The organism is Klebsiella sp. GW_Kp181 (genome assembly GCF_040062315.1).
Taxonomy (GTDB): domain Bacteria; phylum Pseudomonadota; class Gammaproteobacteria; order Enterobacterales; family Enterobacteriaceae; genus Klebsiella; species Klebsiella oxytoca.
The window spans coordinates 57672-114344 of sequence record NZ_JBEAFR010000087.1 but is presented as its reverse complement, the minus strand read 5'-3'; the positions used below and the strand labels follow the sequence as shown (position 1 = coordinate 114344).

The following is a 56673-nucleotide window of genomic DNA, read 5'->3' as shown; positions in this document are numbered from 1 at the left end:
GGTAAGGTGACCAGCCAGAAGATACGCCCCTGATGCCAGCCGAGGGTTCGGGCAACCAGCTCCGCGCGCGGATCGGCCGCGCGACGTGCGGGATGCAGAATAAACAGCATCCATGGTACCACCCATAGCAGATGGCCCCATAAAACGGTAAGCCACTCGCCGTCCTGCCACGTATATAGCGCCAGCTGATATTGCCCGTCCACCAGCGGCAGCGCCGGTAAAATTAGCGGCAGCCAGATCCAGCCGCCGAAGCGGGAAGGGCCAAGCTCCAGCCACAGCAGGCAAACGACCGCGCCGATAAGCGCAGAGCAGAGACCGAGCCACAGACTGTTGCCGATGCTATCGCCGAGCGGAGCACGACTCTGCGCCGTCGCCGCCAGCAGCAGCGCGCAGAGCGCGCCACACAGCGGCAGGAGAATCGCGAAGCTTTTCCCGACGAGCGCCCGCGGCTGCGGGCGGCGGATCCCCTGAACCGGTGGGATCCGCCGCCAGACGCGCCAGGCTCCCCATGCCAGCAGCGCCATCATGACGAGCGTCAGCAGTAATACCAGGCTGGCAAGGGCCCCTTTGGCCTGCTGTTGTTCATCGCCCTGGCTCAACCATTGCCAGGCCAGCACCGCCAGCGTCGGTGGGTTGCCCGGCCCAATTACCAGCGTGACATCAACCGCCGACAGGCTCCAGGCGGCGGTCGCCAGCAGCGCGATCGCCAGCGCTGGCAGCAGGGCGGGTAGCACAAGCCACTTCAGGCACTGCCAGCGGCCGTAGCCGAGGCTTTTTAATACCGTTGCCTGTCCCGCCAGCCGTTTCTCACCTAACAGGCCGTAAACCACCCACAACAGAAATGCGCTCTCTTTGACCGCCATCGTCAGACCCAGGCCAATGCCGTAGCGGTCAACTGGCGGAATGAAAAAGGGCAGCAGGCGAGAGAGCCAGCCGCCTTCAGCAAATAGCAGCAGGGCGGCGGTAGCGAAGGCGACATGGGGTACCGCCAGCAGCAGCGGCAGCCTGGCTGCCAGCCGGCGCCAACCGCTTGATGGCCAGAGTGCGGCAACAACCGAGAGCGTGATGATCAGCGCGCCGCCAACCGAGAGCAGGGTTGAGACGAGAGTCGCCGCCAGCGCCTGCCAGAACTGCGGATCGGCAACCAGCGACTGCCAAAGCGTCAGGCGCAGCGCCGGAAGCGTCATCATAGAAACGGCCGGCAGCAGCGGGAGATAGATCAGCGCGACGGCGGCCCAGGCCAGCAGCCTTAGTGCGTGCCGTAGCGGCGCAGCCATTCCTGCTCCAGCGCTTCTACCCAGGCCGAGTGCGGTTCTCCCAGCATTGGCGGCAAATCCTGCGGCACAACGGCGTTGAAGGACTGGCGCTCATCTGCCGTTAACTTCGCCGGATCCAGCACGCTGGGGTCGCCCCACACCGCCGGGTCGGCCTTGCGCAGCTGCGCCTGCGGTGAGAGCAGGAAATTGGCGACAACTTTCGCCCCTGCCGTCGCGCGGGCGTTAACCGGGATCGCCACAAAGTGGACGTTGCCGAGCATCCCCTGGCTAAAACCGAAGCCGTAGCTGTCTTTCGGCAGCTCGCCGCTGGCCGCTTTTTGCTGCGCGTGCAGCGGGTTGAAGGTGATTGACAGCCTGAGGACACCGTTCGTCAGCATGGTATCCATACGGGCGGGCGAAGCCGGGAAGTCGCGGCCCTCGCGCCATAGCAGAGGGTGAAGCTGGTCAAGGTATTGCCACAGCGGCGCGGTCGCGGCGGCGAAGTTGGCCTCTTGCGGCGGCTGACGCAGGGCGTCAGGATTTGGGGTCAGCGTCAGCAGCAGCTGTTCGAGAAAGGCGGTACCGGTAAAATCCGGCGGCCGCGGATAGGTAACGCTACCGGGGTGCGCGGCGGCGAAAGCCAGCAGCGCCTGCGGATCGTTGGGCGCGTCGGGCGTTTGCGAACGGCGGGCGATAAAAGTGAGCTGCGCGCCGCCCCACGGCGACTCCGCCCCGTCGGTAGGAATGGAGAAATCTTCGCGCACCGGCTTTTGCGTATCGACAAAGCGCCAGTTGGGCAGGGTTTCCGCCCACTGGGTTTGCAGCAGATTTGCGCTTTTCAGGGTGCGGAAATTCTCGCCGTTAACCCACAGCAGGTCGATAGAACCGCCAGAACTGCGTCCGGCGCGGGCTTCGCTTTGAATGCGCTTTACCGCGTCGGCGGCATCGGCGATATGCACGATGCGCAGATCGATGGCATAGTCGCGCTTCACCTCTTCGCTGACCCAGTCGAGATAGCGGTTAACCGCCGGATCGCCGCCCCAGGCGTTAAACCACACCGTCTGGCCGCGAGCCTCTTGTTGCGTGGATTGCCAGTTGGCGCTGGCGGACAGCGGAGAAAGCAACAGCAAAGCGAAGACCAACAAACTACGCATAACCACTCCTTATGGTTTCGAATCGGTGGGAAGCGGGCATAACCCCTGGGCGGGGATCGCCATCGCCGAATTAAAGCGCGCTGACAGGTTTTGTAACCCGATCAGCGCCGTGAGTTCGGTCAGCGCTTGAGCATCAAACTGTCCCGCCAGCTTATCGCGCAGCGCGTCGTCGACGGCCGGAGGCGTCATGCTGGCCGCTTCGGCATACTCCAGCGCCAGCCGCTCGCGTTCGCTGAATAGCGCGCTATCTCGCCATCCGGCTACAGCCAGGAGTTTATCGCTGCCGCCGCTGCGCTCCGCCAGCTTCATGCTGGTGATATCAATACAAAACTCGCACAAACACAGCTGCGCGATGCGGGCGCTGACCAGCGAACGCAGCACCGGCTCGAGGGGCGAGCGTTTGCGTTCCAGATAACCGACGAACATCGACACCAGATAAAAGACCAGCGGAATGCGACCCCACCAGCGAATAGGGCTCAGCACCTCGCCGTAGTGGCGGCGATGCAGCCAGGCCTGCGGGCGCAGAATCAGGGGAATTGACTTCAGGGGGGGTAAGCTCATCGTGAACGCCTCTTTTGTTGTTCAAGATAGAGTGCTTTCGCGACGACCACCAGGATCGCCAGCGCAAACAGGATCGATAAACCGGTTACCAGCCAGAATGTACCGCCCGTCAGCAGGCTGCCGGTCCATGAGTAGACTATCGTGGCGGGCAACTGGCCCAGACCGGTAGCCAGCATAAAATGGCGAAAGCGTATTGAGGTCAGTCCGGCTGCGTAACTTACCGGATCAAAAGGTACAAAGGGCAGCAGGCGGCAAACCAGGATGGTGTGTTTACCGTAGCGGGTAAAAAAGCCATCCATACTCTGCAATACGCTTTTGCCGGTCAGCTTTTCCACCGCTTCGCGGCCAAATACTCTGGCGATGAAAAAACACAGCGCCGCCCCGGCCATGGCGCTCACCCACGATAGCGCGCCGCCCCAGAAGGCGCCGAACAGGGAAGCGTTAGCGAAGGTGATGAGAAAAGCGGGAAGCGGGGCGATAATCGCCTGCAGAATCATCAGCGCAAAGGAGACCAGGGCCGCCTGCGGCCCCCAGGAGTCGATAAACTGCTCAATAGCCAGCTGATCGAGCGTGGCAAAGGCGGCGAGGCTGCGCTGCATAAACCCATTGACGCCGGGGATCAGCCACCACGCCAGCAGCCCCGCCAGCAGCGTAGCGCCAATGATTATCCGGTAGATCGCTTGGCTATTTTTCATCGTTGATTCGCCACCGTTGCGTGTCGATCCGCCGATAGCGGGCATATCTTTTGGCTGCCTGAATCAGGACAAATAACACCAGCCCGGCAAGCGTTAGCTTTAGCACAAAAAGGGAGGTGATACCGTCGCGGATAAGTTCGCTGGCCATCAGCGTATAAATAAATATGCCGGGCAAGGTGGTTATGGCGGAAATAAAGGTAAACGACCAGAATGAAATAGCCGTGAGGCCATAGGCGTAATTCTGAATATTATAGGGAAACAGCGGGACTAACCGGGTCAGAATTAAAAAATCGCAGCCGCTACGCTCAATGCCTCTTTCAATTGCCTGGAATATCGCCGTCTCTCCGAAGTATTTAAGCAGCAGCTCGCGGCCCAGCCAACGGGCGAGCAGGAACGACAGGGAGGAGGCGACCGTCGCCGCCAGCAGCGATAGCAAGGTTCCCGTCAGCGGGCCAAAAAGTACACCGCCGGCAATGACCAGCGCACTGCCCGGAATCAAAAACAGGGTAGCGATAATAAACAGCAAGATATAGAGCGCATACCCGAAGCCACCGCTTTGGCGGATCATTTCGCGCAGATGGTGGAAATGAGTGACCAGCTCGGCAAAACCCGACTGCTGGATAATACAGGCGAAAATGCTCAGGATGACCACAACAGAAAGCAGCTTATACTCTGCTTTATGACGGCTTCTTTTGCATTGGGTTCTCCTGTCTTATGCGGGCGGTCAAAAGTGCGCGCGACAGTATAATAGTTTGCCGACGTTCACAATCTATTACGGCGGCTTTTTTGATATGGCTCAGGCTCTCCGGGCGGGAGAGCCTGACAGAGGGCATCATCAGACTTTAAAGGTGGCCCATACCGGGGCATGATCGGAGGGTTTTTCCATGCCGCGAATTTCATAGTCGATGCCGGTCTCGATACAGCGCTGCGCCAGCGGGTGGCTGGCCAGCAGCAGGTCGATACGCAGCCCGCGGTTATCGTCAAAGCCCTTAGAGCGATAGTCGAACCATGAGAAATGTTCGTTGTCCTGCGGGTTCGCATGGCGGTACGTATCCACCAGGCCCCAGCCCAGCAGGCGCTCCATCCATTCGCGCTCTTCCGGCAGGAATGAACATTTGCCGGTACGCAGCCAGCGCTTGCGATTCTCTTCGCCGATGCCGATATCAAGATCGGTAGGGCTGATGTTCATATCGCCCATAATCAGCACCGGATTCTCTTTATTCAGTTCGGTATCAAGGTAGTTCTGCAGATTCTGATAAAAGGCCGCTTTCGCCGGGAATTTGGTTTCATGATCCCGGCTTTCGCCCTGCGGGAAATAGCCGTTGATTACCGTCACGTTACCAAACGGAGACGGGATTTCCGCCATGATAATGCGGCGCTGGGCCTCTTCACCATCGTTGGGGAAGCCGCGGCGCACCGAGATCGGCGTCTCTTTGGTCAGCAGCGCGACGCCGTAATGGCCTTTCTGCCCGTGATAAAAGACGTTATAGCCCAGCTTTGCCACCTCTTCGAGAGGAAACATATCGTCGTGAACTTTGGTTTCCTGGAGGCCGATGACGTCGGGCTGGTGTTTGTCGATGATGGCGGCCAGCTGATGCGGGCGGGCACGCAGGCCGTTGATATTAAAAGAGACAAATTTCATAGTCGCTGCCACTGTGCAAGGTGAATAGTGCAGGGATGGTAGCAGAAATTCGCCGGGCTGGCTGCGCAAAGGCGCTTTATTCTGCCGATTGCAGCGGTTGGTAGCCTGTTTGCACAAAGTGTGCACCATTCTGGAACGCGCTGCGCCAAAAAAGGGCGATTATTGCCGATAAATTTCGTCAAGGATCACAATTACAGAATTATATCTTACCCCTGCATAATCTTTCTTTTTATTCCACTGCTAAAGCCTCTTTTAGTATTTTTATTCACTTTTTATGCATTTTATGTGAATAGCGGTCTTTCGTAACTTATTGATATTTCGTTGACGACCTCGATTTATGCATTTTTACCTCTGGCTGGCACGAACCGTGCAATCTACATTTACAGCGTAATAACCATATTCATTAACATTATTTAAACTTTTTGTTTACCGGAAGAGGTCGATATGTCTCAGTCAATTACGCGTAGCAACTTTGATGAATGGATGATGCCTGTATACGCGCCAGCGGCTTTTATTCCGGTACGCGGCGAAGGGTCACGCCTGTGGGATCAGCAGGGGAAGGAGTATATCGATTTTGCCGGCGGCATTGCGGTTAATGCCCTAGGCCATGCGCACCCGCAGCTGGTTAAGGCGCTGACCGAACAGGCGGAGAAATTCTGGCATACCGGCAACGGCTATACCAATGAGCCGGTACTACGTCTGGCTAAGCAGCTCATTGACGCCACTTTTGCCGACCGGGTCTTTTTCTGTAACTCGGGGGCTGAAGCCAACGAAGCGGCGCTAAAACTGGCGCGCAAATATGCCCACGATCGTTTCGGCAGTGAGAAAAGCGGCATCGTGGCATTCAAGAATGCCTTCCATGGCCGCACGCTGTTTACCGTTTCTGCGGGCGGTCAGCCGGCCTATTCACAGGATTTTGCGCCGCTGCCGCCGCAGATTCAGCACGCTATCTTTAACGACCTCGACTCGGCAAAGGCGCTGATCGACGACAATACCTGCGCAGTGATCGTTGAACCGATGCAGGGGGAAGGCGGCGTCGTACCAGCGGATGTGGAATTCCTGCGCGGCCTGCGTGAGCTGTGCGATGCGCACAATGCGCTGCTGATTTTCGATGAAGTCCAGACCGGCGTCGGCCGTACCGGGGAGCTGTACGCCTATATGCACTATGGCGTGACGCCGGACGTGCTTTCCACCGCGAAAGCGCTGGGCGGCGGTTTCCCGATCGGCGCGCTGCTGGCAACGGAACGCTGCGCCAGCGTAATGACCGTGGGTACTCATGGCACCACCTACGGCGGCAACCCGCTGGCCTGCGCGGTGGCGGGGGAAGTCTTTGCCATCGTCAACACGCGTGAGGTTCTCAACGGCGTTAAGCAGCGCCATCAGTGGTTTAGCGAACGGCTCAACGCCATCAACGCCCGGTACGGCCTGTTTAAAGAGGTTCGCGGTCTGGGGCTGCTTATTGGCTGCGTGCTGAAAGATGAATATGCCGGCAAGGCGAAAAACATCAGCAACCTGGCGGCGGAGGAAGGGCTAATGATGCTGATTGCCGGCGCCAATGTGTTGCGCTTCGCACCGGCACTGATTATCAGCGAAGACGAAGTCAATAGCGGCCTGGATCGCTTCGAGCTGGCCTGCAAACGCTTTCTCTCGGGGGTCTCATCATGATGGTGATCCGTCCAGTCGAAAAAGGTGACCTGCCGGGGTTAATGACGCTGGCAGGCGAAACCGGCGGCGGCCTGACATCGCTGCCGGCCGATGAGGCCACGCTGGCCGCGCGCATTGAACGTTCACAGATGACCTGGCGCGGCGAGCTGCCGAAAAGCGAACAGGGGTATGTGTTCGTTCTGGAGGATTGCACCAGCGGCGCGGTGGCGGGAATTTGCGCCATTGAGGTGGCCGTAGGGCTTAACGACCCCTGGTACAACTATCGCGTCGGTACGCAGGTCCACGCATCGAAAGAGCTAAACGTCTATAACGCCCTGCCGACGCTGTTTCTCAGTAACGACCATACCGGCAGCAGCGAACTGTGTACCCTGTTCCTTGATCCAAAATGGCGAAAAGAGGGCAACGGCTATCTGCTGTCGAAATCGCGTTTTCTGTTTATGGCCGCCTTTCGTGAACGCTTCAACGATAAGGTCGTGGCGGAAATGCGCGGCGTAATTGATGAGCACGGCTACTCGCCGTTCTGGGAGAGTCTCGGGAAACGCTTCTTCGCGATGGAGTTTTCCCGCGCCGACTATCTGTGCGGCACCGGGCAAAAAGCGTTTATCGCCGCGCTGATGCCGAAGCACCCGCTGTATATCGACTTCTTAAGCGATGAAGCGCGGGCGGTTATCGGCGAGGTTCATCCGCAAACCGCCCCGGCCCGCGCGGTGCTGGAAAAAGAGGGATTCCGCTATCTCAACTACGTCGATATTTTCGACGGCGGTCCGACGCTGGAATGCGAAATTGACCGGGTGCGGGCCATCCGCAAAAGTCGGCTGGTTACCGTCGTTGAAGGCGAACCCGAGGCGGGAGAGTGGCCGCCATGCCTGATCGCCAATGAACAGTACCAGCACTTTCGCGCCATGCTCGTTCACGCGGACCCGGATAGCGACCGCCTGGTGCTAAGCGCGCGTGAGTTAGATGCCCTGAAATGCCATTCCGGTGAACAAATTCGCCTGGTTCGCCTGTGCCCTGAGGAGAAAAAATCATGAGTTTATGGATCAATGGCGACTGGCAAAGCGGTCGCGGCCCGGCCCGACAAAAACATAACCCGGTAAGCCAGGCGCTACTGTGGCAGGGACGGGATGCCGATGCTGAGCAGGTTGCGCTGGCGGTCAGCGCGGCGCGGCGGGCATTCCCCGCGTGGGCGCGCCAGCCGTTTGCCGCCCGCAAAGCGATAGCAGAAAAGTTTGCTGCTTTACTTGACGTGAACAAAGCTGAATTAACCGCCATTATTGCTCAGGAGACCGGCAAACCGCGCTGGGAAGCGGCGACGGAAATCACCGCGATGATCAACAAAATCGCGATTTCAGTAAACGCTTACCATAGTCGTACGGGGGAAGCGCAAACCGCACTGGCCGACGGCGCAGCCACTCTGCGTCACCGGCCGCACGGCGTACTGGCGGTGTTTGGTCCCTACAATTTTCCCGGACATTTACCAAACGGACATATTGTTCCGGCGCTGCTGGCGGGCAATACCGTGGTGTTCAAACCCAGCGAGCTGACCCCACAGAGCGGCGAAGCGGTGGTAAGGCTTTGGGCAGAAGCCGGCCTGCCGCCCGGAGTGCTTAACCTGCTTCAGGGCGGTCGGGAGACCGGCGAAGCGCTGAGCGGTCAGTCAGATATCGACGGTCTGCTGTTTACCGGCAGTTCTGCCACCGGCTTTCAGCTCCATCGCCAGCTTGCCGGCCAGCCGGAAAAAATACTCGCTCTTGAGATGGGCGGCAACAATCCGCTGATCGTCGATGAGCCGGAGGATATCGATGCCGCCGTTCATCTCACCATTCAGTCGGCATTTATTACTGCAGGCCAGCGCTGTACCTGCGCGCGTCGGCTGTTGGTGAAGCGTGGTGAGGCTGGCGATGCGTTTCTTCGCCGTCTTGTGACAGTGTCACAAAAACTTATTCCTGACGCCTGGGATGCAGAGCCGCAGCCTTTCCTCGGGGGACTGATTTCAGCGCAGGCGGCGCAGAAAGTGCATCAGGCCTGGCTGACACACGTCTCCAACGGCGGCCAAACGCTGCTGGAGCCGCGTCTGCTACAGGCCGAAACGTCGCTGCTGACGCCGGGTATTATCGACATGAGCGAGGTCGCGCAGGTGGCCGATGAAGAGGTTTTTGGCCCACTGCTCTGCGTCTGGCGTTACGACCATTTCGATGAGGCGATTGCGCTTGCTAACGCGACCCGCTTCGGGCTTTCCTGCGGGCTGATCTCCGCCGAACGCGAGAAGTTCGACCAGCTGCTGCTGGAGGCGCGCGCCGGTATCGTGAACTGGAATAAACCGCTCACCGGCGCCGCCAGCACCGCGCCGTTTGGCGGGACCGGTGCTTCCGGTAACCATCGGCCGGGGGCCTGGTACGCCGCGGATTATTGCGCCTGGCCGATGGCCAGCCTGGAATCGCCGGAGCTGTCGCTCCCGGTCGCGCTCAGCCCGGGTCTGGATTTGGGCCAGGAGAGCTCACAATGAACGCCTGGGAAGTGAACTTTGACGGGCTGCCGGGCCTGACCCATCACTATGCGGGATTATCTTTCGGCAACGAGGCTTCGACCAAACACCGCTATCGGGTGTCAAATCCGCAGCTGGCGGCAAAGCAGGGGCTGAAAAAAATGAAAGCCCTGGCGGATGCGGGCTATCCGCAGGGGATCATCCCGCCGCAGGAGCGGCCAAACATCCCCCTGTTGCGCCAGATTGGCTTTAGCGGTAGCGATGAGCAGGTGCTGGAAAAAGCGTCGCGTCAGGCGCCGGAGCTCCTCTCGGCGGCCAGTTCAGCCTCATCAATGTGGGTGGCCAACGCCGCTACGGTCTCGCCATCGGCGGATTCGCTGGACGGCCGGGTGCATCTGACCGTCGCCAACCTCAATGATAAATTCCACCGCGCCAGCGAAGCGCCTACCACCGAGGCTTTGCTGAAGGCGATTTTCCCTGATGAGCAGCGGTTTGCCGTACACGGCGCGCTACCCCAGGCCTCGCTGTTCGGTGATGAAGGGGCGGCAAACCATAACCGTCTCGGCGGCGACTACGGCGCCCCTGGCGTGCAGCTGTTTATTTACGGTCGTCAGCAGGGTGGGGAAGAGAGCCCGCAGCGCTACCCGGCGCGGCAGACGCTGGAGGCCAGCCAGGCCGTTGCCCACCTCAACCAGGTCAACCCACGGCAAGTGATTTTCGCCCGTCAAAACCCGGCGGTGATTGATAAGGGCGTATTTCATAACGATGTGATTGCGGTAAGCAATCAGCAGGTGCTGTTTTGCCACGAGCAGGCGTTTGTCGATCAGCCGCAGCTCCTGCAGCAGCTGACGGAGCGGGTTGCTGGTTTTACGCCGCTTGTGGTGCCGACGGGTCAGGTATCAGTAGAAGAGGCGGTGGCGACCTATCTGTTCAACAGCCAGCTGCTGAGCAAACGCGAGGGCGGAATGCGGCTGATTCTGCCGCTGGAAGCGCAGGAGCATCCGGGCGTCTGGCGTTATCTGAACCGGCTGGTGGAGGGCGATAACCCGATTGATGAGCTTCAGGTTTACGACCTGCGCGAGAGCATGGCCAACGGCGGCGGCCCGGCCTGCCTGCGTCTTCGGGTGGTGCTGACTGAGAACGAGCGACGAGCGGTGAATCCGGCGGTCATGATCGACGACGCGCTGTTCGCCACTTTGAATGATTGGGTAGACCGCTACTATCGCGATCGCCTGACCCAGGCCGACCTTGCGGATCCGCAGCTGCTGCGCGAAGGTCGCGAAGCGCTCGACCGCCTGACGCAAATCCTGCGCCTCGGCTCCGTATATCCGTTTCAGCAATAAGGAGATGTCGTGGACGACTTTCTGGCATTAACGCTGGCTGGGCGTTTGCCCCACCATTTTCATGGCCAAACGGCGCACTTCCGCTGGCACTGGATTGACTGCGGTATACTGCAGCTCATTCCCCATGAGCCCTGCGAGCGCTCGTTGGTATTGTCCGCCGGGATCCATGGTAACGAAACCGCGCCGGTCGAAATCACGGATTTACTGCTGCGTCAGTTGTTCAGCGGGGAGTTGCCGTTACGCTGGCGGTTGCTGGTGGTCTTCGGCAATCCTTCGGCGCTGAGGGCCAATAAACGCTATCTGCACAGCGATATTAATCGGATGTTTGGTGAGCGCTGGCGGGCTTTCAGCGTCAGCGATGAAACCGCTCGCGCCCGGCAACTGGAGCATGCGCTGGCGCGCTTTTATGCGCCGGGTAGCGGTGAGCGCTGGCACCTGGATTTACATACCGCTATTCGCGGATCGCTGCATACGCGCTTTGGCGTCCTGCCAGCGCGCGATAAACCGTGGGATGAAGCATTCCTGGGCTGGTTGGGGGCGGCTGGCCTGGAAGCGCTGGTCTTTCATCAGCAGCCGGGCGGCACCTTTACCCATTTCAGTAGCGAACGTTTCGGCGCGCTCTCCTGCACGCTGGAACTGGGAAAAGCGCTTCCTTTTGGCGACAACGATCTCAGCCAGTTTGCCGCGACGCAGCGCGCGCTGGCGCGTCTGCTGGCCGGCGAGAGGGCGTTGGCTGCAGGTGATTCGCCGCTGCGCTACAGAGTGGTGCAGCAAATTACCCGCAGCAGCGACAAATTTCAGCTGCATATGTCGGCGCAGACGCTAAACTTCACCCCCTTTTCTGCCGGGACGCTGCTGGCTGAAGATGGTGAAACCCGCTATGTCGCGGCTAAGGAGTCAGAATATGTGCTGTTTCCCAACCCCGGCGTAGCTTTTGGCCAGCGAGCCGGGCTGATGCTCGAACGCTTCTGAATATGCTGTCGCCCTGGTGGGCGATGGCATTTATTTTGCTGGCTGTTTTTTTCTTTAGATCTTAATTTTTTGTGCGCTATCGGCTGATTGCGGATTATTCCTGGATAAATGCTTTGTTTTTAATCTGCGCTGGTTTATAGTCTTCATAATTTCTCGATAAAACAGCCTGTTAATTATTTTTTCTTGCAATTATCTCCCCATAATCCTTATTTTCTCCATAATTGCTCAGAAACTGTTTTTTATACTTTCAATGTTTTACGCTTGCTCTGACTAATTGACGATAAACGTCGTAAAGTTAATCTCGTCAACACGGCAACGCGCCGTAAGAATAACGCAAAGTAAGGATTGAACGATGAAAAAGATTACAGCTCTGTTTGTTGCCTCTACTCTGGCTCTTGGCGCGGCTAACCTGGCTCACGCGGCTGATACTACGGCAACCTCAGGCGAGACCGCGCCGATGATGCATCATAAGCGCGGCCCGGCGGGCCCACATGAAATGATGTTTAAAGGTCTGAACCTGACCGACGCGCAGAAAACGCAAATTCGCGACATCATGAAGAGCCAGCGCGACAATATGAAGCGTCCGTCCCTGGATGAGCGCCGCGCGATGCATGAACTGGTTGCCAGCGATACCTTCGATAAGGCAAAAGCGGAAGCGCAGATTGATAAAATGGAAGCCCAGCATAAAGAAATGGCGCTGGCTCGACTGGAAACTCAGAACAAGATTTACAACATTCTGACCCCGGAACAGAAAAAACAGTTCAATGCTAATTTTGAGAAGCATCTGACAGATCGTAAAGCGCCGGAAGGTAAAATGCCTGCACCAGCTGAATAATTCAGCGCGCTGACTTAAGACCGCCGGTCTTGCCCAATAATGCCAACAGGCTTTGGGCAGGGCCGGCGGTTTTTTTATCTGCGGCGGGGCAACGGCAAAACGCCGGTGAAACCTGATTTACCCGACAGGGGCGAATATGCGAGGATGAGGCCTCAACCGTTATCATGGGCGCAATCACCCTGACTCTGCTGCCCGCTATCGCTTCGGATTTTGCATATGGAAATGTATATCGGCCTCGCCGTCCTTGTTGTCGTCCTCGTCTGGGTTATCATGACCTATAACCGCTTTATCTCCCTGCGTCGTTTCAAAGACGAGGCCTGGAGCGGCGTCGCTGTACAGCTTAAGCGCCGCCACGATCTGGCGCCCAATCTACTGAGTCTGGTGAAACGCTATGCACAGCACGAAAAGGAATTGCTGGAAGAGCTGGGCCGCCAGCGTAGCGTACTGGTCGGCAGCACCCGACAGATAGCCGACAGCGAACGCCACTATTCCGCTACGCTGGGACGTATTTTCGCGCTCGGCGAAGCCTGGCCGGAACTCAAAGCCAGCGACAACTTCCTCTCATTACAGCAATCGCTTAATGAAATAGAAGAGCAGCTGCAGATGGCTCGCCGCTACTTCAACGGTACGGTGCGCGATTTGAATATTCTGGTCGAGTCTTTCCCCAGCCTGCTGCTGGCGCGACTATTTAAATTTAAAGCAGAAGCTTTCTTTGAACTGGACTCACCGGAAGAAGCTCAATCTCCACGGATGGAGTGATTAAATGCTCTGTATAACTCTGCGGGTAGTACGCGCGTTCGTATTGTTGCTGCTGCCTGCCAGCGCAGCATTCTCCGCAAACAACCCGATTATTATTAAAGATGCTTCTCAACTCCCCGCTGGCGCTATCCCGGCGTATGAACATATCCTCTCTTTTGATTCCCGGGCGCGCTTTAGCCCGAACGGCAGCATGGCGATTGAGGAGAATATTAAGGTACTTGCCCTGGGGAAGGAGATTCGGCGAGGGATTTTGCGCACGCTTCCCCTCACGTGGAACCGCCAGGATGGCAAAATCTTCCGTGTTGACTATACGATCGAATCGGTGTCGCGCGATGGCATCTCTGAGCCATTTAGCCTTGATGAGACAGCAAAAAGCCTGACGGTACGTATCGGCGGCGGCGAAAAGATATTAAAACCAGGGATCTATCACTATCGGATTCGCTATCAAATCAGCAACCATTTCAGCCGATTTCCCCAGTGGGATGAACTGTACTGGAACGTGACGGGCAATGGCTGGGCCTGGCCAATTAGCAAGGCCAGCTTTAGCCTGACGCTACCGGATAGCGCCGCAAATCTCAACGCTGACGCCAAAGATGCCAGGCTGCGCTCAATTGATGTTTATACAGGGATCGCAGGCGCGAAAGAGCACAACGCAACGATTCTGCCCGACGGTAGCGTGCGCACTCTGCGTCCGCTGGCAAAGGGGGAGGGGCTGACGGTTGTTTATACCTGGCCGCGGGAGATACTTGCCCGCGCTCCGGCGCCGGAGGCCGCTTCGCCGCTGGTGCATTTACTTTTCCCCAACCTGAAAACCTGGGTGATATGGCTGCCGCTGCTGTTCATGCTCGTTTATTATCTGCTCTGGTGGCGGAAAAACGTCACCCAGGCCGGGTTGAGAATGCCGCCTGTTGTGCCGCTCTTTTCGCTGCCTGCCTCCATGTCGCCAGGCCACCTGCGTTTTATTACCCGGCGTAAATATGACGATGTGGCTTTTAGCAGCGATTTATTAGCGCTGGTCGCGAAACGCGGGATGACGCTGACGAGCGACAAAAATCCATCCCGCAGCCCGTGGCGATTAAATTCCGGCATCAAACAACGGCTGACCCGCCTCCCCGTTGAGGGAAACAGACGGTTAAACAGAGACGATCTCCAGCTATTAAGCACCCTATTTAAAGGCAAACAGAAAAATATCGATCTTAGTAAGGCCCATCAGCGGTCAGTGCAGAGTGCGCGTAAACGTCAGGAGACGCGTTGTGAAGAACAGCGGGCTAAACTCTTTCGTAAATGGGGGCAACCGCTGCGGCGCTGCATCTACATTGCGCTGCTTGTTCCGGTAGCGTGCGGTCTTTGGGTTAATGCGGAGGCCGCGCTGCTGACGATACCGGCCGCGGTTTTTATGCTGATCGGCGGTTCGCTGCTGGCTTTTTTCTTGCGGTTTCTTTGTCATCCTCGGGAGATGTGGCGCGACTGGGGCCCCGCCCCGGTACTGTTTTGTGCCTCTTTTGGTATTTTAGCGATGCTCGGCGGAAGCAATTTTCTGTTGGGAATGTTGCCCATAACCCAACTTCCCGCCGGATATATTGGCGCGCTGCTGATGGCGTTCGCCCTGTGCGTTTTTGTTGGCTGGAAAACGCCTCGTTATACGCAGCGCGGGTTGGATGAGCTGGCCGTCGCCAAAGGACTGAAGCTGTATCTTGGCACCGCTGAAAAGAACCGCTATCAGATTATTTACCCGCCTGCGCAGATGATCTCCCATTTTGAAGAACTACTGCCCGTAGCGTTGGCGCTTGGCGTGGGGAAAACCTGGGCGAACACCTTTGCCCACTATCTGAGTAGTACTGGCGCTCTGTCGGAAGCGTTTGCCGGAGCTGGCTGGGAAAGCGTGCATCATTTCAGCGAGTCATGTCGAATCTCCTCTATATCCTCGCCGACCAGCGGTTCAGGGGGCGGTTCATCATCGGGTTCAGGCTATAGCGGTTCCGGCTCTTCCGGTGGCGGTTCATCCGGCGGCGGCTCAGGCGGAGGCGGTGGAGGAGGCTGGTAATTAAGGGAGACGCCCCGATAACCTACTGGGGATCTTATGCCGGTATCGTGCGTTTCCCGGCAGGTCTTACCGGACTGACGGGAAACGCGTATGGCAGCAGTTTTTAAACCGGGCAAGGCCATATCACCAGGGAATGCGATATGATCTGTTCGTCAGGACAGAGGTGGCCCACGGTCAGTTTTACAGCGGATGCAGCTTATAGCGGCCGCTAAGCAGCGGTTTACACAGTATTTTATAACCATCATGGTCAAATTTTGCCGCCAGGCGCGTGAGCGATGAGGCCTGCGACAGGGATTCTACGGCGCCCAGCCATAGCCAGTTTTGAATAATATGGTACTGCGTCATATCCTCGCTGCGCTCTTCCAGCGCGATCGCCCCGGCCCATGGCCAGCATACCAGCTGCATTTTTTGCATATTTTCCACCAAACGCTGCTGGTGCGCTTCAACGCTCTCCTTCCCGCAGCAGGCTCCTGCGCAGCGGCCCAGCGCCGAGCGAAAGCAGGCGCGCCCGCGGTTGAGCGGCTCGAGTCCCATTAATCCATAACAAAGGCGATGCTCGTCGGCAATTTTTTGCAGCGCCTGCAGCGCGGCGCGGCGATTGGCAAAAAGGCCATAGAGATCGCTTTGTCGCGAGAAATCCAGCTCGCTGGCGTAAACCACCTGCGGTCGGGCGTCAGCCAGGCGCAATGAGCACAGCTGCCGGTTTTGCCGCAGACGTTTATTAAACAGAGGCTGCTGTTCCTTAATGAGCTGCGCTTCTAACAGGAGTGCGCCGAGCTCGCCCGCCGTCCGTTGCCAGGTGATGCGTCGTGACTGGCGCAGCATAGCCGCTTCGTCGGGGGTGCGCAGATGCGACAACACCCGGCTGCGGATATTAACGCTTTTGCCGATATAGAGCGGAAGGGTATCGCTTTCGCCGTGAAACAGATATACCCCCGGCTGCCTGGGCAGAGCCTCAAGCCACGGACGCAGATGTTCGGGATACTCATAGATTGCCGCCGCTTCAAATTCGAGACGCGGGGCGGATTGCCTTCTTGCCACTATTGCTCCTGGTGCTGTTTATTTATCCAGTATAGCAGGGGAAGGGCGGAGCGAAAAGGACAATAAATCACCCCAACCTGAGTCGGGGCGAGGGAGGGATGGGTTATTTTTTCCAGAAGTCGTCGAAGACGGTGATTGGCGGGCGGCGTTTGTGCTCGGTTTTCAGATACCAGCCTTCGATCGTTTTCGCGACTTTCTCGTCCAGCGTCTTACCTTCCAGATAGTCGTCGATGTTCTCGTAGGTCACGCCCAGCGCCACTTCGTCCGGCAGGGAGGGGCGGTCGTCCTCAAGATCGGCGGTCGGCAGTTTTTTATACAGGTGCTCCGGACACCCCAGATGGGCCAAAAGCTGTTTGCCCTGACGTTTGTTGAGGCGGAAAAGAGGGTTGATGTCCGTGCCGCCGTCGCCGTATTTAGTGAAAAAACCAGTAATAGCCTCCGCAGCATGATCGGTACCTACCACCACGCCGTGGGTCATCCCGGCGATGCTGTACTGCGCTTTCATGCGTTCGCGGGCTTTTTCGTTGCCGCGAACAAAGTCGCTAAGCTCAATGCCGGCTTCGCGCAGCGCCTGTTCACTGGCCAGCACGGCGCCCTTAATATTGACCGTTAATACACGGTCCGGCTGAATAAAAGCGATGGCGTCCTGACAGTCCTGCTCGTCCGCCTGCACGCCGTACGGCAAGCGAACGGCGATAAACTGCAGGCTGTCGTCACCGGTTTCGGCGCGTAGCTCATTGATTGCCTGCTGGCAGAGCTTACCGGCAAGCGTGGAGTCCTGGCCGCCGCTGATGCCGAGGACCAGTGATTTAATAAAAGGGTATTTCTGCAGATAGGACTTCAAAAAGTCTACGCTGCGGCGTATTTCGGCTTCGACATCGATCTGGGGTTTAGCGCCCAGCGCCTGAATAATCTCTTGTTGTAGCGTCATCGCGCCCTCCGGAAAGTGAATCTGTATGGCAATCAGCAGAGGTTTAACCTACCTCTTTGACGGTAAAACGACAAGGATCACAATTTTGAGTGTAGCAAAAGCAGGCAACCTCAACGGAACGGGCTTTATTATTGGAAAGATCTTAATTTCGCTTCATTTCCACCTTCGGCTTGAAAAATAACGATATTTATTCCAGGCTTATTTACACGCCAAAAAAAAGAGGATGGAATATGAACAAGCATTTTGCAGGATTTCTGGGCGCAGCAGCTGTATTAACCATGCTGGCAGGGTGTACGGCCTATGACCGTACTAAAGATCAGTTCACCCAGCCGGTGGTTAAAGACGTTAAAAAAGGCATGACCCGCGCGCAGGTTGCGCAAATTGCTGGTAAACCTTCATCAGAAGTGACGATGATCCACGCACGCGGTACCTGTCAGACATACATCCTGGGTCAACGCGATGGTAAAATTGAAACCTACTTCGTCGCGCTGGATGAAACCGGCCGTGTGATGAATTCTGGTTATCAGACCTGCGCTGAATACGATACCGACCCGCGCAACAGTAAGTAACATCCCGCCATAGTGCTGATTCCTACGAAAGCCCGACCATTGGTCGGGCTTTTTTATGAGCGCTGATGCTTATTTAATTGCGCGAATTATTTGAGGGAAATGTGAGGGCAGTCAAAACGCGAGGTCAATGAGAGACAATTCTGTTCAAGGAGGAATTATCCTGCCGATGAACGATGCCGTATACTCAATGCATAAACAATACTAATTCAAAGAAACATCTCTTACCGCCTCTCCGGCATCAACGATGCGCTCAGGAGACCCGGTCACACAAATTGAGGAAGCGTTCATGGAAAAGAAACATATCTACCTGTTCTGTTCTGCTGGGATGTCTACATCACTGCTGGTCTCGAAAATGCGTGCTCAGGCCGAGAAGTATGAAGTGCCGGTTATTATTGAAGCATTTCCCGAGACTCTGGCCGGTGAAAAAGGGCCTGATGCTGATGTCGTATTATTAGGCCCACAGATTTCCTATATGCTGCCGGACATTCAACGTTTACTACCAAATAAACCCGTAGAAGTTATTGATTCCGTGCTGTACGGTAAGATCGATGGTTTAGGTGTTCTGAAAGCGGCCGTTGCGGCCATTAAGAAAGCTGCTGCGCAATAATTTATATTTTAAAACTCGACATATTTCGGATGGCAATGGTTAAAATTTCGTGAGGGTGTGTTTTAACTATTTGCTGTCCGAAATACCCCGAGTTTATTTTCCCGTCAAAGAGTAATTTCATCTATCATTGCCGCAATAATTACATTGCGGCCTTAAAGGGTATTTATTATGAGTAAAGTGATTGATTCGCTTGAAAAGGTACTCCTTCCGTTTGCGGTCAGAATAGGAAGGCAACCTCACGTCAATGCAATTAAAAACGGCTTTATTAAGTTAATGCCATTGACGTTAGCCGGGGCCATGTTTGTTTTAATTAATAACGTATTTTTGAGCTTTGGCGACGGTTCATTCTTTTATTCAATGGGCATCCGTCTGGATGCCTCGACAATCGAAACACTGAACGGTTTTAAAGCTATCGGCGGCAACGTTTATAACGGTACGCTAGGTATTATGTCGCTGATGGCGCCTTTCTTTATTGGTTCGGCTTTAGCTGAAGAGCGTAAAGTTGACCCAATGGCGGCCGGGTTGCTGGCGGTTGCGGCATTTATGACCGTTACGCCTTATAGCGTCGGGGAAGCCTACGCCGTTGGCGCGAATTGGTTAGGCGGTGCCAACATTATTTCTGGTATCGTAATCGGTCTGGTCGTTGCCGAGATGTTCACCTTTATCGTTCATCGCAACTGGGTGATTACGCTGCCGTCCAGCGTGCCGGCTTCGGTCTCCCGTTCATTCTCAGCGGTTATCCCGGCCTTTATTATCCTGTCTATTATGGGGATTATCTCCTGGGCGCTGACCCACTGGGGAACGAACTTCCACCAGATCATCATGGACACGATCTCCACGCCGCTGGCCTCAATGGGTGCCGTGGTAGGCTGGGCATACGTTATTTTCACCTCGCTGCTGTGGTTCTTCGGCGTACACGGGTCGCTGGCGCTGTCGGCGCTCGATAGCGGCATTATGACGCCATGGGCGCTGGAAAACATCGCAACCTATCAGCAGTACGGCTCCGTTGAAGCCGCGCTGGCGGCGGGTAAGAGCTTCCATATGTGGGCCAAGCCGATGCTTGATTCCTACATTTTCCTCGGCGGTACCGGCGCGACGCTGGGCTTGATCATCGCCATCTTTATCGCTTCCCGCCGCGAGGATCATCGTCAGGTGGCGAAACTGGCGCTGCCGTCCGGCATCTTCCAGATTAACGAGCCTATCCTTTTCGGTCTGCCGATTATCATGAACCCGGTGATGTTTATTCCGTTCATTCTGATTCAGCCTCTGCTGGCGGCCATCACCATGACGGCGTATACCCTGGGCATCATCCCGCCGATTACCAACATCGCGCCGTGGACTATGCCGACCGGTTTAGGCGCCTTCTTTAACACTAACGGTAGCGTCGCAGCTCTGCTGCTGGCCCTGTTCAACCTTGCTGTATCGACCCTGGTCTACCTGCCGTTTGTGGTTATTTCCAACAAAGCGCAGGGCGTGATTGAGCAGGAAGAGAGCGAAGAAGATATCGCTAACGCACTGAAATTCTAATATCGAGCGGTACGGGAAGTTTCCCGTACCGTCTGGCAAATTAAGGGAGTCATTATGTTTGATCTGGATAACATCGCAGCAGAAGAGACCGCGGTAAACGACCTCGAAGAGGTGGTGATGGGGCTGATTATCAACTCCGGACAAGCGCGTAGTCTGGCTTATGCCGCGCTGAAGCAGGCAAAACAGGGAGATTTTGCGGCGGCTAAAACCATGATGGAACAGTCGCGCATGGCGCTGAGCGAAGCGCATCTGGTGCAGACCCAGCTGATTGAGAGCGATGAGGGGGAAGGCAAAATGAAGGTGAACCTGGTGCTGGTGCATGCGCAGGATCATCTGATGACCTCAATGCTGGCACGTGAGCTGGTTGCCGAATTGATTGAGCTGCACGAGAAGGTACAATAGGTCATCGACACGATGAGGCAACCAAAGATGATGACCACTGAAATCAGTACCGCCCGGGAGCAACAACTCTTTAACGGCAAAAACTTTCATGTGGTCATCTATAACAAAACGGAAAGCGTAAGCGGGCTTCACCAGCATGATTATTACGAGTACACCATCGTTTTAACCGGGCGCTATTATCAGGTTATTAATGGCAAGCGGGTGCTGCTGGAGCGCGGGGATTTCGTTTTTATCCCAATGGGGTCGCACCACCAAAGCTTTTATGAATTTGGCGCGACGCGCATTCTGAACGTCGGTATCAGCAAAAGTTTCTTTGAGAAACACTATCTGCCGCTGCTGCCGTTTGGTCTGGTTGCTTCTCAGGTCTATGCCGTTAAAAGTACTTTTCTCAGTTATATTGAGTCGGTTATTGCATCACTGAATTTTCGCGAAACTGAATTTGACGAATTTATCGAGCTGGTCTCCTTTTATACTCTGAATCGGCTCCGACATTATCGTGAAGAGCCTGCGGAAGACGTCATTCCGCAATGGCTGAAAAATACCGTGGAGGGGATGCACGATAAGCTTAAGTTTGGCGAGGGGGCGCTGGAGAATATGGTTGAACTTTCCGGGAAAACCCAGGAGTACTTAACTCGGGCAACCCAGCGTTATTACGCCAAAACGCCGATGCAGATGATTAACGATATTCGCATCAACTTCGCAAAAAAACAGTTAGAGATAACCAACTACTCGGTGACCGATATTGCCTATGAGTCGGGGTACAGTAGCCCAAGTTTGTTTATTAAAACATTCAAGAAGCTGACTTCTTTTACCCCCAGCAGCTATCGGAAACACCTCACCAGTATTAATTAACCGGGCGCGGAATAGTCCGCGCGGTCTAAATATTCAAATTAACTGTCCGTATTTACACGGAGAGCGGGTGTCGCATACGCGTTATCCGCAAGGGAGAAAAAGATGAGCCAGAAATTGAAGGTAGTGACTATCGGCGGCGGCAGCAGCTATACCCCGGAATTACTGGAAGGGTTCCTGAAGCGTTATCATGAACTGCCGATTAGCGAACTGTGGCTGGTGGACGTCGCGGAAGGGCAGGAAAAGCTCGATATTATCCATGCGCTGTGCCAGCGCATGGTGGAAAAAGCCGGCGTGCCGATGAAAGTCTACAAGACCCTCGATCGCCGCGCGGCGCTGGAAGGCGCAGATTTCGTAACGACCCAGCTGCGCGTTGGTCAGCTCAAGGCCCGCGAGAAGGACGAGCGTATCCCGCTGAGCCACGGCTATTTAGGCCAGGAAACCAATGGCGCGGGCGGGCTGTTTAAAGGTTTGCGCACTATTCCGGTCATTTTTGACATTGTGAAAGATGTGCAGGAAGTCTGTCCGAATGCCTGGGTCATTAACTTTACCAATCCGGCGGGGATGGTCACCGAAGCGGTTTATCGTCATACCGGCTTCAAGCGTTTTATCGGCGTGTGCAATATTCCGATTGGCATGAAGATGTTTATCACCGACGTTCTGCAGCTGAGCCCGAGCGATGAGCTCAATATCGATCTGTTTGGCCTGAACCATCTGGTATTTGTGCGCGATGTAGTGGTTAACGGCGTTTCACGCTTTGACGAGCTGCTGGACGGCGTGGCATCGGGTCGATTGAGCGCTAACTCGGTGAAAAATATTTTTGATTTACCCTTTAGCGAAGGACTGCTTCGTTCGCTGCGCCTGATCCCTTGTTCCTATCTGCTCTACTACTTTAAGCCAAAAGAGATGCTGGCGATTGAAATGGGCGAATACTACAAAGGCGGCGCGCGCGCGCAGGTGGTGCAGAAGGTTGAGAAACAGCTATTTGAGCTGTACAAAGATCCGGATCTGAACGTTAAGCCGAAAGAACTGGAACAGCGCGGTGGGGCGTATTATTCCGACGCGGCCTGTGAAGTGATTAACGCCATTTATAATGACAAGCAGGCCGAGCATTACGTGAACGTGCCGCATCATGGTCACGTTGATAACATCCCGGCAGACTGGGCGGTCGAGATGACCTGTACGCTGGGCCGCGACGGCGCGAAACCAACGCCGCGCATCACGCATTTCGATGAGAAAGTGTTGGGGCTGATTTACACCATTAAAGGTTTTGAAGTTGCGGCCAGCGAAGCGGCTATCAGCGGTAAACTGGACGATGTGCTGCTGGCGCTTAATCTGAGCCCGCTGATCCACTCCGATCGCGATGCTGAAAAGCTGGCGCGGGAGATGATCCTCGCGCACGAGCAGTGGCTGCCAAACTTTGCGGCGACTATCGAAAAACTGAAACAGTAACGGGAGCGGCTAATGGAACGCGTGTTAATCGTCAATGCCGATGATTTTGGCCTCAGCAGGGGGCAAAACTACGGCATTATCGAAGCTTGCAAGAACGGTGTGGTCACCTCCACGACGGCGCTGGTCAACGGCGCGGCGATTAGCCACGCTGCCCAGCTTAGCCGCTGCGTCCCAGAGCTGGCGGTTGGGATGCACTTTGTCCTGACGCTGGGCGAGCCGCTGGCGGCGATGCCGGGGCTAACCCGCGAAGGGCGCTTTGGAAAGTGGATTTGGCAGATGGCGGAAGAGGGCAGCCTGCCGCTGGACGAAATCGCCCACGAACTGGAGCGTCAGTATCAGCGTTTTGTCGAGCTGTTTGGCCATGAACCGACGCATATCGACAGCCATCATCATGTCCATATGATCGCGCAGATCTACCCCATCGTCGCGGCGTTTGCCCGCGAGAAGGGCGTGGCGCTGCGGATCGACCGCCAGCTAGCGACGCTGTCAGGCCTGGCGCAGGATGCCGCGCGCAGTAGTGATGGATTTGCCAGCGAGTTCTACGGGGAAGGGGTTTCGGAAGCGCTGTTTCTGCAAACCCTGGATGCCTCTGTCCAGCGTGAGGAAAAATCGCTGGAGGTGATGTGTCACCCGGCGTTCGTGGATAACACGATAATGGGCAGCGCCTACTGCTATCCGCGACTGACCGAACTGGATGTGCTGACCGCCGGGTCGCTGAAGTATGCGATTGCCGAGCGCGGCTACCGGCTTGGAACCTACCGCGATGTATAAAGGGAAGTGAGAAGCCCGGCATCTCTGCCGGGCTTTTTTTACGCCGGGATCGCGGCGATTTTGGCGCTTCTCGACCACACCCGATGCGCTGCCATCAGGGTGATCAGTTCATCCATTGATTGGCTATCAATGGCATCGGTCTCAACAATGCCTTCTTCGCCCTGAGCGGCAACCTGCAGCGGCGCTTTGCACTGCCGTGCATCGCCTGCCAGCAGAATCGGCTTCAGGTGTTTGTATGCTTCCAGCAGGTAATAGTTGAAATCACCGTTGCTGCTCAGACTTTGCAGATCGCCGCCGGGAACGATGACTGCATCCACGGTCAGCGATGGCGACCCGGCAAAGGTTCCGGCTACCGGCAGCTCGGTGCCATCATCGGCCTGCACTTTCCCCATTCGTGAATAGAGTAATTTGGCATGTACCCCGTGCGCTTTCAGCGACTTGAGCAAAGTCAGCAGCTCTTTGGCAACCGGACGATCGTTAAGCAGTACCGCCACCACCCGGCCTTTCACGTCGCCGCTGGGAATGGCGTACAAGCTTAGCGTCGGATCCTTTTTCAGGCCGTTGACATCCGGCGGCGGCGTAATGCTGCGCTGTTCGTCCGTGAGCTCAATACCGAGGTTTTTACCTACGGCCTGAGCCAGCTGCAGGTCGATATGCGCCAGCTGATCGACCACCCGCTCGCGGATCCACTCTCTGACAACCTTGCTCAGCTCGAAGCTGAATCCGTCGATAATATGCTGCTGCTCAATTGGCGTCTGGCTACGCCAGAATAGCAGGGGTTGAGAGTAATACTCGCCAAAGGAAGGGCTACGCTGGCGAATTTTTTCTCCGTCAATCCGCTCGGCATAAGATTCGAAGCCACCGCGTTTAGCGGCCGGCGGCGTCTCCCGCGGCCAGTTGTTATTGATGGAGTTAGGTTCATAGTTTGCCGGGTTGGTATCAATATCCATCCGGTGCATGCCGTCGCGCTGGAAATTATGATACGGGCAGGTGGGTTTATTAATCGGAATTTCATGGAAATTCGGCCCGCCGAGGCGGCTAATCTGCGTATCGGTATAGGAGAAGAGTCGGCCCTGCAGCAGCGGGTCGTTGCTGAAGTCTATTCCTGGAACGATATGCCCGGGATGGAAGGCCGCCTGTTCGTTTTCGGCAAAGAAGTTATCCGGGTTGCGATTAAGGACCATCTTACCGACGCGCTGCACCGGAACCAACGCTTCCGGGATGAGCTTGGTGGGATCCAGCAGATCGAAATCAAAAGCAAATTCATCCTCTTCCGGGATCAGCTGTAATCCCAGCTCGTACTCAGGATAATCTCCGGCTTCAATCGATTCCCATAAGTCACGACGATGGAAATCGGGGTCGCGGCCGGTCAGCTTTTGCGACTCATCCCACACCAGAGAGGCCTTACCCGCGACCGGCTTCCAGTGGAAGCGTACGAAGGTCGCTTTACCTTCCGCGTTAATCAGGCGGAAGGTGTGGATGCCAAACCCTTCCATGGTACGGTAGCTGCGGGGTAGCCCGCGGTCCGACATCGCCCACATGACGTTATGCAGCGTTTCAGGCTGCAGCGAGACGTAATCCCAGAAGGTATCGTGCGCGCTTTGCCCCTGCGGGACGGCCCAGTGCGGTTCCGGTTTCACCGCATGGACAAAATCGGGAAACTTGATCGCATCCTGGATAAAAAAGATCGGCGTGTTGTTGCCGACCAGGTCAAAGATGCCCTCGTCGGTATAAAACTTGGTGGCAAAACCGCGGATGTCGCGCACCGTATCGGCGGAGCCAGCGCCGCCCTGAACGGTGGAAAAACGGACGAATACCGGCGTTTTTTTCTGCGGGTCGCAGAGGAAAGCCGCTTTGGTGATGTCGCTTAAATCGCTGTACGCCTGGAAATAGCCGTGCGCAGCGGAGCCGCGGGCATGAACGATGCGCTCGGGAATACGTTCATGGTCAAAATGGGTTATTTTTTCACGCAGGATAAAATCTTCCAGCAGCGTGGGGCCGCGTTGACCCGCGCGCAGCGAGTTCTGGTCGTCAGCGATGCGTAGACCCTGATTGGTCGTAAGCGCAGCATTCTCACCACCTTTACGCTGTTTCTCGAGGGCATCGAGCTTTTCGCTGGTCGTATCCGGGGCCTTCATGCTACCCGGCGCCGTCGGCTCTTCGCCCGGCGCGGTCGGGTGCGGCGTGGGCTGCCAATCCTGATCTTCTGGCGCTAATGCGCCCAGGCCAGGTTTTGCCGCCCGGTCATCATGCACCGGTGATTGATGGGATTTCGGGTTATGGGGTTTATCAGACATTGCACGCTCCTGCTTTCATTACTGAAAATGGTCTTTGCTAAACCAAAACCCTTCTAATTGTAGAACATCATTTCAAGAATATATTTTTATAAGAGTTTTGCTACTAAAGGACCGCAAGCAGGGGGCGACGAAAGCGGGCGTTTTCGGCTATGATAGGGGTTTCTGTTTACCGCCGTATTTAGTGAATTTATTTGTCATGAAACCACTTCGCCAACAAAATCGTCAGGTCATTAGCTACGTGCCTCGAGTGGAGCCTGCGCCGCCGGAACACGCCGTCAAAATGGATGGTTTTCGCGACGTTTGGGTTCTGCGGGGTAAATACGTCGCCTTTGTGCTGATCGACGAACGTTTCCGTCGCTCCCCGCCGTTTAACGTGCCGGAAGCGGCGCAGCGCTGGGCGACGCAAATGAGGCAGGAAGGTGAAATCGACGCCTGAATGAGCCGGAACAATAAAAAACCGCTGAAAATTCAGCGGTTATTAGTTTCTGACTACGCGAAGGGCGTATCGACTTAGCGGTGCGCCAGCTCCGCATCGTTATCGCTATCGAGAATAGCTTTATCGGTTTGGCGCAGCCACTGGCTGGTCAGGGTACCGGCGGTCATTGAGCCGCTAACGTTCAGCGCCGTACGGCCCATATCAATCAGCGGTTCAACCGAGATTAACAGCGCCACCAGCGTGACCGGCAGCCCCATCGCCGGTAAGACGATCAGCGCGGCAAACGTCGCGCCTCCGCCCACGCCTGCGACGCCGGCGGAACTGACGGTGACGATGCCAACCAGGGTAGCAATCCACAGCGGATCGAGCGGGTTAATACCGACCGTCGGTGCGACCATCACCGCCAGCATCGCCGGATAGAGTCCCGCACAGCCGTTCTGTCCGATGGTAGCGCCGAACGATGCTGAGAAGCTGGCAATGGATTCCGGCACGCCCAGACGACGGGTTTGCGCTTCCACGTTCAGCGGAATAGACGCCGCGCTGGAGCGGCTGGTGAAGGCGAAGGTCAGAACCGGCCAGACTTTGCGGAAGTATTTCAGCGGGCTCACGCCGTTGACCGCCAGCAGCAGGCCGTGCACCACGAACATGATGCCCAGACCAATATAGGAGGCGATAACGAAGCTGCCGAGCTTGATAATGTCCTGCAGGTTAGAACCCGCAACTACTTTGGTCATCAGCGCCAGTACGCCGTACGGCGTTAACTGCATGACCAGACGCACCAGCTTCATCACCCAGCTCTGCAGCGTATCGATAGCGGTCAGCACGCGCTGGCCTTTGGCGACATCGTCTTTCAGCAGCTTCAGCGCCGCGACGCCGAGGAATGCAGCGAAGATTACCACGCTGATAATCGACGTTGGGTTCGCGCCGGTCAGATCGGCGAACGGATTTTTCGGCACAAAGGAGAGGATCAGCTGCGGGACGCTCAGGTCGGCGACTTTACCGGCATAATTACTCTGAATGGCGTTGAGGCGTGCGGTTTCCGCGCTGCCCTGGACCAGGCCTTCGGCTGTCAGGCCAAACATGTTAGTCACCAGCACCCCGACCAGCGCCGCAATCAGCGTAGTAAACAGCAGGGTACCGATACTGAGGAAGCTGATTTTACCCAGCTGCGAAGCGTTATGCAGGCGGGCCACCGCGCTCAGAATCGAGGCGAAAACCAGCGGCATGACGATCATTTGCAGCAGTTGAACGTAGCCGTTACCGACGATATTAAACCACTGGATAGAGTCCTTCAGCACCGGGCTGTCGGAGCCATAGACTAGCTGTAGTGCCAGGCCAAAAATAACGCCGATAACCAGACCGACCAGCACTTTTTTAGCGAGGCTCCACTGTTTATGGCGGGTTTGGGCCAGCGCCAACAGTAAAACCGCGAACACAACTACGTTCGCTATTAATGGAAAGTTCATCCCCGTTCTCCTGATATCTTTTATCACCAGGTTGGTCAATAACCAACTCTTATGACGGCAAGGGTAGCAGAAGGCGTAATCCGTTCCTTATATTCAAATGGAATTGATTATAACTATTTGAATAATTCGCTGCTTTATCGTCCAGTCTGGTGACTAATAAAGCGATGAAAGGTAGTTTGCAGTGAATTTATCATCTCAGATGACCAGCGAACGGCGCTGTTTTCGGCAACGTTTTGCGGCATCCACACGGCGTAGATGAACAGCGCCATGCACAGCGCGCGCTCCAGTTGATTACCTTTGCGCGGCGCAAGAATAGGGAAGCGAAAGCGCCAGCGGCAGGGCCAGAGCAGCGGAACCCCGGCAGGGGTAAGCATGTCGGCAAGAATATGGCTGAGGTAGCCCAGCACCAGGCCCTGAACCGCATCCGCCGGGACGATCCAGCTATCCGGAACCTTCAACGAGAAAATCGCCACCGCGCCAAAGACCACCAGCAGGCTATGGGTGAAGCCGCGATGGCCGAAGGCGCGGGCAATCGGTTTTGATATCCAGCTTAATCGTTGCCCGAGAAACGACTTGGGGTGATCGATATCCGGCAGCAGACAGGTCAGGATGGCGGACGGAACGATATGCCACCAGTCACCCTGGGCCAGCACGGGGGTTAATTCCGCATTTTTCGCAAATACCGCACAGGCAATAGAAAAGAGGAGGTGGCCTTCCGCCGTCATGATAAACACCCTAAACTGTCAATTCATACAGTATAGGGTTTTTATACAGTGTGCGGAAGAGGTGACGGTGTAACTCTTTGTCACAAGACCATCAGCGTGCCAGCCAGCCGCCGTCCACCGCCAGGGTATAGCCGTTAATGTAATCCGCCGCCTGGGAAGCAAGAAAGACTACCGGCCCCTGCAGGTCTTCCGGAACACCCCAGCGTGCGGCCGGGATACGGTCGAGGATCTCTTTGCTGCGTTCGGCATCGTCGCGCAACTGCTGGGTATTATTGGTAGCCATATAGCCCGGCGCGATGGCGTTAACGTTAATACGATGTTCCGCCCATTCGTTGGCCATCAGGCGGGTAATGCCCAGCACGCCGCTTTTGGAGGCGGTGTATGACGGGACCCGAATACCGCCCTGAAATGAGAGCATTGAGGCGATATTAATAATTTTTCCGCCGTCGCCCTGCGCGATGAACTGTCTGGCGACCGCCTGAGACAGAAAGAAAACGGATTTCAGATTCAGGTTAAGCACGTCGTCCCAGTCCTTTTCGCTAAAGGTTAGCGCATCGGCGCGGCGGATGGTTCCGGCATTATTCACCAGAATGTCAACCCGGCCCATGGCGGCCACGGCCTGAGTAACAATGGCTGCGATCTGATCCTGACGGCTCAGATCGGCCTGAATAGCGGTAAAGCGTCGGCCCAGCGCCTGAACCTTCTCTGCGGTTTCGTGGGGGATCCGGCGATTCACGCCGACGATATCGCACCCGGCCTGGGCAAGGCCGAGCGTCATTCCCTGGCCCAGTCCGGTATCACAACCCGTCACGATAGCGACCTTGCCCGTAAGGTCAAAGGCGTTCAGTACCATATGCACCTCTGTATGCTGATTTTATGCGTCAAATAACGCCGTTGGGACAAGCATAGAGGGCGGGAGAAGAAAAGACAAATAAAAATGAAACAGTGTTTTAATTTTGTGATAATGGGGCGATACCGCAACCCCATCATCAGCGATGCCTTTAGCCGAGCAGGTCGCTCAGGGTCAAAGCTTCAAGGGTGGCAAGCTTGACGTCGGCCAGCACGAAGCGCGGGTCATGGCTATTTTCCGCTTCCGGTACGACGACAGAGCGCATCCGCGCCGCTTTGCTGGCAATCATCCCGTTGACCGAGTCTTCCAGCGCCACGCAGTTCATCGGGCTGACGCCGAGACTGGCGGCGCAGTTCAGATAGACCTGCGGGTGCGGTTTGCTGTAGGGCAGCATTTCGGCGGAAGCGAGGGCGTCAAACTGGTCGCGTAGTTCAAACATGGCGAGGACTTTTTCCAGCATTCGCAGCGGCGATGCCGACGCCAGGCCAATTTTCAGTCCCTGTGCTTTACACATCGCCACCGCTTCCCGCGCCCCCGGCAGCAGCGGACGCGCCTCTTCCACCAGTTGGATAGCGCGATTGATGATCCGCGTGGTGACCTCCGCGCGGTCCGGGCCCTGCCACGGCTGTTGGGCAAACCACAGGTCGACGACTAAATCGATGCGCAGCCCGAGAATATCCGGCATTTCATTGCGGCGACGAATATCCACCCCAAGGCTGGCCATTACCTCCAGCTCTGCTTTGTCCCATAGCGGCTCGGAGTCAATCAGTAATCCATCCATATCAAAAATCGCGGCGTGAATCTGGCGCCTGGCTGACATAAGTCCCTCTCCTGTAGCGTAAGTAGATAACGAATCGGCACTCATGGTATATCATACCGCGCATTATTGGGCGAAATTCGCCGACGAAGGTAGACTAAGAGTGGATAGGCGTCTTAACAAGGGGAATCCATGACGTATCAACAAGCTGGACGCATTGCAGTACTTAAACGAATTCTGGGATGGGTGGTATTTATCCCGGCGGTTATCTCGACGCTGATCTCCGTGCTGAAGTTTATGTACGAGCACAGCGAGAAAAAACCGGGCATCGACGCGGTGATGATGGACTTTGCTCATGTGATGATCGAGATGATGCGCTTTAACACGCCGTTCCTCAATTTCTTCTGGTACAACTCGCCGCTGCCGGATTTTAAGCACGGCATGAATATAGGTTTCTGGATCATCTATATTCTGGTGTTTGTCGGCATGGCGCTACAGGCTTCCGGGGCGCGGATGGGGCGCCAGGCGAAGTTTCTGCGCGAAGGCGTTGAGGATCAGCTGATTCTGGAACAGGCTAAAGGAACGGAAGGGCTGACGCGCGAACAAATTTCCGCACGGGTTGTGGTGCCGCGCCACACCATCCTGGTGCAGTATTTTCCGCTGTACGTCCTGCCGGTAATTATTATTGTGCTGGGCTACTTCTTCTTTTCTTTACTCGGTTTTCTGTAAACAATCGGCCCGGATGCCCCGGGCCGGCTGAATCACAGAGTCGGCAGTGCGCGCGGTTTTCCCTGATTATCCACCGCGACGTAGATAAACAGCGCTTCGGTGGCTTTGTAGCGCTGGCCGATGGGCTCAGACGACACTTTCTTGACCCACACTTCCATATTGATAGTTATCGACGTATTGCCGCGCTTCACGCAGTTGGCGTAGCAGCACACGACGTCGCCGACCGCCACCGGGCGCAAAAAGGTCATGCCGTCGACGCGCACGGTCACGACGCGACCGTGGGCAATTTCTTTGGCCATAATGGCCCCGCCAATATCCATTTGCGACATCAGCCAGCCGCCGAAAATATCGCCGTTTGCGTTGGTGTCCGCCGGCATCGCCAGGGTGCGTAAAACCAATTCGCCCTTCGGCGCAAGATCTGTTGTTGTCATTCTCTACTCTGTACTGGTCAAAGACGATCAGGCGGATGCTACTATGAAAATGAGGTTGAGAGAATAGGGGAATACGCCCGCTATAGCGGGCGCGAAGGGGTTAGAAAGAGAGCGTGACGCCAGCGTAATAGGCGCGACCCGGTTCGTTATAGGTCGAAGCGCCTTCGTTTTCCCGATAAATTTGCTTATCGAAGAGGTTACTAATCCCGGCATTCAGCCGCAGATCTTTGGTTAGCTGATAGTTGCCGCCGACGCCGACGACAGAATACGCGCCGACTTCGTTGGTGGCCAGCACCCCGTTTTCGTTACGAATTTCCGCGTATTCGCGCGGTTTCTGTCGACCGTACAGGGTCCAGTTGACGTTAGCCGAGAACTTGCTGGTCACCTGCCAGTCGAGCAGGGTATTGATGGTGTATTTCGGAATAACGGACAGCGGGTTGCCGGTATCTTTGTTTTCCGATTTGATCATATAAGTGGCGTTGGTGCGCCAGCTGAGCGTATCGGCAATGAGCGGAACCAGCAGCGTGCCTTCAAGTCCTTCGACGACCGCTTTCCCGCCGTTCTCCCACTGCAGGATATTCGCTCCGCTGGCGGTATTACCCAGCACCTCGGTGCCGGAGACGATCTTGTTTTTGTAGTCGTTGCGGAACCAGGTGATGCCGGCGTTATAACCGTTGAGGTTAAACTCAAGGCCGAGCTCTTTGTTAATGCTGATTTCCGGGTCGAGATCCGGGTTACCTAAAAGATAGCAATTGCCTTCCGCAATACTTATCGGGCAGCCGTTTCCGCGCGTAGAGAGCAGGTAGCCTTCGCTTGACTGATACAGGTTCGGCGCCTTGAATACGCGGGCAATGCCCGCCTTAACCTTAAACATATCGCCCAGATCCTGTGACAGATTCAGGCTCGGGCTCCAGTTGCTGCCGAAGTCGTTATGATAGTCGAAACGCAGGCCGGGGATAATATTGGTTCCCGGCATCGCTTCGATATTGTCTTCCAGATAAATACCGGTCAGCGTGGCGCTGTTTTTAGGGCTGCGTTGCGAAGGATCGCCGGACATCCCCGGCAGCGTTTCCGTCGTCGTAGTGGCCTGCATCGAAGCCGGATCGTTCAGTTCATCGCGGTTCCACTCCATCCCCACAGTCAGGGTCTGTTCTGCGAGCCAGTTAAAGGGAAGATTCACTTCAGCGGTTGAGCGCCAAGACTCCAGGCGGCTGGTGTCGTAGACATCGCTATTGATCATCCCTTCTACGCGACCGGTGGTGCCCTCCTGCAGACGGGTATTGTTGGTTTTTTCGTAGTAGACGCCCGCTTTCGACTGGCCCCAGTCCCAGATCCCGTTGTAGGTCAGGCCCCAGGTCTGCCGGTACAGCCGGTTGGTTTCCTGACCGTACAGCGTATCCACCAGGCCATTTGGGCTCATATTGCTGTTGCTGTATTGCGTATCGCCGGCATAGATATTGCCCTGACGGCTGTAGGCGTAGCTGAAGTCGAGGATCTGCTGCGGGGTGACTTTCCACGACAGCAGGGCGTTAATATCTTTGTTGCGCACGCCTTCGCGGCCCGCCGCATAAGAGCCATTTTGCGCGCGGTTAATATCCCAGGCATCGGGTTCCGTTTTGTTAATGTTGCCATACAAACGCATGGTCAGGGCATCCCCGGCCAGCGGTCCGTTGAGGCTGAAGTTAGCCCGGTTAGTGGCGCCTTCTTTGTTATTTTCCGGCTGATTGGTATAGAGCGAGAGCGATCCGTGCCAGTCGTTGGTGGGGCGTTTGGTGATAATATTGACGACCCCACCCGCAGCGCCAGAGCCGTAGCGCGCAGCGGCGGGTCCGCGCAGAACTTCAATGCGTTCCACCATTTCCGGCGGTACCCAATTGCTGTCGCCTCGGGTATCACGCTCGCCGCGCCAGCTATAGCGTACGGAGTTGCGGGAAGTGACGGGCACGCCGTCAATAAGAATCAACGTGTTTTCCGGCCCCATCCCGCGAATGTCGATCTGCCGGTTGTTGCCGCGGCTGCCGCTGGCGCTGTTGCCGGTCAGGTTTACGCCGGGCATTTTACGGATGATTTCTGACAGATCGTTAACCGGAGGGTCCTTAGCAATATCTTCAGCGGTAATGATCGAGACGCCCGGCTGCTGCTTCAGCGCCTCTTCGGCGGTTCCGTGAACCACCATGGTCTCCGTATCCTGTTCCACCTCTTCGGCGAAGACCCCTGGGCTGAGTAAGCCTGCAATGGCCAGGGCCAGGGGCGTTGCTATGTGATTTTTCTGCGTTCTCATTATAAATATCCATATCAAATCATGAAAAATTGAGATCGAGAATATCAATGATAATTATTATCATTTCAATAAAGTGAAGATAATCTCCATCAAATCCTCACAATTGCCGCAACTTTCCGGTATGTGACAGACATCATGGAGAAACCGGCGGGGCTTACCCTCACCGGCTTCCAGGTGCGATTGTCAGGAGGCGGGCGTCTCTTTGTCGGCCTTTTGTCGGCTTTTTTGTGACTGGTACCACTCCGGGAATTCTGACAGCCTGATGCCAGTCGGCACATCGCTCTGTTTTCGGCAGGCTATACGCTGCGAACGATAAATACCGCTATAGCCTGAGACCAGCCAGGCCACCACGCAGGCCAGCGCGGCGTAAATACCGATTTCAGAACCAAACAGCTCAATCGCCATCAGCGTTGAGGCAACAGGCGTATTCGCCGCCCCGGCAAAGACGGCGACAAAACCTATTCCGGCCAGAAAGCCGAGCGGCATATGCAGCAGCGGCGCCAGCGCATTGCCCAGCGTCGCACCGACATAAAACAGCGGAGTGACTTCACCACCTTTAAATCCGCTACCTAAAGAGACGGCGGTGAAGAGCAGTTTGCCTAAGCTATCCCACGGTGCCAGCGGTTGCTGGAAAGCGTCCACTATCACCGATATGCCCAGGCCAATATAGCGCTCTCCGTGCAGCAGCCAGACCGCGCAGGCAATCGCCAGTCCGCCAATAAACGGCCGCAGCGGCGCGTAGTGAATCCGTTTTTTCATCAACGCGCCGATTGCCTGCGTGCTGTCGGCAAAAATGCGCGCCGCGAGGCCAAAGCAGCAGCCGGCGATAATGATTGCCAGCAGCGTCCAGAGCGTTAGCGTGGGAAAGCTGGCAATAAAGTAGTGCGTATGCTGCACGCCCCACATGATGCCGACTCGATCGGCAATAATTGCGGCAAACAGGCAAGGAAGAATGGCGTTGTAGTTTATCCGTCCGATAGCCAGAACTTCGAGCCCGAAGAGCGCTCCGGCGAGCGGGGTACCGAAAACCGAAGAGAAACCGGCGCTGATCCCGGCCATCAGCACCATTGACCGTGCATCGTGGTTAAGACGGAAAATGGCCGTGAAGCGATCGGCGATCGAGGCCCCCATCTGTACCGCCGTGCCTTCACGCCCGACGGAGGCGCCAAACAGATGAGAAACAACGGTGCCGAAAAATACCAGCGGCGCCATCCGTAGGGGAATGATGCATTTAGGGTCATGGATCTCTTCCAGAATCAGGTTGTTGCCGGCCTCCACGCAGGTACCGTAGCGCAGATAGATCCAGCCGACGGCAAATCCGGCAAACGGCAGGAGCCAGATAAGCCAGCGGTGAGCTTCCCGCGTTGCCGTAGCCCACTCCAGTGAGAAAAGAAAAAATGCCGAGGCCGTGCCCGCCAGCACCGCAATGATAAAAGCGAGGAGCAGCCATTTCCCGAGGAATAAAAGCAAAGAGAGTGATGAAAAGCGGTATGCGCGCATCGTCGGATCCTTAGAAGATGAATCTTCCCGGACGCGGTGCCAGCCATTCAGATAGGCCTGCCCATTCCCGGTCCGGGAATAAAAAGCAGGCATCATTAGCCACATGGCGGTTCAAGGAGGAATGCCATCTCCTGTGAGAAATATCTTACATTACGAATCGATTCAGTTGAAGTGGTTTATACAAGGGGGAAACGAATAACACGGCACGCCGGGCGGCGCGCCGTGGGGGAAAGGTTAGTGGTTGTCGTCCTGCGGCATATGGCGATAAATATACACGCCGCTCAGCAGGGTGAATACCAGCGTCAGAGCGCTCAGGCCGAAGACCTTGAAGTTGACCCAGATATTCTGCGGCAGCCAGAAAGCGATGTAGATATTCGCCAGCCCGCAAAGGATGAAAAACACCGCCCAGGCCAGATTGAGACGTGACCACACCTGCTGCGGCAGCGTCAGCTCTTTACCCAGCATACGCTGGATCAATGGCTTCTTCATCACCCACTGGCTGAACAGCAGGGCGCTGGCGAACAGGACGTAGATAACCGTCACTTTCCACTTAATAAATTCGTCGTTGTGGAAAAAGATGGTTAAGCCGCCGAATACGGCGACCAGCACGAAGGTAATTAACGCCATTTTTTCGACTTTGCGATAGCGTACCCAGCTGTAAATCAGCACGATAGCGGTGGCGATAATCAGCGCGGTCGTCGCGGCGTAGATATCATAAAGCTTGTAGAATGCGAAGAAGACTACCAGCGGTAAAAAATCCAGAAACTGCTTCATACATCGATTCCGTCGTTCAGGTAGGGGCAGGTCGCGCCGCCCCGGGTTAAGTTAGTTACGAATGAGCATATACAAGCGGAATAAATAGATCAGCAACAATGCGGAGATCAGATTGCTGAGGGTATTTATTACCACCGCGCCAACGTTTGGCGTCAGGACCGCGAAGCTGGATGCAAACAGCAGAAGCAGCGTTTTCGCCAGCAGCCAGCCGATAATTGCCGGCGCCACCAGGCGTACGTTGGCCCAGGCCAGGCGCATACTGCTACGCATGGCGCTGAAAATACCAACTTTATCCTGTACCAGCATGATCGGCGCGAAAGAGAGCACAATGGCGAGCAGGACGCCCGGCACCACCACCAGCATCATCCCCATCTGCACAACAAACGTCGTCAGCAGGATCAGCAGCAGCAGCTTTGGCAGCACCGGCGCGGAAGCGCCGATCGCACGCAGGGCGCTGACTCTCTGGCCGGCGGAGACCATCTGGATCATCAGCAGAACGCCGCCGGCAAGAATGGCGTTGCCAACCAGCCCGGAGAAGGTCGAGGCTGCGGACGCGCGCAGCAGAATTTGCTGCTGCTCCGGCGTCATGCTCTGAACCAGTTCGAACAGCCCGCCGCTGCCCGCCAGGCTATCGCCCTGACTCAGAATCGACAGCTGCTCTTCACTGGGTGAAAAGGCATGGCCAAGTACTACCGTAATGAACGCGCATAACAGCGCAATCAGCAGGATAGTAACGAACTGATTGCGGAAAAAGTTCCCGGTGTCACGGTAGACGGACTTCGCCGTGATAGACATGCATTCTCCTTGAGTATTGCAGGTATTAACTAGCCGGCGATTGTACCGCAAATCGCGGCTGGGTAGCAGTCTCTGCTCCTGCGCGCTAAGTATATCTTTGTAAATAGGAGGGGAAATCGGCGATGACCTCTGTTGAGAAGCGACAAGGGAGAACTTGATACATCTCGTTTATCACTGATTGCATTGAGAAAGTGAAAATTAATCTGGATCAATAAATGTTAAATTTGCCCACTTAATGTGATCTATGTTGGATCAAACATAATTCATTATGGGTATATTCTTGCGCTGAATAACCATAATGAGGAAGTGGGTATGAAAAAGTTAGCAGCGGCGGTTGTTATTCTGGGCACGCTTTCCACCGGTAGCGTCTGGGCGCATGAAGCTGGGGAATTCTTTATTCGTGCGGGTTCGGCTACGGTCAGACCATCAGAAGGCGCGGGCGGAACGTTAGGCAGTCTGGGGGGCTTTAACGTTAGCAATAATACTCAACTGGGCCTGACGTTCACCTATATGGCGACGGACAACATCGGCGTAGAGCTGCTGGCCGCCACGCCTTTCCGCCACAAAGTCGGAACGGCGGCAACCGGCAATATTGCGACCGTTCATCATTTACCACCGACGCTAATGGCACAGTGGTACTTTGGCGACGCCAGCAGCAAGCTGCGTCCGTATATTGGCGCAGGTATCAACTACACGACTTTCTTTGACGAAAGCGTGAACGATACGGGTAAAAAGACGGGCATTTCTGACCTGAGCCTGAAAGACTCCTGGGGAGCCGCGGGGCAGGTGGGGATGGACTATCTGATTAACCGCGACTGGCTGATTAACATGTCGGTGTGGTACATGGATATCGACACCACCGCCAACTATAAGCTGGCGGGCGCGCAGCAGCACGACAGTATCCGTCTGGATCCGTGGGTGTTTATGTTCTCTGCGGGTTATCGGTTCTAAATTCTTGCTCAAAGCTGGTCGTCATGACCAGCTTTATTGCACGTCCCGACGCGAAGTCCGCTGCCGCGATTGCCGATGCGTCATTTGCCGCAATCAATCCGCGGAACGTCCGCGTCAACCGCTACTCATTACCCCATTTATTCAGGAATATCGCTATATCATCGATCCGCTGTTCATCAATCCCCGCCTGTATGGCCATCTCTCCCTGCGCCTCCTCGCTGATTTCCTCGTTATTCATCAGCCGCGTAATCAGCAGTTGAAAATAGCGCGCCAGGGGCTCACGTTCTGACTCGCTGACGGGCTCGGCGGACTCCTTCGAATACTCATCCGCAATGTCGTAATATTTCAGTGGTACTTCTTCGTGCATAAATCGCTCCCGGGATAGAGGTTGTGCCTGCGTTTACTGCACTGAATACTATCATTCCTGTAGGGCTTTATCTCGGGAGCGCGCTGAAAAAAGACGGTATGGTCGGCACCGGGCCTGGCCGGCCTGTGACGGCAGGCGTAGCGGTATTGACGATCTCTTGTTAGTGGCTACAGGTTTTGCAAAGATCCCTCAGATGAGTGGATAGCTAAGAAATAAATTGTTTTCTTTTATTCAATACATGCATGAATTTATTAAGATCCTGAGTGCCTTTTATTTTAAAATCATGCATAACGTTTTTTTTATGCGAGTACACGGTTTTATAGTTGACTTTTAACTCACGGGCTATTTGCATTTGGTTCAATCCAAGACTGAGAGCATGTATTACTTTTGACTGCGCATGGGTTATTGATTTACATGGGCAGTTGATACAAAGATTTACCTTTGGTGCAATATCTTCATATCCTCTTAATAAAAATAAATTTATATGAATGTATATTTTCCCCGTAATCACAGGAATTGAATCGGATTTGTATAAAAATAAACAATCTTTTGTGCAGTTAGGGATTTCACTTTTGGAAGATACGCTTTTTTTCTCTTGAAGAATAAATAGCAAGCTTTTTTCTTTTTTATATTTCAACTCATCATGGCACAAAAAGATCTCTCCAGGTTCCATTTCGGTGAATATGATATGTGCTTGTGCAATGTTGCTTTGAGTGTACTTATCTTCAAAGATAACGTTTTCGTCTGTGGTGATGGATTCCATAACCATTTGTTTTATAGCGTGTTTTGAGTAGACGTTTTTGGTATTGATCAAAATATTAAGCATACATAGATTCACATAGTTATTAATATATGCACTCTGATTTAAAAGAATGCCGGTAAAAATATAGCTGTTAAAAAAGTGAGCTTAATAGTCGCGATCTGCTTTTAAAGTTTAAAATAAGATATTGTAGGTCTGCAAAAAAAGCAACATTTGTCTGCAAAATGAGATTTGAGATATTTTTTCTAAGAAAAATCTTATTTTTCATATGGCTGGGGTTTACAGGCTCCATTTTTGTGAATGCGCTCCGCGATAAATTTTTATTATGCACAAAAAGCTTAGTGTCAATACTTAATTACTGGTAAAATACCAGCGGGCTAAAATTTGATATGGATGTCATTTACCGCAATGAAAGAAAATGTTTTTAATGAAATAGTTGAATGGATTGAGTCTCGCCTGACAATAAATCCATCGGTCGAAGATATCGCCCGTGGCGTGGGATATTCGCGGCGTTCAGTTTATAATATATTCCATGAATATGCCGGACTGCCTGTCGGCAAGTATATCAGAATGCGCCGCATGACGCTTGCTGCCGGTAAACTCAGGCTGACTCACCAACCTATTTCATCTATTGCCTGCTCACTGCATTTTGACTCTCATCAAACCTTTTCCCGCGAGTTTAAAAAAGCCTTTGGTCGCTGCCCCAGCCAGTATCGACATTCAGCATACTGGGATATGTCGGCGCTCTATCAGAAGGTGGGGCCGCAGGGCGACAGACTGCCTGTACCCTGGCTTTGTTTTCTCGAAGAGCAAACCTTTTCTGGATACGGCTTCACCTATACGCTCTCCCTGGCCGAGGGTATCTGCGCCAGGAAAAATGTCACCAGGCGGAAAATCGCGGTGGAAATGTCGGGCGGCGAGCGAGACATCTATATCCTCTCTGAATTCTCACCTGCCGCCAATAATCTCTATAAAGTGACCATCGGCAGTTTTATTGGTGCACCAGTGAGCTCACGGGAACGCCCTTTCCGCGAGATAAGGGTCGCTAAGCGGGGTTTATACCTGGGCATGGAATTTAGCGGTAGCTGGGAGGATTATGTTTTACTGTCAAATAATGTTTATATGAAACATCTTCCTGAGCTCGGGCTGTATCGCCGCGAGGGCTACGATATCGAACGTTTTGTTCAGCCGCAAAACGTGACGTCAGGTAACGATCGGCCTTATTACACCATCCAGTATTTTGTCCCGGTGGCCTATCTTTAGCGATTGGCTCACGCTTTCTGCCGCCATTAGTGGTGCCCGCAAGGTATGACGCCAGTCAGGCCCTGCATTAACACGAGAGACCGCAGCTATCCACATTCGTACAGAGTTGGAGGGTTGGCAGACAGCTTTCCTGGTAATAGGTGTTTCGGATCGCGGCTGGAGGCCGCGTCCGGCGCGCTATCGGGAGGGACATACTGGATGTCGGCCGAAAAAAAGCCCGCACAAGTGCGGGCAAAAATACTGGAAGCAATGTGAGCAATGTCGTACCGAATACCTGAGTTGTTTACTCAACTATTCGGTAATGAGAAAGATAATATTTCTCATTTAAGATATCAACCCCAATTTTTGTGCGGCAGCGATCTTTTTACATTGAGGTGTTCATCGGGCATTTACAGGCTGCTATCCCCCTTGAAGCCGTCCCGTTCATAAAAGGATGTCTCTCGGGCGCAAAAACGGCCGATAGCTATGATGTTGGCCGGATGGCCGCAAGAAGAGGTGATGGCGCGGTTTCGTCTGACGCGTAAATACGCCGACAGCTTACCGCTGAAATAACCGCCCGGCCCAGGGCCGGACGGAAAGCATCATCAGGCGGCTTTAGTGGCGGCTTTCAGACTGCGGGCGAAGGTCTTTAATTCTGCCAGCATGGCCTGCGGGTCGTTCACGTTGCGCTCGATAATTTTGACGATGGCAGAGCCGGAAATCGCCCCGGCCGCGCCTGCGTCAATCGCGGCGGTAACCTGCTCCGGCGCCGAGATGCCAAATCCTTGCAGCGGCGGGGCGGCGTTGTACTCGGCCAGCTTTTCAATCAGATGATGCAGCGGCAGCGCGGCGCGGTTTTCCGCACCGGTTACGCCCGCCCGCGACAGCAGGTAGGTATAGCCGCGCCCGTAAGAGGCGATCTGGCGCAGCAGATCGTCATCGGCATTCGGCGGGCAGATGAAAATCGGCGCGATATTGTGGCGCAGCGCGGCCTGGCGGAACGGCGCGGACTCTTCAACCGGCACATCGGCCACCAGCACCGAATCGACGCCAGCGCGTTCGCACGCGGCGTAGAATTCATCGATACCGGGGCTGAACACCAGGTTGGCGTACATCAGCAGCCCGACTGGAATCGTCGGGTGCTTCTGGCGAATCGCCGTCAGCATCTCGAAGCATTGCGCGGGCGTCACCCCGGCGGCAAAAGCGCGCAGGGTGGCGTCCTGGATCGTCGGGCCATCCGCCAGCGGGTCAGAGAAAGGAATGCCCAGCTCCAGCGCGTCGGCACCGGCTTCAATCAGCGTATCGATAATTTTCAGCGACAGCTCAGGATTAGGGTCGCCGAGGGTGACGAAGGGAACAAACGCGCCTTCCCGGCGAGCTTTCAGTTGTGCAAACAGCGTCTCATAACGTTCCATCAGATTTCCCCTCGCGCTTTTAAAATATCGTGTACGGTGAAGATGTCTTTATCGCCGCGGCCGGAGAGGTTAACCACCAGCAGCTGCTCTTTTTCCGGGTTTTCGCGCATCATTTTTAGCGCGTGCGCCAGGGCATGGGAGGATTCCAGCGCCGGAATAATCCCTTCATGGCGGGAGAGCGCTTTAAAAGCATCCAGCGCTTCATCATCGGTAATCGACACGTAATCGGCGCGACCAATGCTGTTTAAATAAGCATGCTGCGGGCCAACGGACGGGAAATCCAGACCGGCGGAGAGGGAGTAGGACTCCTCAATCTGCCCCTCATCGGTCTGCATCATCGGCGATTTCATACCGAAGTAGATGCCCACGCGGCCGTGCTTAAGCGGCGCCCCGTGTTCGCCGGTTTCGATCCCATGTCCCGCGGGCTCCACGCCAATCAGGCCAACGGCGGTGTCGTCGATAAAGTCAGCGAACATGCCGATAGCATTGGAGCCGCCGCCAACGCAGGCGATAACCGCATCCGGCAGGCGTCCTTCTTTCTCCAGGATCTGCGCTTTAGTCTCTTCGCCAATCATGCGCTGGAATTCACGCACGATGGTCGGGAACGGATGCGGGCCAGCGGCGGTGCCAAGCATGTAGTGGGCTTTTTCATAGCTGCCTGACCAGTCGCGCAAAGCCTCGTTACAGGCATCTTTCAGGGTGGATGAGCCGCTATGTACCGGGATCACTTCCGCACCCATCAGGCGCATGCGGAAGACGTTCGGCGACTGGCGTTCGATATCTTTGGCGCCCATATAGATGCGGCACTTCAGGCCGAGCAGGGCGCTGGCAAGGGCTGAGGCAACGCCGTGCTGACCGGCGCCGGTTTCGGCGATAATTTCCGTTTTGCCCATGCGTTTTGCCAGCAGCGCCTGGCCGAGCACCTGGTTAGTTTTGTGTGCGCCGCCGTGCAGCAGATCTTCCCGCTTCAGATACAGGGTCGTGCGCGTACCTTCGGTGAGGTTACGGCATTGGGTCAGCGCCGTCGGGCGACCGGCGTAGTTTTTAAGCAGGTCGCTAAATTCGGCCTGGAATGCCGGGTCTTTCTGCGCGCTGACGAAGGCTTCTTCCAGCTGGCGCAGGGCAGGCATCAGAATCTGCGGAACGTACATCCCGCCGAATTCGCCGAAATAGGGATTCAGTAAAGTACTCATTGTTGCTCCTTAATATGCGCGCAGCGTTTGAAACACCGAGGCCAGCTTGCTGGCATCTTTAATACCCGGCTGTGACTCTACGCCTGAATTAAAATCGAGTCCGGCACAGCCGCTTTTCGCGGCTTCCACACAGTTATCGGCGCCGAGGCCGCCAGCCAACAGAACGTTACGCAGATCCTGGCCTTGCAGCAGAGACCAGTCGAAACGCTGGCCGGTGCCGCCCTGACCATTGTCGAGAACGTATTTGTCGACATGATTCAGATTGCGCGGCGGTAGCGTTTCGCCAACGCTGAGGGCTTTCCAGATTTGTACCTTGCCCGGTAATTCGGCGCGCAGGGCGTCGATATAGGCCTGGTCTTCGCTACCGTGGAGTTGCACAGCGGCTAAGCTCAGATTTTTCGCGCGGGCAATCACTTCCGCCACCGGCGAATTGCGGAACACGCCGACATAGCTCAGAGGCGCGCTGGCAATTACCGCTTGCGCCTGAGCCTCGTTCACCGCTCGCGGCGACGTCGGAACGAAAATCAATCCGCCATAGATCGCGCCGGATTCATATGCCACCTGGGCATCCTGGGGGCGGGTCAGGCCGCAGACCTTATTCTCACCGAGCAGCACGCGTTTTACGGCGGCGTTCAGATCGTCATGCTCCATCAGGGCAGAACCAATCAGGAAGCCGTTGGCAAAGTGGCTTAATTCGCGCACTTCAGCATAAGTATGGATGCCGGACTCGCTGATGACCGTGACGCCATGACCGAGGCGGGGTGCCAGGGTGCGGGTGCGGTTGAGGTCAATCGACATATCGCGCAGATCGCGATTGTTGATGCCGACCACTTTAGCCTTCAGCGCAATTGCGCGCTCCAGTTCCTCTTCATTGCTCACTTCGGTCAACACGCCCATGTTCAGGCTATGCGCGACGGCGGAGAGCTGACGATACTGCTCATCGTCCAGCACCGAAAGCATCAGCAGACAGGCATCAGCCTGGTAGTAGCGCGCCAGGTAGATTTGATAAGGATCGATAGTAAAGTCCTTACACAGAATCGGCTGCGGCGCGACCTTGCTGACCATCGGCAGAAAATCGAAGCTGCCCTGGAAATACTTCTCATCGCAAAGCACTGAGATAGCCGAGGCATAGTGCTTGTAGACGCCGGCGATGGCCGCCGGGTCAAAATCTTCGCGAATCAGGCCTTTTGATGGCGAGGCCTTTTTGCACTCAAGAATAAATGCGGTGCGGGTGCCGGCGAGGGCATCGTAAAAATTGCGCTTCGTCGGTACCACTTCATTTTGAAAACTGGCTAACGGTTGTTGTTGTTTGCGGGCTTCTACCCAAATCGCTTTGTCGGCCACGATTTTTGCTAAAACGGTCTGCATTATTTACCCTCTTGCCGCTAATGCGGTCACTCTGTCATAGGCCGCTCCGCTGTGCAGCACATCGATGACTTGCTGCGCGTTGGCCTTCAGGTCTTCGTGTCCATGTAAACGCATCAACATGGCGACGTTGGCGGCAACGGCGGCTTCGTGAGCGGCTTCACCTTTACCTTGTAGTAAGCGCGTAAGAATGTCACGGTTTTCTTCCGGCGTGCCGCCTGCCAGCTGCTCCTGATGGTACGGCGTCAGGCCGAAGTCGGCGGCGGTCAACTGGTAGCTCTTGATCTCACCGTTGCTGAGCTCCGCGACCACCGTCGGCGCGTGCAGCGATACTTCATCCATACCGCCGCTATGTACCACGGCGGCTCGCTGGTAGCCCAGCACGCGCAGGGTTTCCGCAATCGGCAGCACCAGTTCCGGACTGTAGACGCCAATCAGCGCCAGCGGCGGATGCGCCGGGTTGATCAGCGGCCCGAGCACGTTGAACAGGGTTCGGGTTTTGAGCTGCTGGCGTACCGGCATCGCGTGACGGAAACCGGTGTGGTATTTCGGCGCAAACAGGAAGCAAACGCCCAGTTCATCCAGCGCCTGGCGAGATTTATCGGCATTCATATCGAGATTGATACCGAATGCTGCCAGCAGGTCGGAAGAACCGGACTTGCTCGACACGCTGCGGTTGCCGTGTTTGGCGACCTTCAGGCCGCAGGCGGCAGCCACAAACGCGCTGGCGGTTGAAATATTGATACTGTTGCTGCCGTCGCCGCCGGTACCGACGATATCGGCAAACGGATAATCCGGACGCGGGAACGGCGCGGCGTTTTCCAGCAGCGCGGTAGCGGCGCCGGCGATCTCCTGCGGATGCTCGCCGCGTACCTTCATGCTGACCAGCGCGGCGGCCAGCTGCTCAGGCTTCACTTCGCCGCGCACCACTGCGGAAAACAGCTGGTGGCTCTCCTGCTGGCTCAGGGTTTCTGCCTGATACAGTTTTTCCAGAATCGGCTGGAGGGTATTCGTCTGTTCCAGCTTCTGCAGCGCCCAGGCCAGAGTCTGTTCCAGCAGACGCGCCCCCTGGGTGGTCAGAATCGATTCAGGATGGAACTGGAAGCCGCAGACGCGATCCGCGTCGTGACGCACCGCCATGACCATGCCGTTAAAGTGGGCGTTGATCGTTAGTCCGGCCGGGATATTGCTGCCCACCAGCGAGTGGTAGCGGGCGACCGGCAGAGGATTACTCAGACCGGCAAACATCGCCTGGCCGTCGTGTTCAATGCTTGAAGCCTTGCCGTGAAGGATTTCACCGGCCTGGCCGACGTAGCCGCCGTAGGCTTCAACAATCGCCTGGTGACCGAGGCAGATGCCGATAATCGGCAGCTTACCGCGCATGCGGGTCAGCAGCTCCGGCATACAGCCCGCTTCGCTCGGGGTTCCCGGGCCAGGGGAGAGCATCAGTACTGGATTGTTCATGGTGCCGATGCGCTCAATCAGCGCCTGCGCCGGGACGGAATTGCGATAAATCACCACGTTATGGCCGTTCGAACGCAGCTGGTCTGCCAGGTTATAGGTGAAAGAATCGATATTATCGAGCAGCAGAATGTCGGCCATTAGAAAATCTCCTTCGCGTGGTGGGCCTGGGCGATAGCGCGCAGCACCGCGCGAGCTTTATTGCGGGTTTCATCCGCTTCTGACTGGGGAACAGAGTCGAGCACGATACCGGCGCCGGCCTGCACCGTGGCGACGCCATCCTGCACGTAGGCAGAACGAATGACGATGCAGGTATCGAGGTCGCCATGGGCGGTGAAGTAGCCCACCGCGCCGCCGTAGCTGCCCCGGCGCTTGCCTTCGGCAGCGGCAATGAGCTGCATGGCGCGCACTTTCGGCGCTCCGCTGAGGGTGCCCATATTCATACAGGCGCGATAAGCATGCAGAACGTCGAGATCGCTGCGCAGCTCGCCAACCACGCGGGAGACAAGGTGCATCACGAAGGAGTAACGGTCGACTTTGGTTAAGTCGGCAACATAGCGGCTTCCCGGCGTACAGATGCGCGCGAGGTCGTTACGCGCAAGGTCAACCAGCATCAGATGTTCGGAGAGCTCTTTATGGTCGGTGCGCATCTCCAGCTCAATACGGCTGTCGAGATCGCGATCCAGCGAACCATCGGCGCGGCGGCCGCGCGGACGGGTACCGGCTATCGGGTAGATTTCAATCTGACGATTGCTGGCATCGTACTTAAGCGAGCTTTCCGGCGAAGCGCCGAACAGGGTGTAGTCGTTGTCCTGCATAAAGAACATGTACGGACTGGGGTTGCTCTTTTTCAGCACATCATAAGCGGCCAGCGGCGACGGACAGGGCAGCGAGAAGCGGCGCGAAGGTACCACCTGGAAAATCTCGCCCGCGCGGATGGCGCGCTGCATTTTACGCACCACGTCGCCGTACTCTTCGTCGCTCTGGTCGCAATCGCAGCGCATCTCGGCTACCGTCGTCACTGGCAGCGGCGCCGGCGGCTCGTTCAGCTGTTGACGAAGCTGAGCGATGCGCTGCAGCAGACGCTGCTTTTCGCTTTCCAGCGGGGTGAACAGGCTCGCCTGAATGCGTGTGTTTTTAGTCTGATGGTCGATAACCAGCAGCGTTTCCGCCAGGTAGAAGCAGTAATCCGGGCAGGCAGTGTCGCTTTCCAGCGGCGGTAGGTTTTCAAAGCCGGCGACGAGGTCATAGGCGAACAGACCGCCGAAGAACATGGCTTCGCGTTCGTCCTGCGGTACGGTAATCAGTTCCTGCAGCAGGCGAAAGGCGTCGAATACCGACAGTGAACACAGACGGGCATCTTCATCTAACAGCGCGCTGACCGGCGGGAAAGTTAATACCCGACCGTTTGGCTGACGCTGGTTATTAATGCCTGAAGGCAGAGCGCTGTCCAACAGCTCCAGCAGCGCCGTGCCGTTGGCGGAAAGTGCGTGAATAGTGACAGTGTCACCTAGTGCGGTAATACGCAGCGCGCTATCCACCAGCAGCAGGCTTTTCAAATCATCCTTACTGTCGATATCCGCGGATTCCAACAGCAGGGTGGCGGGACGCGCGCCGCATAGCTGGTGGAATAGCGCCGTCGGGTTTTCCCGATAGATGGCGTCGCTGGTGAGAAGCTCGAGTGCCGGTTTTGATGTTTGCATTATTTGTTGTCGCCTGTTCGCTGTAATAATTTGTCCAATAAAAAGCCCGCTCATTGGCGGGCCGGGTATCTGTATGCTGAGTGCAAAACGCGATCACGCCGCCCGATAACAGGAGGTGCGCCACCAGCCGTGCAGAGTGATGAGTTGCGTTTTCATTGATGATACCCCTTCATGTGAACTTGCGTACTAGTTAACTAGTCCGAGAGATTAAAGTCAACCCCCGTTTGCAGATTTTCTCTATCAGTCGGTATGATGATGCGCTTATTACTATCCTTAATCCCTTAAGCTGCAGAACATCAGTCAATCTGCTTGTGACTTAAAGTATGACGGGTACAGGTTCATGTCCAGCAGGAGTCATCTTGAGCAACACCAACTACGCAGTAATTTACGACCTGCACAGCCATACCATCGCCTCTGACGGGCGACTGACTCCAGAAGAACTTGTCCATCGCGCGCATCAGATGCGCGTCGGCACCCTGGCGATAACCGATCACGATACCGTGGCGGCGATCCCCGCGGCCCGGGCGGAGATTGAACGCGCCGGTTTACCGTTGACGCTGATATCCGGAGTGGAAATCTCCACGCTGTGGGAAAACCATGAAATCCATATTGTCGGGCTGAATATTGATATCGCCCATCCGGCGATGACCGCGCTGCTCGATGAGCAGAAAGCGCGCCGCCAGATGCGGGGACAGCAGATTGCAGAGCGGCTGGAAAAAGCGCGGATCCCTGGCGCCTGGGAAGGGGCGCTGAAGCTGGCTGACGGCGGCGCGGTAACCCGCGGCCACTTCGCCCGCTTTCTGGTGGAGGCCGGCTATGCCAACAATATGGCTGACGTTTTTAAGAAGTATCTGGCGCGCGGGAAAACCGGTTACGTTCCGCCTCAGTGGTGTACAATAAAACAAGCGATTGATGTCATTCATCATTCCGGCGGTAAAGCGGTCATTGCCCATCCCGGACGCTACGACCTCTCTGCCAAGTGGCTGAAACGATTGTTGGCCCACTTTAGCGAGCAGGGAGGCGATGCGATGGAAGTCGCCCAGTGTCAGCAGGCGCCGCACGAGCGGGCTCAGCTTGCCGCTTACGCCGTGCAGTATGGCCTTCATGCCTCGCAGGGGTCTGATTTTCATCAGCCCTGTCCGTGGATCGAGCTGGGCCGCAAACTTTGGCTACCCGCTGGCGTAGAAGGGATCTGGCGCAGTTGGGAAGTGGCCGTAGAACAAAATTGAGAGGGAAGTATGAGCCAGTTTTTTTATATCCATCCGGAAAACCCACAGGCGCGGTTGATTAACCAGGCGGTGGACATCGTGCGTAAAGGCGGGGTGATCGTCTATCCGACCGACTCCGGCTACGCCTTAGGCTGCAAAATTGAAGATAAAGGCGCGATGGAGCGGATTTGCCGAATTCGTAATCTGCCAAACGGCCACAACTTTACCCTGATGTGCCGCGATCTGTCCGAGTTGTCGACCTATTCATTCGTCGATAACGTCGCCTTCCGTCTGATTAAAAATAATACGCCGGGTAATTACACCTTTATCCTTAAGGGCACCAAAGAGGTCCCGCGCCGTCTGCTGCAGGATAAGCGTAAAACCATCGGTATGCGCGTACCGTCAAATCCGATTGCCCAGATGCTGCTGGAAACGCTCGGCGAGCCGATGCTTTCCACCTCGTTGATGCTGCCGGGCAGTGATTTTACCGAATCCGACCCGGAAGAGATCAAGGATCGTCTGGAGAAGCAGGTAGACCTGATTATTCACGGCGGCTATCTGGGACAACAGCCGACCACGGTTATCGATCTTACTGAAGACGTACCGGTGGTGGTGCGTGAAGGCGTGGGTGACGTGACGCCGTTCCTGTAATGGCCCTGTCTCCAGGGAAGGAAGGGGATACAGCGAACACCATCTTGCCGTTTGCTTTATACTGACATTCAGCGCTGCCTGATGTTTTATCCACTTTAAAAGAAGCTATGATGCCGCCTGGCATCTGTCTGCTTGCCATGCGCCTGCACCGAGGCGCGTGGTAAGTTGTGCTATGTGCGTAATGCAAAGAAGCATTCATCCTCAAGTTCGTGTACCATGTTCGGCCACGCGAGAGGCGTGTCTCTGTTATGTCTGCTGCGGTGACATAAAAAAACGACACGAGCCGATGCATCATTTATTTACAGAACAGGGTGTTAGGTTGAATTCTATCCGACTCCCTGTTTTTCGAAGTATACCAGACGCCTGGGAAGGCGACACCTTAAGGAAGCTCCATGAGCGAGAAATTACAAAAAGTGCTGGCCCGCGCTGGCCACGGCTCCCGCCGTGAAATCGAAGCCAAAATCGAAGCTGGCCGCGTCAGCGTCGATGGCAAAATCGCCACCCTTGGCGATCGCGTTGAAATTGTCCCGGGTTTAAAAATTCGCATCGACGGTCACCTGATTTCGGTGAAAGAGTCTGCGGAACAGATTTGTCGCGTGCTGGCTTACTATAAGCCGGAAGGCGAACTCTGTACCCGTAATGACCCGGAAGGACGTCCGACGGTGTTCGATCGCCTGCCAAAGCTGCGCGGCGCGCGCTGGATTGCCGTCGGCCGACTGGACGTTAATACCTGCGGTCTGCTGCTGTTTACCACCGACGGTGAGCTGGCGAATCGCCTGATGCACCCGAGCCGCGAAGTGGAACGTGAGTACGCGGTGCGCGTGTTCGGGCAGATCGATGATGACAAGCTGCGCCAGCTGGCTCGCGGCGTGCAGCTTGAAGACGGCCCGGCGGCGTTTAAAACTATCAAGTTTACCGGCGGCGAGGGGATCAACCAGTGGTACAACGTCACCCTTACGGAAGGCCGTAATCGCGAAGTTCGCCGCCTGTGGGAAGCCGTTGGTGTGCAGGTCAGCCGCCTGATCCGCGTGCGCTATGGCGATATTCTGCTGCCGAAAGGCCTGCCGCGCGGCGGCTATACCGAGCTGGACCTGGCGCAGACCAACTACCTGCGCGAGCTGGTCGAACTTGCGCCGGAAACCAGCTCTAAGGTTGCGGTTGAAAAAGACCGTCGCCGTATGAAAGCGAACCAGATTCGCCGTGCGGTTAAGCGCCACAGTCAGATGGGCAATAATAATAACAACCGTCGCTCCAGCAGCCGTAATAACGGTAACGGTTAATAATTTCAGTTCCGGCGGTTACCGCCGGAATTCTTCCTCCTGTGACTCCTTTCACACTTCTGCATAAAGACAAAAAACAGGAAATCCCCGGACAAATAACGCAAAGCGGTGCGCCAGGCAACGCCATATACTGAGGCCACTGATTACAAAAACAGGTAGCCTAAAATGGATACAGCAGGAAAACTATCGGCAAGCTATGTGGTTATCGGCGTTAAAGAAAAAATAGGTTATGGCTTTGGTGATTTTGCCTCTAATTTATCGTTCGGTTTTGTTTCTCTGTTCTTACTCTTTTTCTATACCAACATTTACGGCATTAGCGCCGTACAGGCGAGCCTGATTTTTGTTATTGCGCGCGTGGTTGATGCCGCTTTTAATATTCTGATTGGCTTTGCCATCGATAAAACCCACAGCCGTTACGGTAAACTACGCCCGTGGTTGTTATATGGCTCAATTCCGCTCGGCTTTTTAACGGTGCTCTGCTTTGTGCCATTCGGCGGTGAGGCAAAATTCTATTTTGCGCTGATCTCCTATACCATTTATTGCCTGGCGTATACGGCGGTGAATACGCCTTATTCGGCGCTGACTAATCGTCTGACCCAGCATGAAGCCTCCCGCTCATCGCTATCGGTATACCGGTTTGTGCTGGCGATTGTTGGCTATCTGATTGTTTCCACTACTGCCGATATGCTGATTTCCCCGTTTAGTGATAAGCAACTGGGCTACGTCTTTGCGGTCTCTTGCTTTGCGCTGCTGGCGACCTTTTTGTTCCTTGCCTGTTTCGGAATGACCAAAGAGCGCGTTGGCGAGGAAGAGGAAACTCCCGCGCCGACGCTGCGGGAAATGTTGAAGGCGGTGGCAGGCAATGCGCCGCTTATTAACCTCTCGATGTTTACCGTCTTTTTTTATATTGCCTATACCGTGTGGATGGCGATTGCTATTTACTTCATTAAATACATTATTGGCAGCGAAGGTTTTACGTCGACCTTCTTTATGATTCAGTCCGCAGCGTATATTGTCGGCACCGTTATTTCGGAAAAAATCATTGCGCTGATAGGTAAAAAGAAAATGACTCTGGTGGCGCTGTTAATCGGCATTGTCGGCGTACTTATGCAATATTTTATCGCTGGCGACAATATCTGGCTGATTATGATCGGGGTATGCTTGTATAGCATTACGCTGGGGATGGGCTTTGTTTCCATGTGGTCAATGATTGCCGATACCGTGGAATATGCCGAGTGGCACCATGGGGTGCGTACCGAAGGCGCCATCTACGGCTTCTTTAATTTCATCACCAAAATAGCAATGGCTATCGGCGGCGGCTGTGCGGGATGGATGCTGGACTATTATCACTATGACGCGGGTAACATTACTGCCAGCGCAATTAACGGTATTAACGTACTGATGACGCTATTCCCCGGCGCGATGTTTGCTCTCAGCGCCATATTTGTCGCGTGCTATTCGCTGGATGAAAAAACCTATCGCGATATTGTGCAAAAAATCAGCCTGCGTAAACAGAACGCGCTTTAACCTCAGGGAGCCAGAGAGATGAATAACGATTTTAATACCACCCTCGCCGCGATGAGCATCGAAGATAAAGTGGCGCTACTGACCGGCAGCGGCCTGTGGCGTACCGCGTCGCTGCCGCAGCACGGTATCGAAGATATCATTATGACCGACGGTACCTATGGCGTTCGCTACAGCAGCGCGCAGATTGATGGCCGGGAAAAGTGGAGCATGGATGATTTTATTTCGGTCATCACCCAAACAGCAGACCAGGCCAGCGCGGAAGAACCTACCGCGAAAGGGGGAAGCGAGGCGCTCTTCAGTACGTCGCTCCCGGCGACCTGCTTTCCTAACGGTTCCAGCCTGGCCTGTAGTTGGGACGTTGAACTGGTGCATCAGATGGGGCAGGCGCTGGGAAGAGAGTGCCAGCATATGGGGGTTGGGATTCTGCTCGGACCGGGCATTAACATCCGCCGTACGCCGCTGGCTGGTCGAGGCTATGAATATTATGCCGAAGACCCGGTGGTCAGCGGCGACATTGCTGCTGCGCTGATCAACGGTCTGCAACAGGAGGGCGTCGGCGCCAGCCTGAAACACTTTGCGGCGAACAACTCCGAGTACCGCCGTACGGAAATGGATTCGATCATTGAAGAACGGGCGCTGCGGGAAATCTACCTGGCGGGTTTCCAGCGGGCGATCACAAAATCCCAGCCGTGGACGGTCATGTCTTCGTACAATCGTCTTAACGGCGTACAAACTTCGCAGGATCCGTTTTTACTCACTCAGGTATTGCGCGATGAGTGGGGATATGACGGCCTGGTCATGTCCGACTGGTACGGTATTAAAGATCGCCCGGCATCGCTGATGGCGGGTAACGATCTGGCGATGCCGGAAACCCGCCGCGATAAACAAACTCTGCTGGCGGCTATTGAATCCGCAGAGGTGCCGATGGCGGTGGTAGACCGCGCCTGTCTACGCATGCTGAAACTGCTCGACAAGGTTCAGCGCCATCGCCGCCCGGAAACGCGAGCCGATTTCCCGGCGCACCACGCGCTGGCGCAGCGCCTGGCCGGCGAATCCATTGTATTGCTGAAAAACGAAGATAGTCTGCTGCCGCTGCATCCGGAGAAAACACCGCGTATTGCGGTGCTGGGTAAACCAGCCCAGGAGCCGGTGATCCAGGGGTCCGGATGCGCGACAACGGTGCCGTATCTGCTCGACCGCCCGCTGGATGAAATTTTCGATCTCGCCGGGGACGATTTTAGCGTCTCATGGGCCGTAGGCGCGCCGGACGATCTGCGCAGCGATGAACAGGCGCTGGCGCAGGCCTGCCGGGTCGCTCAGGAAGCTGACGTGGCGGTGATTTTCGTCAGTACCGCCGTGGGTGAAGATGGTGAAAATGGCGATCGTCAGGATCTGAATATTCTGCCGGTGCATGAACGGTTGATTCGCGAAGTGGCGGCAGTCCAGCCGAATATCGTAGTGGTGCTGGCAAATAGCGATGCGGTGGTGATGCCGTGGCTTGGCGAGTGCAAGGCGCTGCTGGAAACGTTTTTTGCCGGACAAGGAATGGGGCGCGCGGTTGCGGAAATCCTCTTCGGCCAGCGCAACCCTTGCGGTAAATTGACGGTGACGGTGCCTAATACGCTGGAGGAAACGCCGGCCTGGCTGCACTATCCGGGCGAAAACCTGCGCCATCATTACGGAGAAGGGCTTTTTGTCGGCTATCGCTATTACGACAAGCGTTGTCTGACGCCGCAGTTTCCCTTCGGTTTTGGCTTAAGCTATACCCGGTTTGCTTACGATAATATTGCGCTCTCAGCCTCCCGTGTAGGCGCAAGCGAGACGCTTACCGTTTCGTTCGATCTGACCAACTGCGGAGAGTATGCAGGCAAGGAGATAGTTCAGCTGTACGTGAGCGCGCCTCAGGGAGAGCTGATTCGCGAAGTGCAGTCATTAAAAGCCTTCAGTAAAGTGGCGCTGGCCGTAGGGGAGTGCCGCCGGGTCAGCCTGCAGCTGCCTATCGGCGACCTGGCCTGCTATCATCCTGGCCTCGGCGACTGGGTCGTGACGCCGGGGCTCTGGCAGATCCGAGTCGGCGGCTCATCGCGGGATCTGCCGCTGACGGCGGAAATCGAAGTGGACTGCCCGCAGCGGTACGTCCCGCTTCGCGATGATAATTCGCTGCAGCAGCTGATTCAGCAGCCGGAAGCTTTTGCCCGGGTAGTCAAGTTGATTGCCGATAAGAGCCAGATGCCTGCGGAACAGGTCCGTGAAAAACTGATCCGCCTGGCGCCGGATTTGTTCTGCGGGCTGCTGATTGCGCTGACCGAGTTTCTGGCGCTGGATATTGAGCGCGACGAACTTAACGCCGTGCTGACAGGGCGCTGAGCGTTGCCAATGACAGGAGAGTGCGCATGTTTCCTTTTTCAGTGACTCACCCCGGTTCACTCACGCAGAGCGGACGACAGACGGCGAACAGCGGCTACGAGCTGATTGCCTTCGATGCCGAGAAGCTGAACGTGTTTGCCGCGGAGGTTCGCTACTGCGAGCCGCACTGGCATCCGGCTCCTGAGCTGATTACCGTACTGGCAGGGCGGTTTACGCTCGCCGTCGGCCAGCAGAGCCTGGAGCTGGCGCAGGGGGACATGCTGTACATCAATGCGGAAGAGGTTCATTCCCTCAACGCGGAGGCGGCGGGCAGCCAACTGGTCACCGTTCAGTTTTCGCCCGGCCTGTTTGACGAACTTCACCCCTCGCCGCAGCTGGAATGGAGTACCTGCGGACGATCTTACACTGCGGCGGACAGTGAAGTGCATCAGCGGCTGGCGGGGTTACTGAAACAGCTGATCGACAACCCTGCGCCGTTTCAGCGTATCGCCGCCATTTATCTGTTACTGGATGCGTTAGTCTCCGCTGGCAAGCCGACGCAGCGCGGCGAAAGTTCGCTGCGCGACGAGGCGATGATCAAAAAAGGCATAGATTTTATCAATCAACACTTTGACCAGCCGCTGACGCTGAGCGAGGTCGCCTGCCATAGCGGGATGAGCTACTCCTGGTTTTCGCGGCTGTTTAAAAAGGTGAGTCGCTATAATTTTAAAGAGTATCTGACGCTGGTGCGGCTAAACAAAGCCCGCACGCTGTTGCGCGATACCCGTACGCCGATTACCGAGATTAGCCACAGCTGCGGATTTCAGGAGCATAAATACCTGATTGCCGCCTTTAATAAATACTGCGGCGTTACGCCGACCGAATATCGCAAGCGCTTCGTTTCACGGCAAAATATTGTCGAAAGCGAACTGGCTCCGGGGGAGGATTGCCTGTGTCTGCCGCTCAACCATGCGCTGCTTGAGCGGCTGGTGGCTAGTAGTCGATCCCCATCTGCGCTTTGATACCGGCATCAAACGCGTGTTTCACCGGACGTAGTTCGCTGACGGTATCGGCCAGTTCGGTAATTTCACGGTGGCAGCCGCGTCCGGTAATAATCACCGTCTGCTGCGCCGGACGGTTGCGTAACGCGGTAAGCACCTCTTCCAGCGGCAGATAGTCGTAGGCCACCATATAGGTGAGCTCGTCCAGTAAAACGAGATCGAGGCTTTCATCGGCCAGCATGCGGCGCCCGTGCTCCCAGACCGCGAGGCAGGCGGCGGTATCGCTTTCGCGATCCTGCGTATTCCAGGTAAAACCGGTCGCCATCACCTGAAACTCGACGCCGTGGGGTTCGAGCAGATTGCGCTCGCCGTTCGGCCAGGTGCCTTTAATAAACTGCACGACGCCAGCTTTCTTACCGTGCCCGACGGCGCGGGTGACGGTACCGAAGGCGGCAGTCGTTTTACCCTTACCGTTGCCGGTAAAAACGATCACGATACCGCGCTCTTCCTGCGCGGCGGCGACGCGAGCGTCAACTTTGTCTTTTACCCGCTGCTGGCGTTCGCGGTGGCGTTCATCACTCATTGTGCGATTCCTGGTTTGCGGCCCGGCTGGGCGTCAAAAGTCATTCCCGTCTTACGACGACTGTCGTCGCCCATCAGCCACAGGTATACCGGCATGATATCAGCGGGGGTTTTCAATTTTTGCGGATCTTCCGTCGGGAACGCATTGGCGCGCATTTTGGTGCGGGTGCCGCCTGGGTTAATGCAGTTGACCCGCAGATGGCGGTTTTGATACTCCTCGGCCAGCACCTGCATCATGCCTTCGGTAGCAAATTTCGACGCGGCGTAAGCGCCCCAGTTCGCACGTCCCTGGCGGCCGACGCTGGAGGAGGTAAAGACCAGCGAACCCGATTCGGATTTGAGTAATAAAGGAAGCAGGGCCTGGGTGAGCATAAAGGTGCCGTTCACGTTCACCTGCATCACCTGCTGCCACACTTCCGGCTTTTGTTGATCCATCGGGCAAACGTCGCCCAGCAGACCCGCGTTATGTAGCACTCCGTCGAGGCGCGGGTAGTGGATGGCTATTTTCTGCGCCAGCTGCTGGCACTCCTGCGGCGTGCAGGTTAACAGGTCGAGAGTAAACCAGCTGGCGGGAATGCCGCCAGCCTGCTCAATCTCTTGCGCGACGCCGCGCAGTTTCTCTTCATTGCGTCCGACCAGAATAACGCTGGCGCTATAGCGGGAATAGGTCAGGGCGGCTTCACGGCCAATGCCGTCGCTGGCGCCGGTAACCAGGATGATGCGGTCCTGTAACAGGTGACGTTGCGGTTGATAGTGCACGGCGACTCCTCGGGCGATCTGCTGACGATCGCGCTTGCTGTTCGGTATCTCACTTTTGCGCTTTATGCCTGAAAGCGCCCGCTAATGCAATCGGCGAAGCGGAAACTCTTCGCGGAATTAATATCTTGCAACGATTTCATCGTCGCTGAAAAAAACAGGAAGGCGCCTCGCACGCGACACAAAGCACAAAGACTTCTCGCCGACGGCTGATGTACACTGTGCGCCAACGTCAGTGGTTTACACAAGGTGAAAACGTGGAAT

53 protein-coding genes, 1 riboswitch and 1 other annotated feature (2 of these 55 running past the window's edge) are annotated in these 56673 nt (G+C 55.6%); of the genes, 26 read left to right on the top strand and 27 right to left on the bottom strand.

Translation table 11 applies throughout. From position 1 onward, the window contains the following. The 6 genes from ABLV11_RS26945 to xthA all read right to left on the bottom strand — a co-directional run. A protein-coding gene (locus ABLV11_RS26945; RefSeq protein ID WP_348856068.1) for a thiamine ABC transporter permease crosses the window boundary here: on the bottom strand, positions 1–1277 show its 5' portion. The gene continues 256 nt to the left of window position 1, outside the view; the window shows 1277 of its 1533 coding nt (coding positions 1–1277); the start codon lies at positions 1275–1277; its stop codon lies off the left edge, out of view. Then, positions 1250–2410 carry an ABC transporter substrate-binding protein gene (locus ABLV11_RS26940; protein WP_023320750.1) on the bottom strand — a complete coding sequence of 387 codons (1161 nt, stop codon included), beginning with the start codon at positions 2408–2410 and terminating at the stop codon, positions 1250–1252. The genes ABLV11_RS26945 and ABLV11_RS26940 overlap by 28 nt, the downstream gene beginning before the upstream one ends. A 9-nt stretch (positions 2411–2419) precedes the next feature. Continuing rightward, positions 2420–2971 carry a carboxymuconolactone decarboxylase family protein gene (locus tag ABLV11_RS26935; protein ID WP_049128718.1) on the bottom strand — a complete coding sequence of 184 codons (552 nt, stop codon included), beginning with the start codon at positions 2969–2971 and terminating at the stop codon, positions 2420–2422. Beyond that, the gene (locus tag ABLV11_RS26930; protein ID WP_032728110.1) at positions 2968–3666 is read right to left on the bottom strand and encodes a TVP38/TMEM64 family protein; all 699 of its coding nucleotides are present in this window, start codon (positions 3664–3666) and stop codon (positions 2968–2970) included. Before ABLV11_RS26930 ends, ABLV11_RS26935 begins: the two co-directional genes overlap by 4 nt. Then, positions 3656–4318, bottom strand: coding sequence for a TVP38/TMEM64 family protein (locus ABLV11_RS26925; protein WP_004101318.1), 663 nt, complete (start codon positions 4316–4318; stop codon positions 3656–3658). Before ABLV11_RS26925 ends, ABLV11_RS26930 begins: the two co-directional genes overlap by 11 nt. 183 nt (positions 4319–4501) lie before the next feature. Then, a complete protein-coding gene (xthA, locus tag ABLV11_RS26920; protein WP_004101319.1) occupies positions 4502–5308 on the bottom strand; it encodes an exodeoxyribonuclease III in 807 nt (268 codons plus the stop codon). A gap of 444 nt (positions 5309–5752) precedes the next feature. Between xthA and ABLV11_RS26915 the strand changes: the two genes are divergently transcribed. The 8 genes from ABLV11_RS26915 (at position 5753) to ABLV11_RS26880 (ending at position 15411) form a co-directional block, all read left to right on the top strand. Next, entirely contained in the window at positions 5753–6973 is a 1221-nt protein-coding gene (locus tag ABLV11_RS26915) for an aspartate aminotransferase family protein (protein ID WP_004112342.1), read from the top strand. Then, complete coding sequence (gene astA / locus ABLV11_RS26910; RefSeq protein ID WP_016808497.1) at positions 6970–8004, top strand: arginine N-succinyltransferase; 1035 nt, start codon at positions 6970–6972, stop codon at positions 8002–8004. Before ABLV11_RS26915 ends, astA begins: the two co-directional genes overlap by 4 nt. Continuing rightward, entirely contained in the window at positions 8001–9479 is a 1479-nt protein-coding gene (gene astD / locus ABLV11_RS26905; protein ID WP_348856066.1) for a succinylglutamate-semialdehyde dehydrogenase, read from the top strand. The genes astA and astD overlap by 4 nt, the downstream gene beginning before the upstream one ends. Further along, positions 9476–10801: an N-succinylarginine dihydrolase gene (gene astB / locus ABLV11_RS26900; protein ID WP_148407775.1), complete on the top strand. Its 1326-nt coding sequence runs from the start codon at positions 9476–9478 to the stop codon at positions 10799–10801. Before astD ends, astB begins: the two co-directional genes overlap by 4 nt. 9 nt (positions 10802–10810) lie before the next feature. Next, entirely contained in the window at positions 10811–11773 is a 963-nt protein-coding gene (astE, locus tag ABLV11_RS26895; RefSeq protein WP_224330170.1) for a succinylglutamate desuccinylase, read from the top strand. 352 nt (positions 11774–12125) lie between these two features. Continuing rightward, positions 12126–12608 (top strand): ATP-independent periplasmic protein-refolding chaperone Spy, encoded by a 483-nt coding sequence (gene spy, locus ABLV11_RS26890; RefSeq protein WP_004101331.1) that lies wholly within the window; start codon positions 12126–12128, stop codon positions 12606–12608. Positions 12609–12824: 216 nt separating this feature from the next. After that, positions 12825–13367: a LemA family protein gene (locus ABLV11_RS26885; protein ID WP_196549962.1), complete on the top strand. Its 543-nt coding sequence runs from the start codon at positions 12825–12827 to the stop codon at positions 13365–13367. 4 nt (positions 13368–13371) lie between these two features. After that, the gene (locus tag ABLV11_RS26880) at positions 13372–15411 is read left to right on the top strand and encodes a DUF2207 domain-containing protein (RefSeq protein ID WP_348856064.1); all 2040 of its coding nucleotides are present in this window, start codon (positions 13372–13374) and stop codon (positions 15409–15411) included. A 180-nt stretch (positions 15412–15591) separates the two neighbouring features. Here the strand turns inward: ABLV11_RS26880 and cho are convergent, their stop codons facing one another. Both cho and nadE read right to left on the bottom strand, forming a co-directional pair. Then, entirely contained in the window at positions 15592–16452 is an 861-nt protein-coding gene (cho, locus tag ABLV11_RS26875; RefSeq protein WP_017146075.1) for an excinuclease Cho, read from the bottom strand. Positions 16453–16555: 103 nt separating this feature from the next. Next, positions 16556–17383 (bottom strand): ammonia-dependent NAD(+) synthetase, encoded by an 828-nt coding sequence (gene nadE / locus ABLV11_RS26870; RefSeq protein ID WP_064344763.1) that lies wholly within the window; start codon positions 17381–17383, stop codon positions 16556–16558. 230 nt (positions 17384–17613) lie between these two features. Here nadE and osmE point away from each other — a divergent pair, with 230 nt between their 5' ends. The 7 genes from osmE (at position 17614) to chbG (ending at position 23560) form a co-directional block, all read left to right on the top strand. Continuing rightward, positions 17614–17952 (top strand): osmotically-inducible lipoprotein OsmE, encoded by a 339-nt coding sequence (gene osmE / locus ABLV11_RS26865; RefSeq protein WP_004101339.1) that lies wholly within the window; start codon positions 17614–17616, stop codon positions 17950–17952. 286 nt (positions 17953–18238) lie between these two features. Further along, positions 18239–18559 (top strand): PTS N,N'-diacetylchitobiose transporter subunit IIB, encoded by a 321-nt coding sequence (gene chbB, locus ABLV11_RS26860; RefSeq protein WP_004101340.1) that lies wholly within the window; start codon positions 18239–18241, stop codon positions 18557–18559. A 168-nt stretch (positions 18560–18727) separates the two neighbouring features. Continuing rightward, the gene (gene chbC / locus ABLV11_RS26855) at positions 18728–20086 is read left to right on the top strand and encodes a PTS N,N'-diacetylchitobiose transporter subunit IIC (protein WP_004112376.1); all 1359 of its coding nucleotides are present in this window, start codon (positions 18728–18730) and stop codon (positions 20084–20086) included. 54 nt (positions 20087–20140) lie between these two features. After that, entirely contained in the window at positions 20141–20488 is a 348-nt protein-coding gene (gene chbA, locus ABLV11_RS26850; protein WP_134882645.1) for a PTS N,N'-diacetylchitobiose transporter subunit IIA, read from the top strand. 12 nt (positions 20489–20500) lie between these two features. Beyond that, positions 20501–21340 (top strand): transcriptional regulator ChbR, encoded by an 840-nt coding sequence (chbR, locus tag ABLV11_RS26845; RefSeq protein ID WP_071530309.1) that lies wholly within the window; start codon positions 20501–20503, stop codon positions 21338–21340. Positions 21341–21442: 102 nt separating this feature from the next. Further along, a complete protein-coding gene (locus ABLV11_RS26840) occupies positions 21443–22789 on the top strand; it encodes a 6-phospho-beta-glucosidase (protein ID WP_134882646.1) in 1347 nt (448 codons plus the stop codon). Positions 22790–22801: 12 nt separating this feature from the next. Then, positions 22802–23560 carry a chitin disaccharide deacetylase gene (gene chbG, locus ABLV11_RS26835; protein ID WP_004101345.1) on the top strand — a complete coding sequence of 253 codons (759 nt, stop codon included), beginning with the start codon at positions 22802–22804 and terminating at the stop codon, positions 23558–23560. Between the two features lie 38 nt (positions 23561–23598). Here the strand turns inward: chbG and katE are convergent, their stop codons facing one another. Then, positions 23599–25857 carry a catalase HPII gene (gene katE, locus ABLV11_RS26830; RefSeq protein ID WP_016808509.1) on the bottom strand — a complete coding sequence of 753 codons (2259 nt, stop codon included), beginning with the start codon at positions 25855–25857 and terminating at the stop codon, positions 23599–23601. A gap of 196 nt (positions 25858–26053) precedes the next feature. Between katE and cedA the strand changes: the two genes are divergently transcribed. Continuing rightward, positions 26054–26293 (top strand): cell division activator CedA, encoded by a 240-nt coding sequence (cedA, locus tag ABLV11_RS26825; RefSeq protein ID WP_024274048.1) that lies wholly within the window; start codon positions 26054–26056, stop codon positions 26291–26293. A 74-nt stretch (positions 26294–26367) separates the two neighbouring features. Here the strand turns inward: cedA and ABLV11_RS26820 are convergent, their stop codons facing one another. The 4 genes from ABLV11_RS26820 to hxpB form a co-directional block, all read right to left on the bottom strand. After that, a complete protein-coding gene (locus ABLV11_RS26820; protein WP_348856058.1) occupies positions 26368–27759 on the bottom strand; it encodes an L-cystine transporter in 1392 nt (463 codons plus the stop codon). Positions 27760–27893: 134 nt separating this feature from the next. Beyond that, positions 27894–28484 carry a metal-dependent hydrolase gene (locus ABLV11_RS26815; RefSeq protein WP_004101351.1) on the bottom strand — a complete coding sequence of 197 codons (591 nt, stop codon included), beginning with the start codon at positions 28482–28484 and terminating at the stop codon, positions 27894–27896. A gap of 91 nt (positions 28485–28575) precedes the next feature. Further along, positions 28576–29337, bottom strand: a complete 762-nt coding sequence (kduD, locus tag ABLV11_RS26810) for a 2-dehydro-3-deoxy-D-gluconate 5-dehydrogenase KduD (protein WP_004112387.1) — start codon at positions 29335–29337, stop codon at positions 28576–28578. Between the two features lie 148 nt (positions 29338–29485). Beyond that, complete coding sequence (hxpB, locus tag ABLV11_RS26805) at positions 29486–30154, bottom strand: hexitol phosphatase HxpB (RefSeq protein WP_049593231.1); 669 nt, start codon at positions 30152–30154, stop codon at positions 29486–29488. Positions 30155–30283: 129 nt separating this feature from the next. Here hxpB and ABLV11_RS26800 point away from each other — a divergent pair, with 129 nt between their 5' ends. After that, entirely contained in the window at positions 30284–30820 is a 537-nt protein-coding gene (locus tag ABLV11_RS26800; RefSeq protein ID WP_004112393.1) for a YniB family protein, read from the top strand. A 32-nt stretch (positions 30821–30852) separates the two neighbouring features. Here ABLV11_RS26800 and yciA read toward each other — a convergent pair whose 3' ends face one another. From yciA to ABLV11_RS26775, 5 genes are all read right to left on the bottom strand, one after another. After that, the gene (gene yciA, locus ABLV11_RS26795) at positions 30853–31251 is read right to left on the bottom strand and encodes an acyl-CoA thioester hydrolase YciA (protein ID WP_004101357.1); all 399 of its coding nucleotides are present in this window, start codon (positions 31249–31251) and stop codon (positions 30853–30855) included. Positions 31252–31351: 100 nt separating this feature from the next. Further along, the gene (locus ABLV11_RS26790) at positions 31352–33532 is read right to left on the bottom strand and encodes a TonB-dependent siderophore receptor (protein WP_049127447.1); all 2181 of its coding nucleotides are present in this window, start codon (positions 33530–33532) and stop codon (positions 31352–31354) included. Positions 33533–33715: 183 nt separating this feature from the next. Next, on the bottom strand, positions 33716–35032 hold the full coding sequence (locus tag ABLV11_RS26785; RefSeq protein ID WP_024274049.1) for a voltage-gated chloride channel family protein: 1317 nt from the start codon (positions 35030–35032) through the stop codon (positions 33716–33718). A gap of 79 nt (positions 35033–35111) precedes the next feature. Next, positions 35112–35173: riboswitch (Fluoride riboswitch) on the bottom strand. 93 nt (positions 35174–35266) lie between these two features. Next, on the bottom strand, positions 35267–35806 hold the full coding sequence (locus ABLV11_RS26780; protein ID WP_348856056.1) for a septation protein A: 540 nt from the start codon (positions 35804–35806) through the stop codon (positions 35267–35269). A 51-nt stretch (positions 35807–35857) separates the two neighbouring features. Beyond that, a complete protein-coding gene (locus tag ABLV11_RS26775) occupies positions 35858–36601 on the bottom strand; it encodes a YciC family protein (protein WP_004101361.1) in 744 nt (247 codons plus the stop codon). Positions 36602–36913: 312 nt separating this feature from the next. Between ABLV11_RS26775 and ompW the strand changes: the two genes are divergently transcribed. After that, complete coding sequence (ompW, locus tag ABLV11_RS26770) at positions 36914–37552, top strand: outer membrane protein OmpW (protein WP_004101362.1); 639 nt, start codon at positions 36914–36916, stop codon at positions 37550–37552. Between the two features lie 121 nt (positions 37553–37673). Here ompW and ABLV11_RS26765 read toward each other — a convergent pair whose 3' ends face one another. Both ABLV11_RS26765 and ABLV11_RS26760 read right to left on the bottom strand, forming a co-directional pair. Next, positions 37674–37919, bottom strand: a complete 246-nt coding sequence (locus ABLV11_RS26765; RefSeq protein ID WP_126488984.1) for a DUF2543 family protein — start codon at positions 37917–37919, stop codon at positions 37674–37676. 205 nt (positions 37920–38124) lie between these two features. Next, positions 38125–38745: a LuxR C-terminal-related transcriptional regulator gene (locus tag ABLV11_RS26760; RefSeq protein WP_004101364.1), complete on the bottom strand. Its 621-nt coding sequence runs from the start codon at positions 38743–38745 to the stop codon at positions 38125–38127. A 342-nt stretch (positions 38746–39087) separates the two neighbouring features. On the opposite strand from ABLV11_RS26760, the gene ABLV11_RS26755 reads away from it, so the two are divergent. Then, complete coding sequence (locus tag ABLV11_RS26755; RefSeq protein ID WP_348856052.1) at positions 39088–39942, top strand: helix-turn-helix domain-containing protein; 855 nt, start codon at positions 39088–39090, stop codon at positions 39940–39942. 584 nt (positions 39943–40526) lie between these two features. On the opposite strand, the gene trpA is transcribed toward ABLV11_RS26755, so the two are convergent. Genes trpA through ABLV11_RS26730 form a run of 5 tightly spaced genes read right to left on the bottom strand, consistent with a single transcriptional unit; the run spans position 40527 to position 47058 of the window. Next, entirely contained in the window at positions 40527–41336 is an 810-nt protein-coding gene (gene trpA, locus ABLV11_RS26750) for a tryptophan synthase subunit alpha (RefSeq protein WP_004101366.1), read from the bottom strand. Then, entirely contained in the window at positions 41336–42529 is a 1194-nt protein-coding gene (gene trpB, locus ABLV11_RS26745) for a tryptophan synthase subunit beta (RefSeq protein ID WP_004101367.1), read from the bottom strand. Before trpB ends, trpA begins: the two co-directional genes overlap by 1 nt. 9 nt (positions 42530–42538) lie before the next feature. Continuing rightward, a complete protein-coding gene (gene trpCF, locus ABLV11_RS26740; protein ID WP_348856050.1) occupies positions 42539–43897 on the bottom strand; it encodes a bifunctional indole-3-glycerol-phosphate synthase TrpC/phosphoribosylanthranilate isomerase TrpF in 1359 nt (452 codons plus the stop codon). Between the two features lie 3 nt (positions 43898–43900). Next, positions 43901–45496 (bottom strand): bifunctional anthranilate synthase glutamate amidotransferase component TrpG/anthranilate phosphoribosyltransferase TrpD, encoded by a 1596-nt coding sequence (gene trpD / locus ABLV11_RS26735; RefSeq protein WP_348856048.1) that lies wholly within the window; start codon positions 45494–45496, stop codon positions 43901–43903. Further along, the gene (locus tag ABLV11_RS26730; RefSeq protein WP_348856047.1) at positions 45496–47058 is read right to left on the bottom strand and encodes an anthranilate synthase component 1; all 1563 of its coding nucleotides are present in this window, start codon (positions 47056–47058) and stop codon (positions 45496–45498) included. The genes trpD and ABLV11_RS26730 overlap by 1 nt, the downstream gene beginning before the upstream one ends. Before the next feature lie 36 nt (positions 47059–47094). After that, positions 47095–47190, bottom strand: a sequence feature (Trp leader region). 227 nt (positions 47191–47417) lie between these two features. On the opposite strand from ABLV11_RS26730, the gene rnm reads away from it, so the two are divergent. The 6 genes from rnm to ABLV11_RS26700 all read left to right on the top strand — a co-directional run bounded on the left by rnm (position 47418) and on the right by ABLV11_RS26700 (position 55092). Then, the gene (gene rnm / locus ABLV11_RS26725; RefSeq protein WP_004112415.1) at positions 47418–48287 is read left to right on the top strand and encodes an RNase AM; all 870 of its coding nucleotides are present in this window, start codon (positions 47418–47420) and stop codon (positions 48285–48287) included. Between the two features lie 9 nt (positions 48288–48296). Beyond that, complete coding sequence (locus ABLV11_RS26720) at positions 48297–48917, top strand: L-threonylcarbamoyladenylate synthase (RefSeq protein ID WP_004101372.1); 621 nt, start codon at positions 48297–48299, stop codon at positions 48915–48917. 392 nt (positions 48918–49309) lie between these two features. Continuing rightward, on the top strand, positions 49310–50197 hold the full coding sequence (rluB, locus tag ABLV11_RS26715) for a 23S rRNA pseudouridine(2605) synthase RluB (RefSeq protein WP_004101377.1): 888 nt from the start codon (positions 49310–49312) through the stop codon (positions 50195–50197). A gap of 165 nt (positions 50198–50362) precedes the next feature. Beyond that, positions 50363–51724: an MFS transporter gene (locus tag ABLV11_RS26710; protein ID WP_348856042.1), complete on the top strand. Its 1362-nt coding sequence runs from the start codon at positions 50363–50365 to the stop codon at positions 51722–51724. 18 nt (positions 51725–51742) lie between these two features. After that, the gene (locus ABLV11_RS26705) at positions 51743–54091 is read left to right on the top strand and encodes a glycoside hydrolase family 3 C-terminal domain-containing protein (RefSeq protein ID WP_202030209.1); all 2349 of its coding nucleotides are present in this window, start codon (positions 51743–51745) and stop codon (positions 54089–54091) included. A gap of 26 nt (positions 54092–54117) precedes the next feature. After that, the gene (locus ABLV11_RS26700; RefSeq protein WP_004101380.1) at positions 54118–55092 is read left to right on the top strand and encodes an AraC family transcriptional regulator; all 975 of its coding nucleotides are present in this window, start codon (positions 54118–54120) and stop codon (positions 55090–55092) included. On the opposite strand, the gene cobO is transcribed toward ABLV11_RS26700, so the two are convergent. Further along, entirely contained in the window at positions 55064–55654 is a 591-nt protein-coding gene (cobO, locus tag ABLV11_RS26695) for a cob(I)yrinic acid a,c-diamide adenosyltransferase (RefSeq protein ID WP_004101381.1), read from the bottom strand. The two genes, ABLV11_RS26700 and cobO, sit on opposite strands and share 29 nt — an antisense overlap. Beyond that, positions 55651–56412, bottom strand: coding sequence for a YciK family oxidoreductase (locus ABLV11_RS26690; RefSeq protein ID WP_004101383.1), 762 nt, complete (start codon positions 56410–56412; stop codon positions 55651–55653). Before ABLV11_RS26690 ends, cobO begins: the two co-directional genes overlap by 4 nt. A 254-nt stretch (positions 56413–56666) precedes the next feature. Between ABLV11_RS26690 and sohB the strand changes: the two genes are divergently transcribed. Continuing rightward, positions 56667–56673: the 5' end (the start) of a protease SohB gene (gene sohB, locus ABLV11_RS26685; RefSeq protein ID WP_016808521.1), read on the top strand. The gene runs 1040 nt beyond the window's last position; only the first 7 of its 1047 coding nucleotides appear in the window; it begins with the start codon at positions 56667–56669; the stop codon falls past the right edge of the window.

Bases quoted from the DNA above. Each gene is read 5' to 3' on its own strand.
- ABLV11_RS26940 (WP_023320750.1), bottom strand. From the start codon at position 2,410: ATGCGTAGTTTGTTGGTCTTCGCTTTGCTGTTGCTTTCTCCGCTGTCC.
- ABLV11_RS26935 (WP_049128718.1), bottom strand. From the start codon at position 2,971: ATGAGCTTACCCCCCCTGAAGTCAATTCCCCTGATTCTGCGCCCGCAG.
- ABLV11_RS26930 (WP_032728110.1), bottom strand. From the start codon at position 3,666: ATGAAAAATAGCCAAGCGATCTACCGGATAATCATTGGCGCTACGCTG.
- xthA (WP_004101319.1), bottom strand. From the start codon at position 5,308: ATGAAATTTGTCTCTTTTAATATCAACGGCCTGCGTGCCCGCCCGCAT.
- ABLV11_RS26915 (WP_004112342.1), top strand. From the start codon at position 5,753: ATGTCTCAGTCAATTACGCGTAGCAACTTTGATGAATGGATGATGCCT.
- astA (WP_016808497.1), top strand. From the start codon at position 6,970: ATGATGGTGATCCGTCCAGTCGAAAAAGGTGACCTGCCGGGGTTAATG.
- astD (WP_348856066.1), top strand. From the start codon at position 8,001: ATGAGTTTATGGATCAATGGCGACTGGCAAAGCGGTCGCGGCCCGGCC.
- astB (WP_148407775.1), top strand. From the start codon at position 9,476: ATGAACGCCTGGGAAGTGAACTTTGACGGGCTGCCGGGCCTGACCCAT.
- spy (WP_004101331.1), top strand. From the start codon at position 12,126: ATGAAAAAGATTACAGCTCTGTTTGTTGCCTCTACTCTGGCTCTTGGC.
- ABLV11_RS26885 (WP_196549962.1), top strand. From the start codon at position 12,825: ATGGAAATGTATATCGGCCTCGCCGTCCTTGTTGTCGTCCTCGTCTGG.
- ABLV11_RS26880 (WP_348856064.1), top strand. From the start codon at position 13,372: ATGCTCTGTATAACTCTGCGGGTAGTACGCGCGTTCGTATTGTTGCTG.
- nadE (WP_064344763.1), bottom strand. From the start codon at position 17,383: ATGACGCTACAACAAGAGATTATTCAGGCGCTGGGCGCTAAACCCCAG.
- osmE (WP_004101339.1), top strand. From the start codon at position 17,614: ATGAACAAGCATTTTGCAGGATTTCTGGGCGCAGCAGCTGTATTAACC.
- chbB (WP_004101340.1), top strand. From the start codon at position 18,239: ATGGAAAAGAAACATATCTACCTGTTCTGTTCTGCTGGGATGTCTACA.
- chbC (WP_004112376.1), top strand. From the start codon at position 18,728: ATGAGTAAAGTGATTGATTCGCTTGAAAAGGTACTCCTTCCGTTTGCG.
- chbA (WP_134882645.1), top strand. From the start codon at position 20,141: ATGTTTGATCTGGATAACATCGCAGCAGAAGAGACCGCGGTAAACGAC.
- chbR (WP_071530309.1), top strand. From the start codon at position 20,501: ATGAGGCAACCAAAGATGATGACCACTGAAATCAGTACCGCCCGGGAG.
- ABLV11_RS26840 (WP_134882646.1), top strand. From the start codon at position 21,443: ATGAGCCAGAAATTGAAGGTAGTGACTATCGGCGGCGGCAGCAGCTAT.
- chbG (WP_004101345.1), top strand. From the start codon at position 22,802: ATGGAACGCGTGTTAATCGTCAATGCCGATGATTTTGGCCTCAGCAGG.
- katE (WP_016808509.1), bottom strand. From the start codon at position 25,857: ATGTCTGATAAACCCCATAACCCGAAATCCCATCAATCACCGGTGCAT.
- cedA (WP_024274048.1), top strand. From the start codon at position 26,054: ATGAAACCACTTCGCCAACAAAATCGTCAGGTCATTAGCTACGTGCCT.
- ABLV11_RS26820 (WP_348856058.1), bottom strand. From the start codon at position 27,759: ATGAACTTTCCATTAATAGCGAACGTAGTTGTGTTCGCGGTTTTACTG.
- ABLV11_RS26815 (WP_004101351.1), bottom strand. From the start codon at position 28,484: ATGACGGCGGAAGGCCACCTCCTCTTTTCTATTGCCTGTGCGGTATTT.
- kduD (WP_004112387.1), bottom strand. From the start codon at position 29,337: ATGGTACTGAACGCCTTTGACCTTACGGGCAAGGTCGCTATCGTGACG.
- hxpB (WP_049593231.1), bottom strand. From the start codon at position 30,154: ATGTCAGCCAGGCGCCAGATTCACGCCGCGATTTTTGATATGGATGGA.
- ABLV11_RS26800 (WP_004112393.1), top strand. From the start codon at position 30,284: ATGACGTATCAACAAGCTGGACGCATTGCAGTACTTAAACGAATTCTG.
- yciA (WP_004101357.1), bottom strand. From the start codon at position 31,251: ATGACAACAACAGATCTTGCGCCGAAGGGCGAATTGGTTTTACGCACC.
- ABLV11_RS26790 (WP_049127447.1), bottom strand. From the start codon at position 33,532: ATGAGAACGCAGAAAAATCACATAGCAACGCCCCTGGCCCTGGCCATT.
- ABLV11_RS26785 (WP_024274049.1), bottom strand. From the start codon at position 35,032: ATGCGCGCATACCGCTTTTCATCACTCTCTTTGCTTTTATTCCTCGGG.
- ABLV11_RS26780 (WP_348856056.1), bottom strand. From the start codon at position 35,806: ATGAAGCAGTTTCTGGATTTTTTACCGCTGGTAGTCTTCTTCGCATTC.
- ABLV11_RS26775 (WP_004101361.1), bottom strand. From the start codon at position 36,601: ATGTCTATCACGGCGAAGTCCGTCTACCGTGACACCGGGAACTTTTTC.
- ompW (WP_004101362.1), top strand. From the start codon at position 36,914: ATGAAAAAGTTAGCAGCGGCGGTTGTTATTCTGGGCACGCTTTCCACC.
- ABLV11_RS26765 (WP_126488984.1), bottom strand. From the start codon at position 37,919: ATGCACGAAGAAGTACCACTGAAATATTACGACATTGCGGATGAGTAT.
- ABLV11_RS26760 (WP_004101364.1), bottom strand. From the start codon at position 38,745: ATGCTTAATATTTTGATCAATACCAAAAACGTCTACTCAAAACACGCT.
- ABLV11_RS26755 (WP_348856052.1), top strand. From the start codon at position 39,088: ATGAAAGAAAATGTTTTTAATGAAATAGTTGAATGGATTGAGTCTCGC.
- trpA (WP_004101366.1), bottom strand. From the start codon at position 41,336: ATGGAACGTTATGAGACGCTGTTTGCACAACTGAAAGCTCGCCGGGAA.
- trpB (WP_004101367.1), bottom strand. From the start codon at position 42,529: ATGAGTACTTTACTGAATCCCTATTTCGGCGAATTCGGCGGGATGTAC.
- trpCF (WP_348856050.1), bottom strand. From the start codon at position 43,897: ATGCAGACCGTTTTAGCAAAAATCGTGGCCGACAAAGCGATTTGGGTA.
- trpD (WP_348856048.1), bottom strand. From the start codon at position 45,496: ATGGCCGACATTCTGCTGCTCGATAATATCGATTCTTTCACCTATAAC.
- ABLV11_RS26730 (WP_348856047.1), bottom strand. From the start codon at position 47,058: ATGCAAACATCAAAACCGGCACTCGAGCTTCTCACCAGCGACGCCATC.
- ABLV11_RS26720 (WP_004101372.1), top strand. From the start codon at position 48,297: ATGAGCCAGTTTTTTTATATCCATCCGGAAAACCCACAGGCGCGGTTG.
- rluB (WP_004101377.1), top strand. From the start codon at position 49,310: ATGAGCGAGAAATTACAAAAAGTGCTGGCCCGCGCTGGCCACGGCTCC.
- ABLV11_RS26710 (WP_348856042.1), top strand. From the start codon at position 50,363: ATGGATACAGCAGGAAAACTATCGGCAAGCTATGTGGTTATCGGCGTT.
- ABLV11_RS26705 (WP_202030209.1), top strand. From the start codon at position 51,743: ATGAATAACGATTTTAATACCACCCTCGCCGCGATGAGCATCGAAGAT.
- ABLV11_RS26700 (WP_004101380.1), top strand. From the start codon at position 54,118: ATGTTTCCTTTTTCAGTGACTCACCCCGGTTCACTCACGCAGAGCGGA.
- cobO (WP_004101381.1), bottom strand. From the start codon at position 55,654: ATGAGTGATGAACGCCACCGCGAACGCCAGCAGCGGGTAAAAGACAAA.